The 49,369-nt window shown below is 59.2% G+C and carries 41 protein-coding genes, 1 tRNA gene and 1 pseudogene; 29 read left to right on the top strand and 14 right to left on the bottom strand.

The genetic code is table 11. From position 1 onward, the window contains the following. From SIAM614_RS28925 to SIAM614_RS28865, 13 genes and pseudogenes are all read left to right on the top strand, one after another. Window positions 1-570 (top strand): hypothetical protein (locus tag SIAM614_RS28925; protein ID WP_006940138.1); only part of this gene is annotated, 570 nt, incomplete at its 5' end. After that, a complete protein-coding gene (locus SIAM614_RS28920; protein WP_040441437.1) occupies window positions 563-1,027 on the top strand; it encodes a hypothetical protein in 465 nt (154 codons plus the stop codon). The genes SIAM614_RS28925 and SIAM614_RS28920, both read left to right, overlap by 8 nt. Further along, window positions 1,024-2,634: pseudogene (locus SIAM614_RS33220) on the top strand (DDE-type integrase/transposase/recombinase); the annotation flags it as partial. The gene SIAM614_RS28920 and the pseudogene SIAM614_RS33220, both read left to right, overlap by 4 nt. A 619-nt stretch (window positions 2,635-3,253) precedes the next feature. Next, the gene (locus SIAM614_RS33215; RefSeq protein WP_040441436.1) at window positions 3,254-4,018 is read left to right on the top strand and encodes an AAA family ATPase; all 765 of its coding nucleotides are present in this window, start codon (window positions 3,254-3,256) and stop codon (window positions 4,016-4,018) included. Continuing rightward, entirely contained in the window at window positions 4,018-4,659 is a 642-nt protein-coding gene (locus tag SIAM614_RS28905) for a hypothetical protein (protein WP_006940131.1), read from the top strand. Before SIAM614_RS33215 ends, SIAM614_RS28905 begins: the two co-directional genes overlap by 1 nt. Continuing rightward, window positions 4,656-5,039: a hypothetical protein gene (locus tag SIAM614_RS28900; RefSeq protein ID WP_006940130.1), complete on the top strand. Its 384-nt coding sequence runs from the start codon at window positions 4,656-4,658 to the stop codon at window positions 5,037-5,039. Before SIAM614_RS28905 ends, SIAM614_RS28900 begins: the two co-directional genes overlap by 4 nt. Next, a complete protein-coding gene (locus SIAM614_RS28895; protein WP_157140157.1) occupies window positions 5,032-5,325 on the top strand; it encodes a hypothetical protein in 294 nt (97 codons plus the stop codon). Before SIAM614_RS28900 ends, SIAM614_RS28895 begins: the two co-directional genes overlap by 8 nt. A 45-nt stretch (window positions 5,326-5,370) precedes the next feature. After that, entirely contained in the window at window positions 5,371-6,033 is a 663-nt protein-coding gene (locus SIAM614_RS28890; protein WP_006940126.1) for a DUF3164 family protein, read from the top strand. Window positions 6,034-6,035: 2 nt separating this feature from the next. Then, window positions 6,036-6,293 carry a hypothetical protein gene (locus tag SIAM614_RS28885; protein WP_006940124.1) on the top strand — a complete coding sequence of 86 codons (258 nt, stop codon included), beginning with the start codon at window positions 6,036-6,038 and terminating at the stop codon, window positions 6,291-6,293. Window positions 6,294-6,297: 4 nt separating this feature from the next. Further along, window positions 6,298-6,552, top strand: coding sequence for a hypothetical protein (locus SIAM614_RS28880; RefSeq protein ID WP_006940122.1), 255 nt, complete (start codon window positions 6,298-6,300; stop codon window positions 6,550-6,552). Beyond that, on the top strand, window positions 6,549-7,169 hold the full coding sequence (locus SIAM614_RS28875; RefSeq protein ID WP_006940120.1) for a regulatory protein GemA: 621 nt from the start codon (window positions 6,549-6,551) through the stop codon (window positions 7,167-7,169). The genes SIAM614_RS28880 and SIAM614_RS28875 overlap by 4 nt, the downstream gene beginning before the upstream one ends. Continuing rightward, window positions 7,166-7,609 (top strand): hypothetical protein, encoded by a 444-nt coding sequence (locus tag SIAM614_RS28870; protein ID WP_006940118.1) that lies wholly within the window; start codon window positions 7,166-7,168, stop codon window positions 7,607-7,609. Before SIAM614_RS28875 ends, SIAM614_RS28870 begins: the two co-directional genes overlap by 4 nt. Before the next feature lie 432 nt (window positions 7,610-8,041). Next, the gene (locus SIAM614_RS28865) at window positions 8,042-8,440 is read left to right on the top strand and encodes a hypothetical protein (RefSeq protein ID WP_006940116.1); all 399 of its coding nucleotides are present in this window, start codon (window positions 8,042-8,044) and stop codon (window positions 8,438-8,440) included. A gap of 129 nt (window positions 8,441-8,569) precedes the next feature. Here the strand turns inward: SIAM614_RS28865 and SIAM614_RS28860 are convergent, their stop codons facing one another. Both SIAM614_RS28860 and SIAM614_RS28855 read right to left on the bottom strand, forming a co-directional pair. Continuing rightward, on the bottom strand, window positions 8,570-9,337 hold the full coding sequence (locus SIAM614_RS28860; protein WP_006940114.1) for a DUF3800 domain-containing protein: 768 nt from the start codon (window positions 9,335-9,337) through the stop codon (window positions 8,570-8,572). A 306-nt stretch (window positions 9,338-9,643) separates the two neighbouring features. Continuing rightward, window positions 9,644-10,993 (bottom strand): phospholipase D family protein, encoded by a 1,350-nt coding sequence (locus SIAM614_RS28855; protein ID WP_157140156.1) that lies wholly within the window; start codon window positions 10,991-10,993, stop codon window positions 9,644-9,646. Between the two features lie 465 nt (window positions 10,994-11,458). Here SIAM614_RS28855 and SIAM614_RS28850 point away from each other — a divergent pair, with 465 nt between their 5' ends. Then, a complete protein-coding gene (locus tag SIAM614_RS28850; protein ID WP_006940107.1) occupies window positions 11,459-12,220 on the top strand; it encodes a DUF5131 family protein in 762 nt (253 codons plus the stop codon). Here the strand turns inward: SIAM614_RS28850 and SIAM614_RS28845 are convergent. The 5 genes from SIAM614_RS28845 to SIAM614_RS28820 all read right to left on the bottom strand — a co-directional run bounded on the left by SIAM614_RS28845 (window position 12,181) and on the right by SIAM614_RS28820 (window position 20,984). Continuing rightward, window positions 12,181-13,086: a three-Cys-motif partner protein TcmP gene (locus SIAM614_RS28845; RefSeq protein WP_006940106.1), complete on the bottom strand. Its 906-nt coding sequence runs from the start codon at window positions 13,084-13,086 to the stop codon at window positions 12,181-12,183. The two genes, SIAM614_RS28850 and SIAM614_RS28845, sit on opposite strands and share 40 nt — an antisense overlap. Before the next feature lie 562 nt (window positions 13,087-13,648). Further along, window positions 13,649-14,755 (bottom strand): hypothetical protein, encoded by a 1,107-nt coding sequence (locus SIAM614_RS28835; RefSeq protein WP_006940104.1) that lies wholly within the window; start codon window positions 14,753-14,755, stop codon window positions 13,649-13,651. Beyond that, window positions 14,755-16,011, bottom strand: a complete 1,257-nt coding sequence (locus tag SIAM614_RS28830; protein ID WP_006940103.1) for a hypothetical protein — start codon at window positions 16,009-16,011, stop codon at window positions 14,755-14,757. The genes SIAM614_RS28835 and SIAM614_RS28830 overlap by 1 nt, the downstream gene beginning before the upstream one ends. Window positions 16,012-16,311: 300 nt before the next feature. Continuing rightward, the gene (locus tag SIAM614_RS28825) at window positions 16,312-19,749 is read right to left on the bottom strand and encodes a YhaN family protein (protein WP_006940102.1); all 3,438 of its coding nucleotides are present in this window, start codon (window positions 19,747-19,749) and stop codon (window positions 16,312-16,314) included. Then, complete coding sequence (locus SIAM614_RS28820) at window positions 19,746-20,984, bottom strand: metallophosphoesterase family protein (RefSeq protein ID WP_006940101.1); 1,239 nt, start codon at window positions 20,982-20,984, stop codon at window positions 19,746-19,748. Before SIAM614_RS28820 ends, SIAM614_RS28825 begins: the two co-directional genes overlap by 4 nt. Window positions 20,985-21,150: 166 nt before the next feature. Here SIAM614_RS28820 and SIAM614_RS28815 point away from each other — a divergent pair, with 166 nt between their 5' ends. Beyond that, window positions 21,151-22,002, top strand: coding sequence for a ParB/RepB/Spo0J family partition protein (locus tag SIAM614_RS28815; RefSeq protein ID WP_006940100.1), 852 nt, complete (start codon window positions 21,151-21,153; stop codon window positions 22,000-22,002). Between the two features lie 190 nt (window positions 22,003-22,192). Beyond that, on the top strand, window positions 22,193-28,225 hold the full coding sequence (locus tag SIAM614_RS28810; protein ID WP_050789523.1) for a DUF3320 domain-containing protein: 6,033 nt from the start codon (window positions 22,193-22,195) through the stop codon (window positions 28,223-28,225). Window positions 28,226-28,685: 460 nt separating this feature from the next. On the opposite strand, the gene SIAM614_RS28805 is transcribed toward SIAM614_RS28810, so the two are convergent. Together SIAM614_RS28805 and mnmA are read right to left on the bottom strand one after the other, a co-directional pair. Beyond that, window positions 28,686-28,762, bottom strand: a tRNA-Met gene (locus SIAM614_RS28805). A 114-nt stretch (window positions 28,763-28,876) separates the two neighbouring features. Continuing rightward, the gene (gene mnmA, locus SIAM614_RS28800) at window positions 28,877-30,055 is read right to left on the bottom strand and encodes a tRNA 2-thiouridine(34) synthase MnmA (RefSeq protein ID WP_006940098.1); all 1,179 of its coding nucleotides are present in this window, start codon (window positions 30,053-30,055) and stop codon (window positions 28,877-28,879) included. Window positions 30,056-30,361: 306 nt separating this feature from the next. Between mnmA and SIAM614_RS28790 the strand changes: the two genes are divergently transcribed. The 9 genes from SIAM614_RS28790 (at window position 30,362) to flhA (ending at window position 41,528) form a co-directional block, all read left to right on the top strand. Further along, window positions 30,362-32,524 (top strand): flagellar hook-length control protein FliK, encoded by a 2,163-nt coding sequence (locus tag SIAM614_RS28790; protein ID WP_006940097.1) that lies wholly within the window; start codon window positions 30,362-30,364, stop codon window positions 32,522-32,524. 30 nt (window positions 32,525-32,554) lie between these two features. Then, on the top strand, window positions 32,555-33,214 hold the full coding sequence (locus tag SIAM614_RS28785) for a flagellar hook assembly protein FlgD (protein WP_006940096.1): 660 nt from the start codon (window positions 32,555-32,557) through the stop codon (window positions 33,212-33,214). A gap of 383 nt (window positions 33,215-33,597) precedes the next feature. After that, window positions 33,598-33,873, top strand: coding sequence for a CtrA inhibitor SciP (gene sciP / locus SIAM614_RS28780; RefSeq protein WP_006940094.1), 276 nt, complete (start codon window positions 33,598-33,600; stop codon window positions 33,871-33,873). 309 nt (window positions 33,874-34,182) lie between these two features. After that, complete coding sequence (gene fliF, locus SIAM614_RS28775; protein ID WP_006940092.1) at window positions 34,183-35,796, top strand: flagellar basal-body MS-ring/collar protein FliF; 1,614 nt, start codon at window positions 34,183-34,185, stop codon at window positions 35,794-35,796. A 2-nt stretch (window positions 35,797-35,798) separates the two neighbouring features. Further along, a complete protein-coding gene (gene fliG / locus SIAM614_RS28770) occupies window positions 35,799-36,845 on the top strand; it encodes a flagellar motor switch protein FliG (RefSeq protein ID WP_006940082.1) in 1,047 nt (348 codons plus the stop codon). Window positions 36,846-36,883: 38 nt separating this feature from the next. Continuing rightward, window positions 36,884-37,576 carry a FliH/SctL family protein gene (locus SIAM614_RS28765; protein ID WP_208984119.1) on the top strand — a complete coding sequence of 231 codons (693 nt, stop codon included), beginning with the start codon at window positions 36,884-36,886 and terminating at the stop codon, window positions 37,574-37,576. After that, a complete protein-coding gene (gene fliN / locus SIAM614_RS28760) occupies window positions 37,573-37,908 on the top strand; it encodes a flagellar motor switch protein FliN (RefSeq protein WP_006940080.1) in 336 nt (111 codons plus the stop codon). Before SIAM614_RS28765 ends, fliN begins: the two co-directional genes overlap by 4 nt. A gap of 12 nt (window positions 37,909-37,920) precedes the next feature. Then, window positions 37,921-39,273 carry a sigma-54-dependent transcriptional regulator FlbD gene (gene flbD / locus SIAM614_RS28755; protein ID WP_006940078.1) on the top strand — a complete coding sequence of 451 codons (1,353 nt, stop codon included), beginning with the start codon at window positions 37,921-37,923 and terminating at the stop codon, window positions 39,271-39,273. Window positions 39,274-39,350: 77 nt separating this feature from the next. Then, on the top strand, window positions 39,351-41,528 hold the full coding sequence (gene flhA, locus SIAM614_RS28750) for a flagellar biosynthesis protein FlhA (RefSeq protein WP_006940076.1): 2,178 nt from the start codon (window positions 39,351-39,353) through the stop codon (window positions 41,526-41,528). 66 nt (window positions 41,529-41,594) lie between these two features. Here flhA and SIAM614_RS28745 read toward each other — a convergent pair whose 3' ends face one another. After that, window positions 41,595-41,870 (bottom strand): hypothetical protein, encoded by a 276-nt coding sequence (locus SIAM614_RS28745; protein WP_006940074.1) that lies wholly within the window; start codon window positions 41,868-41,870, stop codon window positions 41,595-41,597. Between the two features lie 149 nt (window positions 41,871-42,019). After that, window positions 42,020-42,295, bottom strand: a complete 276-nt coding sequence (locus SIAM614_RS28740; RefSeq protein WP_006940073.1) for a hypothetical protein — start codon at window positions 42,293-42,295, stop codon at window positions 42,020-42,022. Window positions 42,296-42,438: 143 nt separating this feature from the next. Between SIAM614_RS28740 and SIAM614_RS28735 the strand changes: the two genes are divergently transcribed. After that, the gene (locus SIAM614_RS28735) at window positions 42,439-43,050 is read left to right on the top strand and encodes a GNAT family N-acetyltransferase (protein WP_006940071.1); all 612 of its coding nucleotides are present in this window, start codon (window positions 42,439-42,441) and stop codon (window positions 43,048-43,050) included. Window positions 43,051-43,233: 183 nt separating this feature from the next. Here the strand turns inward: SIAM614_RS28735 and mtnA are convergent, their stop codons facing one another. Then, window positions 43,234-44,340, bottom strand: a complete 1,107-nt coding sequence (mtnA, locus tag SIAM614_RS28730; RefSeq protein WP_006940069.1) for an S-methyl-5-thioribose-1-phosphate isomerase — start codon at window positions 44,338-44,340, stop codon at window positions 43,234-43,236. A 229-nt stretch (window positions 44,341-44,569) separates the two neighbouring features. Here mtnA and SIAM614_RS28725 point away from each other — a divergent pair, with 229 nt between their 5' ends. Beyond that, a complete protein-coding gene (locus SIAM614_RS28725) occupies window positions 44,570-45,151 on the top strand; it encodes a hypothetical protein (protein ID WP_006940067.1) in 582 nt (193 codons plus the stop codon). Window positions 45,152-45,383: 232 nt separating this feature from the next. Here the strand turns inward: SIAM614_RS28725 and SIAM614_RS28720 are convergent, their stop codons facing one another. Then, window positions 45,384-46,322, bottom strand: coding sequence for a metallophosphoesterase family protein (locus SIAM614_RS28720; protein ID WP_006940065.1), 939 nt, complete (start codon window positions 46,320-46,322; stop codon window positions 45,384-45,386). Between the two features lie 531 nt (window positions 46,323-46,853). On the opposite strand from SIAM614_RS28720, the gene SIAM614_RS28710 reads away from it, so the two are divergent. Continuing rightward, entirely contained in the window at window positions 46,854-47,339 is a 486-nt protein-coding gene (locus SIAM614_RS28710; RefSeq protein ID WP_006940059.1) for an NUDIX domain-containing protein, read from the top strand. Between the two features lie 76 nt (window positions 47,340-47,415). Here SIAM614_RS28710 and SIAM614_RS28705 read toward each other — a convergent pair whose 3' ends face one another. Further along, on the bottom strand, window positions 47,416-48,390 hold the full coding sequence (locus SIAM614_RS28705; RefSeq protein WP_006940057.1) for a glutathione S-transferase family protein: 975 nt from the start codon (window positions 48,388-48,390) through the stop codon (window positions 47,416-47,418). A gap of 377 nt (window positions 48,391-48,767) precedes the next feature. Here SIAM614_RS28705 and SIAM614_RS28700 point away from each other — a divergent pair, with 377 nt between their 5' ends. Further along, a complete protein-coding gene (locus SIAM614_RS28700; RefSeq protein ID WP_006940054.1) occupies window positions 48,768-49,280 on the top strand; it encodes a GNAT family N-acetyltransferase in 513 nt (170 codons plus the stop codon). Window positions 49,281-49,369 lie beyond the last annotated feature (89 nt).

Genomic DNA, 49,369 nt, shown 5'->3' with positions numbered 1-49,369 from the left:
CACGAGATCCTGGAGAACCTCGGGCGCAAGGATCTCAACGCTCTTGAGCGGTGCGAAGCGCTGAGCGAGTTGAAGCGGGTTTATGAGGTACTCCACCCGGAAACTAAGAATGGCGGCAGGCGCGGAAATCAGCACACCGGTGGCCAAAAGAGGCAGAACGAAGTTTTTTCGTTCTGCCAGAATGCCGCAGAAACCACCGGGCTCACACCACGTTCTATTCAAATTGCGGTCGCCATCTTCAAAGGCCTTTCCCCGCAAACCCGCGAACGCCTCAAAGGCACGCCCTTCGCCGAAAAACAATCCGACCTGAAAGCGCTCGCGGACCTTGACGCCGAAGTCCAATGCAAGGTCCTGGACCTCATCCTGGGTGAATTGCCCAAGGCCAAATCAATCTCGGACGCTTTGCTGTTGCTCGATGGTCGCGACCCGGAAACTGCCACCGATCGGGTGTTGCGGTCCGCTTGCGACAATCTCAGCAAGCTCCCGAGAGCAAGCCGGATGGTGGTCTTCAAGCTCCACCGCAAGGAGATCGTCGAACTGGTCAAGCGGGAGGGCTGGCTCGATGGCTAGGAAAACGCCGCGCGACGATTTCACCATCGACATGTTCACCGGGTGGAAGCCACCAAAAGTGTCGGTGGGTTTTGAGCCGGGAACGATCTCCGGTAACCGGCTTGCGTCGCGGATCAGCCGTGCGATCGCCAAAGCGCTCAAAGAATGCGGCAAGGACCGGGTGACGGTTGCCGGGCTGATGAGCGAGCGGCTTGGGCACAAGGTCACAAAAGACATGCTGGAGGCCTATGCCTCGGAAGCAAAGACCGGAAACAACATCACGGTCGAACGCTTTCTGGCGCTGATCCATGCCACAGGCAAAACCGAGCTTCTCGGGTTCATCGCCGAAGACTTCGACATGGCGGTTGTTCCGCGCAAATACGAGAACGTCATTGAGCTGGCCTTGATCGAAGACCATGAGCGCATGGTCGCCACACGCAAGAAAACGCTCCAGATGCAGATCCGGAGTGCCAAATGAAACTCTGGCTGACCGCCCAGGAAATCGCTGATCTCAGGCTTGAAGGCTTTCCGACATCCAAGCGTGGTGTGCAGTTGATAGCCGCGCGCGAACACTGGGCGGACAGCCGGCTTGCCCGCAAGCGCGAGGGCAGGGAAGGGGGCGGTGGGCTCGAGTACCACATGAACCTTCTGCCCCATACGCAGCGGCTCGATTATGCCGCCACCTTTGTGCGGATCGAGCAAAAAGACTATCGGACAGAAACGAGCCGGGATCTGACGACGCGCGAGCGCAACACGCGCGACGCCAAGCTGGTTGTCCTGAAAATCGCCGATCGCTTCAAGAAAAGCTGCGAGCTGACCACCAGCCCGTCTGATGATCTCTTCGCCGAGCTTTATGAGGACGGCAAGGTTCCGGTTCCCGAATGGGTCAGGCACCTGGTTAAACGCCTTTCTGGTCGCACGCTTGCCCGCTGGCGCAAGGACATGCGCACAGACATCAACCGCCTAGCGCACGATCCCTCAAAAGCCCGGAAGGGCACAGGGGTTCTCGACACGGCCGAGGGTGGAGAGCTGCGGGCCTATTGTCTGGCGCTCTATGTCTCCAATCAGTTTCTCTCCGCCAAACACATCCGAACCACGGCGATCGCGAAGTTCGGCGAAACGGTTCTGGTGGAAACCGCCAAGGGCCAGGTCCGCAAGAAAATGCCGCCTTTAAGGACGTTTCAAAACGCTCTTAAAACGTGGAAAGAGCAGGATAGGAACGCGCTTCTCAAAATCACCGATCCGGATGCCTACAAGTCTAAGGTCCGGTTTGCGGCTTCCGGCGCCAACCGTGTCGATCGGCTCAACGAGCGCTGGGAGATCGATGCCTCGCCGTCGGATGTCATGACCACGGACGGGCGCATGAACATCTATGTTGCGATTGATCTTTATTCCCGGCGCACCATCATTCTCGTTACCAGCACACCGCGCGCCTCCGCCGTTGGCCTCTTGATCCGCAAATGCCTCATTGCCTGGGGCGTGCCGGAACTGATCAAGACCGACAACGGCTCGGATTTTTCAGCCCATGCAACGATTCGTTTGCTGGACGCCCTTGGCATCGAGCAGGATTTTTCGGCGCCCTATTCGCCTGAGCAAAAGGGAACGGTCGAGCGGGTGATCGGCACCTTCCAGCGCGATTGCGCCGCGACCCTGCCGGGGTTTGTTGGCCACTCGGTTGCCGATCGCAAGATCATTGAAGCGCGCAAGGCGTTCTCAGCGCGGCTCGGCACGGACGATGCCAAGCTCTTCAACGTCACGCTTTCCGCCCTTGAGCTCCAACGCGAAGCGGATCGATGGACTGAGGAGCAATATGCTCACACACCGCACGAAGGCCTGAAGCGCAAGACACCGTTTGAAGTCGCTGCCCGCTGGTCCGGCCCAATCCGGGCTGTCGGTGATCTGGCAGCACTCGATGTTCTGCTGGCGCCCGTTGCCGGCCAGGATGGCAAGCGCCGTGTCACCAATCAGGGCATCCGGATCGACGGTGAGTTCTATTACACCGGCGATGTCATGCCTGGCCGGGATGTTCTTGTCCGCCACGACCCTGAAGATCTCGGCCGGGTCTGGCTCTTTGAGCCCGATGGAGAAACCTATCTCGGCCAGGCGGTCAATCCGATGCTTGCCGGTCTGGACCCGGCCGCAACAATCGCCCAGGTCCGCGCCAAACAAAAGGCGCTTGAAGACGGCGCGCTCGCCGACATTCGCAAACAGAAACGATTGATTACGCCGCGCACCGTCGCTGAAGCACAGCGCGCTGCCTATCAGTCCAATGCCGACATTCTGAGTTTTCCCAAACTCACCGAAAAACACGAGACGGCAAAAACACAGGCTGCTGCGGCCGTGAAGGCAAAGCGCACACCCAAGCCGCTGTCTGAAGCCGAGCAGAAGATGATGGCTCAGCTTGGCACTTCATCCGCTCGCTCAGCCAAAGTGCAGCCCATCCGACAAAAAGAAACCGCAGAAGATCGCTTCGCTCGCGCCAAGCGCTTCCAAGCGCGGATCGCCAAGGGGGAGGCCCTGAGTAATCAGGACGCTCTCTGGCTCACCGGCTATCAGGCCGGCCCCGAATACCGAGCGCGGAACTTCTCTGGCAGGAGGGGCAAAAGCGCGAAGGCCGTGTACCGCCCGCGTAAGCCTGGGCAAGAGAAAGGCCCCGAAAGCTGCAACTTCCGAGGCCCGACATTCAAGTTTGAAGGACTGAAGAATGACGAATGCAGACCCTGCAGTCAATCGTGCGCCGAGCGCCGGCGGGCTGGCCGCGCTCAAGAACGTTGCCCGATGTTTGACCCTTGTCGAAACCCTGCGCTCCCGCGGACCGCATTTGCCGGGCCTTGGCGTCTTCCATGGCTATTCCGGCTACGGCAAGACCTATGCCGCGCTCTATGTCCAGAACATCACTGGAGCGCTTCGGGTCGAGGTTGGCGACAGCTGGACCAAGAAATCCCTGCTGCAAAACATTCTGCGGGAAGCCAACCAGGAACCGCGCGGCACGATCGCCCACATGAGCGAATGCGCCATCATGGCACTCGGTGATGACTTCAACCGCCCCTTGATCATCGATGAAGCCGACAAGCTGGCCGACAAGGGGATGCTGGAGCTCGTCCGGGAAATCCACGAGCACAGCCAGGCACCGATCGTGCTGATTGGCGAAGAGCAGTTGCCGGGGAAAATCCTCCAGGTGGAACGGGTTCACAATCGGGTCCTGGACTGGGTGCCGGCAGAGCCCTGCGACCATGAGGATGCGCGCGCCCTGGCGAACCTGTTCTGTCCTGCGCTTTCCATCTCCGATGACCTGGTTGACCTGCTTGTCGAGAAGTCTGCCGGCAAGGCCCGGCGCATTCACGTCAACCTGAACCGGATCATCGAACACGCCCGCAGCACTGGCGAAGACAGCTTTTCCGCAGGCTCCTTTGAACAGGGCTGGTTTTTCACCGGTGAGCCGCCACGCCGCATTCGGAGGGCTGCGTGATGTCGATCCAGATGGAACTGAAGGTCACGAGCGGCAAACCGATCTACCGCGGCCACGATCACTATTGGAGCGTGATCAAGGATCTGGGCAAGGACAACAAGCATTTCACCATGCATGAAGTGGCCCTGCGATCGAACGACAGGGACGACTACGCGGTCGCCGACTACATCAAGCGGCTCCATGCAGCTGGCTTTCTGGAAATGCTTGAGCAGCGGGTCCAGGTCAATCGTGGTGCCGGACACTCGCTCTACAACGTCTATCGGCTGCTCAAACGCCAGGCCCTGGCGCCGATCGTCAACCGGGATGGCACGCTCGGCAGGCAGGGGCTCGCCCAGCTTCAGATCTGGAACGCGATGCGGGCACTTCCCAGCTTCTCGCTCATTGAGCTGGCTGTCACCGCCTCAACGCCGGACGTCGAGATCCCGCGCGAGACAGCAAAGCGGTATGTGACCCATCTGAACCGAGCCGGATACCTGCACGTGCTGCGGGAGAGCAGCAACAAGGTGCAGGGCATATGTCGGCTGAAGCCCTCCATGAACACCGGTCCGAACCCGCCAAAAATCCTGAAGACCAAAATGGTCTACGACCCGAACCGCAAGGAGATCATGGGCGCTCCTTTGGCAGAGGAGTGCGCCGCATGAGTGCTTCCTCGACCATGGTTCAAAAGGCGGAAGCTGCATGGGGCGGCACGCCGCCCGATTGGATCGCCGAGCTTGCCCGGCTGGCATCGGCCAAGGGGCTGAATGCCTGCGCGCAGCGGCTTGGTTATTCGCCGACCACGATCAGCCAGACTCTCGGCAACAAATATCCGGGGGATCTCACCAAGGTTGAGGAGAAGGTGAGGGGAGCCTTGATGGGTTCAACCGTCGACTGTCCGGTCCTTGGTGGGATCGGCCGGCACATATGCCTCGACTGGCAAGCCAAACCCCGCGCCGTCACCAACTCGACCCGATCCAAAGTCTACCGCGCCTGCCGAGACGGCTGCCCGCACTCCCGCCTGAAAGGATCTCATGATGCTTAGCACTGACCTGCGCATGCTCTCGCGCCAGCTGAACGAGTGGAAAGATGCAAAGGGCGTCTTGACCCTCTCGGCACAAACCACCGCAAAGGTCGAGAAAGTCCTCGACGATTGCGTTTCCATTGCCTGGCACCTGGAGAACTCCCGCGTCCAGCGGCCGGTGGTCATCGATCTGTCCGATCCAAAGATCGCGCTGTTCCCGATCGCCCGCCGGCCCATTCCGGCCGAAGCCCCTGAGACGGCCGCCCCTATTCCGCGGAGCTGTTTCGACGACGACGGCGCGGCTTAAGCCTTTTTGTTCTGCGTTTAACGAGACTGCAAAAGGACATTGAACATGGAAGTTTCTCCGAACAAGGCGATGTCTGAGCCGGTTGACGGTGTCGAGATGATCAACGGCCAGTCCTATATGCGCGATGCCAAGGGCAACCTGGTGCCGCTGGAAAACGTCAAACCTCAACACAAGCTCGAAGACGAGACCGTGCGCAAGATTGTCGGCTTTGCTGAAGAGCTATCCGCGCAGATCAGCCGCTTCCGCAATCACACCTTTGCCGATCTCCTGAGCCTGACCGCACTGCTTGCCCAGGAATACGACTCCCAGAAGGGTGGCAAGAAAGGCAACACCACCTTCCAGACTGTCGACGGTTGCCGGAAGGTCCAGGTGCAGGTCTCCGACTTCATCGACTTCGGCCCGGAGATCCAGATCGCCAAGAGCCTGATCGACGAATGCCTGAATGAATGGGCCGCTGACAGCCGCCCGGAAATCCGCTCCATCGTCACCCGCGCCTTCAACACCGACAAAGAAGGTCAGATCAACAAATCAGAGATCTTCATGCTGATGCGCCTGGAGATCGAGGACGAGCGCTGGCAGCGGGCGATGACGGCGCTGAAGGATGCCATGCGGATCACTGGTTCCAAGAGCTATGTGCGGTTTTATCGGCGGGACCAGCCGGATGCGGACTGGCAGGCGATCACCATCGATCTGGCCAAGGCCGCATAGAAATGTCTCGCCTCGCCAATCCGGAAGCTTCTGAGTTGGGTGAGACCAAGGCTTTGCGCGAACGGCGTGATCATCTTTTGCGCAAAGCCAATCGGGCCCGCTACCGCCTGCACTGCCGGCCCGATCTGACCAAGGAATTGAAGCAGGCGACCACCAATCTTCTGAAACATGAACTTCAAGCCCGGCGCAGACCTGAGCCGCTCGGCGATGCCGGTGCCGCCGGTCAGCCCCACCGGGTTCCATTGCCCTACAAGGATTGAGCCCATGAGTTACCGCGAACGCATAGCCTTTGCGCTGTTCAAAACCTCCTATCCCGAGGACATCGCCACGACCATGACGCTGGAGCATATGCCGGTCACGCGAACGCCGATCGACGATCACCTGGTTCAGGAAGTCGACACACGGCTCGACTGGGAGAAGAAGCGCCATCGCTATCTCAAGCGTGCCGATGCTGCCCTGCTGGAACTCGACGCGATCGCCACTGAAGCCGATGCCAAACGCCAGGGAGAGAGCCGATGACCGCACTCGCCAAGATCCATGTCCTGAAATCCAAAGCCCGGCTCGACGATGACACCTATCGGGACATCCTGGAACGGGAGACCGGCAAGCGGTCATCGAAAGGCATGAGCGAGGTTGAACAGCTCAAGGTGATCTCCGCGCTTGAAGCGATTGCTCCCAGGCAAGTCAGTCAGACGGTCGCCGGGACCTTTGCCAAGAAGCTGCAGGCGCTCTGGATTGCCGGCTATAATCTCGGGGTCGTCAATGAGCGGTCCGACAAGGCGATGGTCGCGTTCCTGCGCCGGCAGACCGGACTGGACCATCACCGGTTCCTGCAGGACCCGGCGGACGCCAACAAGGCACTCGATGCCCTGAAACTCTGGATCCGCAGGGAAACCGGCAACCCTGATCTCTTCACCAGGGATCATAACCAGCCGGCTCTTCACAACGACCATCGTTTCCAGGTGTGCCGTCACATCTGGTCGGAACTGGTCAAACGGGATCGCACGCCAGTCAGCACTCTGACGGCCTATCTTCTTGAGCGCAGCGGGCACACAGACGTGTCTCAGCAGACATCTGCCGACTGGATATCTGCGATGAACGCCCTGGGCACTTTGCTCAGGACATGTAAGCGGTGAATGATGAGCTCCCGGGCCTGCTCGGCGATCTCGCCAGGATCGTCGGGCTGTCGGCTGCCCTGGCCATTGCCGAGCGGGTCGGCGGCACGCGGGTCTCTATCCCAGCACGGGCACATGATCAGCATTGGCTGGTGGAGACGGTTGGCCGGGACGCAGCTGACAGGATCTGCGACCACTTCCGTATTCTGAGGCCAGATGGCCAGGAGAGCGGCGCCAGTCATGTGATCATTCCCCGCGGCCCCACCGGCTGCCTGGCTAAGGCCCGTCAGCGCCTGGCCCGGGAACTGGAAGCTGGCACCAGTGCCAGAGAAGCTGCCCGGCGTGCCGGGGTCTCAGAGCGGGCGGCATTCCGTATGCGCGCGCGCCGACGCGCCGCCGATGATGGCCAGGGCGAGTTGTTCCTGCAGGTGAGGGGGAAGGTAAGTGACGGGAGGACGTGACCCCTCGCGGTCGCATTTGACCGGCACCATCGACTTTGCGCCGTCACTCAACAAAGATGCCTTGATTTTCTGGATCTGGCAAATGCCGGCTAAAAGGCAGCACTGTGCCTGCAGACAAACACCCCCGAAAAAATCGCCGAGGAGGCCGCTTGAGAGTGCAGACGTTCAACGCCCTATGAAATTTATTGAAGGCGCTCTGTGCTGTTTAATGCCCGTTTAATTTTGATCCTGCTCCCCAACCTCAACTGCAATTGTCATCTGGCGCCCTGAAATCCGGTCTGATACGGTCAAGTCACTCCCAAATTCGTGAATTCATCGGCTATGGCTGACGATCGTCAGCCCTGACACCTGTCATCCGTCCGCTAACGTTCTGGCATCGCAATCGGGACCGCCCCGTTTGCGGCTTTCCTCAGTCAGAACGGAGCCCGTCCGATGCACGATGACCTTCTTCCTGGTGTCCTTGGTGAAATCGCAGACGTTGCCGGTATCCCGGCAGCGCTCGCCATAGCCGATCAGGTGGGCGGGACCAGGATCAACATACCGGCACGCGCTGAGGATGATCACTGGTTGGTGCAAACGGTCGGCCGCGAGGCGGCGGATCTGATCTGCGAGTATTTCCGGACGCTCTCGGCAGAGCACCGCGAAGCCGGCGCGCGGCATATCGTGATCCCGCTGGGGGCGAGCGGGCCGATGGCGCAGGCGCGTCGGGTTCTGATCACCGAGCTGGAAAATGGGGTGAGTGCCAGGCAGGCGGCGCGGAAGGCCGGGGTGTCGGAGAGGACGGCGTTCCGGATGCGGGCGAAGTTGAGGGAGGGGAAGAGGGCGGCGTAAGACCATTGGTGCGAAGTTTCTCCGGACAAGGTCAGTGCGAGCCGCCTTATGGTGATAGCGCGCTGGCCGTGATCCGATTGGCGGATTTGCGTTACGCGTGATCACCCGACCGGGCGGCCGCTGCCAAACTCAGTGGATGCAGCCGAGATACATTTCGCCAAATCGCTTGCGCGCAGCTTCCGCAACCGGTTCACTAACGCTCTCGTGAATGAACAGGCCATGAGGCTCTACAGCGACAACTGACATATCAAACTCATCGTCAGGATTTGGCTTGGCTACGCTCAAAAATTCATAGCGTAAGTCGGCCCAAAGTTCGAAACCCAACTCGATATCCAGGTCTTGCGGATAGCCTGAATTCTTGATCTTCACCTTCTTATCGATATGCCCCAGCGCATCCAATAGCAGTGTCCCGCATAAGTGGGCTACCAGATCAGCAACTTGAATGCCCGCAACGGACCTTGAATCCTGCTCGAAATTAAAACTGCATTTTTCCAGGCCCACGCACTCGCTTGCAATTCTCTGCGCCGTTTGCCTTGAAGAAAACAGTCCTTGGTCAAAATAGACCTCGTGTCGCTGCCCTTTGAATCGTTTGTGCGCGATAGCTTTTTGAAGCAAACGTAGGGAAGCGGGACCAATGTTTCTGTCCCCTTCGACGACGCAGACAGCGATCTTGCAGTTTCTCCGAATAAACCATTTTAGGTGATTACGGAGTCTCTGTTGGCCGGGATTGTCTTTAATCGGCGCAGACGACTTGAACTCGTAAACAGATGGGTCAAACCCGTTTTCACGCAAAACAGAGGTTAGTTCGGCCTGTGGGTCGGTTTCGCAGATGGCGAAGGCCGCAAGGGAAAATCCTCGAGTGTGATGCTTGCTATCGTCCAAGAAAAAATATGCCATGAGCAACCTGTAGCCAGTCTGAACGTTGAGGAAAAGTAGGCGATGCAGTTGCAAAATGCTGCATCACACTCTGACGGCAGCCAAACGGCCTGCGCAGCATTGTATGTACGTGTCGGGTGGCGTACGGAGACTGGCAGCTTGCGGACGAGCAAGCTACTTAAGCGACATCACACTTACACAGCTTGAGGGTAACCCTCGACCATAAGCTAACCTTCAAATGCTCTCGTGTATCTGCACCGCAGCGTTCTCTCAGCTGTGGTCAAGCAATCTGGGTATCATCTGAAGCGGATTGAACGTTCGTTTTGGCTATCCGCCGACATGGACTGTGACGTCATATCCTAGCGATTTGAGCGACTTCGACGTCCGACCATTTCGAGGTGGGAAACGATCAGGCAGCGCCCAGCCGACGAGTTCGCCCAAGGCACTGACGCCTAATCCTTCGATCTTCCACTTTGGGTCATAAACAGAGGTCCAGAGTCGCTCCGGTAACTGCGCCTCCGGCCCGCCATAAAGAATGAACAAAAGCAGCTGCTGCACGCTTCGACCACCTGCGGACTTGTCGTTCCATATGCGCTTCGAAAGTGCATCTACCTTTTCGGGGATTTTATACTTCGTGCCGTCTTCCAGGAGGCCCACCGCTTTATTGGGCACGCGTCGCGCATAGTCCTTGATGGCATGTGTACCCATGCAAATCTCACGGAAGCCATCATAGCCCATCTCGTCGATTGCCTCTGAGGTGAGCGCGGCACGAAGCATAGGCGCCGTGGTGTTCAACATGATGTCTTCGTCTGAAGGAGCCGTAGCCAGGTCGCGCCACCAATTGATAGCTTCGCGAAGTGCGGCGTCGCGATCTTGCTTGTTTTGTTCGAAGAAGTCCGCGTAATTGGCTCTGCGTCCATCAAAGGTGCGCTGGTAATAATGAGCATGCAGGAACTGGTCACCCTGGGCGCCAGCGGGGGCGTCAGCGTTGATCCAGGACGGCTTATTCTCCGGCGCGCTGACTACATTTCCAATGTCCCGAAGCTGTTGCAGGGTTGAATGCCACTCCTTGAGGAACGATTCACGTCGGCGGTCACTTGCCTTTTTCTTTCCGGTCTGAACGAGGCCTGACCACGTATTGAAACTAGGGCTCTTCCAGAATTCGTCGGACACCGGTTTCGAGTTAGCTATCTGTTTTGCGCGTTTCAGCATCACCGCTAGCAGCTCGTCCGTCAGTGGGCTGGAATTGCGGTCGAGGACATCGAACAGGTCGAGGATATCTGCAGCCATATCCTCGTTGATCTCGGCTTCCGGAAAGAAACATCCGACCTCAACATTCTTATACCAAGCGCTCGCAGTCAGGTTCGCAGAACCGATGTAGAGGCCGTATTCTCTCCACCAGATGACCTTTGCATGGTGATGCTGAACAAGACGACACTGGAAACGTGCCGACTGTCGGGAGAGGAACGCCGAAAGAATAGATGGCCTGACGGCTACGCCTTCGTCGAGGCGACCGTAGTACTTGAGAGGAATGCCATTATCCCAACACCAGTCAAACAAGAGGTCCATTTCTGTTGAATAGGCGACCGCTGCCAATACTTCTTGCGTTTCAGCTGTCGCCTGCAGCGTGATGTTGGTGAGATAGTTGCCGTTTATGCCGCCCATCATTAGTTGCATCGTCACCTCATCGCATTAGGTTTTATTCTCGATGCCTTAAACGGATCAGGCATAATAATACCAACCCCGCGTAACGCTTCCTTCAGCGCTGCATTCAATCGGTGGTTTATCTCTATAGGACGGGTCATGCTCTTGGCGAAGGCGGTTCTGAGCGGTCGTTGGGTCGGATAAACTGCGGCATCACGATTTCCTAAAGGCTGACGCTCGCATATCCGCGATATTTCGAGGTAGCTTGCATAATGCGAACGACTGCTTTTGAGATCGGATCGCAAACGGCCGAAATGGGGGCGCACATGTTTACCGACCGCTCACGTTGGAGCCGGCTCATCGGCTAGGGGGCAGGAGGGGGCACACGATCTTTTTCAATTAAGCTAATTGCAAACGTTCAAACTGTCTCACCCCTTGGATCGTCCATCTAACGTTAAGCGCTTTTTATTACCATATTTCGCAGATAGGAGCGTGCGGATGGCAGACACTGCAATCGAATGGACGGACTCGACGTGGAACCCGGTGGCGGGCTGCACCATCCTCACCGCCGGCTGTACTAATTGCTACGCTATGCGCATGGCCGCCCGTCTTGAGGCCATGGGTGTCGAAAAATATGCCGGCACCACACAGAAGAGCGGTGGCCGCGCGAAATGGACCGGGAACATCGTGCTTGACCGCAAGGCTCTTTCGGTTCCGCACACTTGGACAAAGCCCCGCCGAGTTTTCGTGAATTCGATGTCGGACCTCTTCCATGTAGATGTGCCGACCGATTTCATCCGCGAGCTGTGGTCGACGATGCAACAGACGCCGCGGCACACCTATCAGATCCTGACGAAACGGCCGGAGCGCATGGCCGAAGTGCTTTGTGAAGGTGATTTCCCCGTTCTACCGAACGTTTGGCTGGGCACGAGTGTGGAAGATGGCCGAGCGCTTGGCCGGCTCGATGACCTACGCCGGGTGCCGGCGGTGTTACGCTTCGTATCATTTGAGCCGTTGATCGACTCCGTTGTCGGCGCTGACCTCCGGGACATCCACTGGGCAATCGTCGGCGGTGAGTCTGGCCCGGGCTCGCGTCCGATGAAACCGGCGTGGGTGGATGAGGTCGAAGCCGCTTGCCGCAAGACCGACACTGCGTTCTTCTTCAAGCAGTGGGGTGGCATCAATAAGAAGGCGACTGGACGCGAACTGCGCGGCAGAACTTATGACGAGATGCCGACTTTAGCTGAGTTGAGGATATGACCGGCGATCCTCGTCCCCAAGTCGACGGCGTTTTTGCTTTGATTTGACATAGCAAAAAACAGCGACGCCAATGGCGCCCCACTGTTGTGCCGAAGTCTCATAGGAGGCAACACGACACCCTTGAATATTGATCTGAGTCGCTCAGCGACATAGACCTCGATCGCGTCGACGTCGGCTCTGACAATCGCCTCATTTTCTGTTTCGAATAATGTCTCCGGTGCAATTGAGTGATCGTACCAGCACTGCCTCCAGTCGGTGGTTCCCAGCACTCTATCGAGGGATGCCTGCTTTGACGCATCTAGCTTGGTCGGGTTGTGAGGAGCATTCCTATATAGGCCAGACAGGGGGAAGAAATACCAGCAATCAAGGGCTTCGGTGGCGGCTATGGCTTCCGCAGTCTTCCACTCGACTTCCATTCCATAGGGGTCAAGGAAAACCACGCCACGCATGCCCTTTAGGCCGCTTTGCTTGGCGTGCCATGGTACGCCTTTGCAGAGCCTCCGAACGAAGTCATTTGCGTCGCCGTGCCGTAGAACAACTTTGCGGTCTGGATGTTCAGCGCGCAGCTGGCTCAACTGTTTGAATCGGTCAGGGTCGGCTTCAAAGAGAGCCAGTGTGTGGAAAGGCGGGTTGACCTCGAGCGCAATGCGTGCAGACCCAGGCGTTTTCAACTCCTCGGGGCTATCGCGCCCAAACAACGGTAGGGCAGGAACCGTTTCCGTACGCGTACCCGAGCCGGCAAACGCGTCGATGTAGATCGTGGCAAATCCCTGGTCCTGCAATGCGATCGAATAGGCCTGTAGATACTGGCGCAGCGCATTGAGCTTACGTCCAGTGTCTTTGCTGCCCTTGAAGTTTCGGCTCATCCTAGCGATCCACCTGAGGAGCGCCGCTGAGACTATAAAGGAAGCTGCTATAGGGTAGACGCAGAAGAACAGTGCCATTCTGAGCAACACGGCCGGCGATCATGCCGCGACACAGCAAGTTTATGTAGCCCTGCTCCCGCTGGCAGAAGGCATCAGGGCTATCGATGAAGCGTAAGCCTGGTGATCCGGTCACGACGACAGTAACGCCCTCAGGCACAGCGCCAATTGGCTGGACTACAAACACCCTGACGTCTGCAAGGTATGCCCCACCGACCACTGTCACCAATATCACCGCCAATACGACTAGCCATCGCCGCATGCCCATGCCCCCTCAGCATGTCATATGCTTTCATCTGGCATCAATTCGTCAAGCGAGTCTAGAATTTTCGACCCTTAGTTGTCCCATGGGCCGCAGCGCCAATCAGCAGTCCACCAATGTGGCGTCACGATTGGATCGCCTAAGCGAGCATTCCCTCGTGAGTGGGACAAAGCGGAAAAGAAACGTCAGAATAATATTAGAACGATTGCCGCGAAATCGCTGCCTTGGTCACAATCGAGGTTGTTAAATAGGTAACGATCCTTGGGGCGCGCTTTTGTTAGCCTTTGCTGTTTCTGGAACTTCGGAGCCGCCGAGGACCTCCGATCGACGAACCCCGCCATAGTCAGTTAGCAGTCCGATGACAACCTTGGCCTCGATGCTTTTCAGTTCGAACGGTCGCTCGCAGGTTCTTCCAAAAGCAGCTTCCTCGAAAGCCTTAGCGGCTTTGAAGAGCTCCTGACCGGAATTGGCTTTTGAGAAAAATTCCACCAAGCTTTCCACTGGCAATTCCGACGCCGCACGCTCGAAGCCACTCCGAATCTGGGCAGCAGCGGCACCGCTTTGATCCAGGAACTCAGTCGCGACGCTTTCGGCGAAGTCCAAGTATCTCTTTGCAGCTGCGTCGTCGTTCTGTCCGAAGATCATGCCCGAACGGAAATGTTCTTTTCGAGCATTGGGGTCGGAAAGAACATGCTCACGACCGAGGTAGTCTGCAGCAACCGCAACGAGGGCGCAGCAATAGTAAAAGGCACGCGTTATCGGACCTGTCATCGGACGTTCGCGATCCCGTGCTTCCTTTAGCAGATGCACAGCGTCGTCAACCCAGTGATTGAGAGCTGCAAAGTCGATTCCTCTCGAGACCTCGAGCCTAGCGACTTCCATTAGAGCCGCCACGTTGGATGCGCCGAGTGTGACTTTCTTCCACTGACCTTCGACGTCTTCCAGGGACAAGCGTTGGTCGTCATTCGAGTAGCGTTTGACGATCGCATCGAAGACACCGCTTGAGAGGACCTTGATTTGCAGCCGATTTGCAAATTTGAATGCACTGTCTCGAGCTCCCTGCGTGGCGATGACTGCATCGTCGGCACCCACTGCGGCTTGCAGCCCTTTTAGCCAAATCGCTCGCTCGAAAGCCTTCCCTCGCTTTTTGTTCTTGATGTCGACGATGGTGACGTGGCGAGAAAGTGGACTTGATCGCGTGTAGACCCATAGATCAATGTCCGTCACCGTCTCCGAACCTTCCTTGACCGGAACTCCGCGCAGGACAAACGAACCAAGGCCCTTGAAATACTCGCGGAGAGCTTCCTCGGCCACACCGCCTTTGTCGATGCCTTCGGTACTTTTCGCCATCAGCGCTTCCTCAATATGTTCAGTGAACGGGCAGCCGCAGCTTTTGCTTCGGGTACATCCTTGCGGCGTTCATCTCTACGCGCTGTTTCCGGGCCCGCAAAGTCGGTTCTTCGATCTCCAATTAAAAGCTCGGCCGCAATGCTGGAGGCGTTGCCCTTCAGAACAAGTTCCCGTGCCATCTTGCCTACCTCAGGTTTGAGCAGCGTCAGTTTATGCCCGCTCGAAGACGAACTCACTTGTACAACCCCCTTACGCTCCAGTGCGGTATAATCCCGCTTAATCGCACTTGCCCACCCTTCGACGTAGCCGCGACCGATGAATGCGTCCATTAACACTGCCGGCGATCTTATTCTGCCGCGCGCGGCCGGGCTCGCTAAGGTTCCGAAAGTTAGGCTGCTTGACAGGGCCTTTGCGTCGTCGAGCATGTCAGCAAGGCCCGAAGGCACGAATTTGGTAAGCGCTTCGGGCTTGGTTACGAACTCGGTGCTGCCGTATTCGTTGGAGACTATGCTAACTTCGAAATATCCGATCTGGTGAAGCTTGCTCCAGAGTACTTCGCCAACGACCTTCCGCACGCTTCCAGCAGGCAAACAACCGCTCGTGCGCAAGCGTTCATCGGCTTCCAGGAGGTTCACTCGCTCGGTATTAGTAAGTGAATCGAGTATTTTGCGAGCTTTGTCTGCGTGATCCCGTTTGAAGAGCGATCCGTTAAAATAAAGGCGGTCTTCTCCTTTTCCTTCGTAGTCCACGAAACCGATGTGTTCGGACTGGGTGAAGAGATCCTGTAGTTCCACCTGTGATAACTTGTACCTGTCCGACAGCTCTTCTGCACAATCAGCTTGTCTTACGGGGGTGGTGCTTCCGCGTTCAGCAAGCTCGATTGCCGCATATTCAATTCCTTCCGGCCTATGTGCGTCGAAGATGTTCGCAGCGTGGTCCAGCAGCCGGGCCTGTGTGACGCCTAGGACTGTGACCCCTTGGCCCCCAGATTGAACCAACCCCTCGGATACCAGAACCTCAAGAAGCCCGCGCAGTTCGTGCTTTCGAATGCCTAGCTGGCGGCCGAGCTCCACGACCCTATCGTTGTCTACGGTCCAAGTGTCTTCCTTTGATATGGCCGATAGCAGGCGAGCCGACCGCCCAGCGGTCGCGATGTTTTCAAACTCAACCGTCTTGCTGTTTAGTAATTTCTGGTCGTGGTGGAGAAGCCACCCGCCGACGACCCCTCTTGCAAGTTTACCTATTTCGCTTGCCATTTTCCCGCCCCGCAAAGATCCACTCGCGTCTTAGTCTTGCCTTCAACCTAGGCGAGTTTTGCGGGTTTGGCGACGTTGAAGTTGCTGTTACTCGATTGCCAATTACATCAGCTTTTGTCACGTTCCTGATACTCGTTGATGTCGCAAGGAAAGTCGGTTCTGGTCATTCGAGCGGAGCGCCACGAAAAGACCTCTGTGCGCCCCTTCGATTGGCAAACGAAAAGCTGCAAGTATCCGATAGGGAAGCATGTCCGAAGGCGTGAACAAACGGCTTTGCGGGTTTCGGGTGCAGACAGTGTTTCACAGCTCATGCACCGCCACACCATCCCCACAAACCTCTCTGGCAATATCCACGACATGCCGATGGTGGGTCAGATAGATCGCCTGTCCAGTTCGTCCGATTTGTTCCATGACCTTGCAGGCGGACCGGGTTCTGTCCTCATCAAAGGTCTCGAAAATATCATCGCAGAAAAACGGCAGGCACACGCCCTGGCTGGCGAGCTGCTCATAGGCTGCGGCCCGAAGAGCGAGGAACAGCTGGAAGCGTGTGCCCTTTGACAGGTCGCTTGCCTGTTTGGCCGTACCGGACGCATCGATTGCCTGCAGGATTTCCGAGGAGCCTTCCGGCCGCGTCTGCAATCGAGCGTAAGCTCCGTTGGTGAGATCCGCGAAGGCCTTTTCGGTGGCCTCCATCATGCCGCTGCGATGACTGTCCCGGTAGCGGCGAATGGCTTCTTCGGCCAGTCGCAGCCCGAATGCCGCTTCCAGATAGGACAACGCGGCCTCTTCCAGCTCGATTTCCAACGTGGCCTTTTGCTCGATCAATGCGGCGACGTCAGCTTCTCCCGTCACGGCGGCAAGGTCCTTTTGTGCGGCCGTGCGTTCTTCAATCGAGGTTTCAAGACGCGTTTCAATGGTGGTCAGATCTTCCTCGAGGCCCATCAACGAAGCTGCCAGGTTCGTCGCTGTTGTTCCTTCGAGCTTTGTCCTGGCGGCTTCCAGGTCTGTCACCGCCAGGTCCGTTCGGATCGAGCCGGAGAATTCCGTCAACCGCGCTCGCTTATCGATCACGGCCTGGGCCTTGCCAAGCGCTTTGCGCAAGTCTTGTAGTGAGCCTCTCGGAACGCGATCCGGGAACAGCGCAGCCAAATCGGCCGTTTTCCTCTCGATGTCTTCAAGGGCTGTCTGGGTCTCGCTCAATGCGTCTTCGGCCGCCTGGAGATCCTTGGACAGCGTCTCAAACTGTTGCTCTGCTTCGCCGGCGGCTTGGGCAATATCCAGAAGGGCTTTGTAGGCCTCCATCGGAGGCGTGGAGGCGTCGATGCCCACGGCCTTTGCCAGGCGCGCAACTTCCCGCGCAAAATCCTCCTGATCTTTTTCCATCGCCTCGACCTGGCGCTCCGCACCCGCGCGGCGACCATCCATTTCCCGGAGCTCACGCAGTGGCTCGAGAGATTGGATTACCCCTCCCGGGTCGAGGGCAGAGCCGAAGAATTCAGAGATCAGTGAGGTCCAGGTTTCCTGATGTGCTTTGTGGCTCTTTTGCAGGTTGCTGATGGCTTGCTGTTGGCGCACGAGCTCGGCTTTCAGGTTCTTGCATGTCTCGATCGCCGCCTTACGCTTGTCTTCCTGTGCCCGCTCTTCGTCCCGACGCCCACGCGCCTCGGTGATCAAGGTGTCGAAGTCTTCGGTCTCGAGGTGCAATGCCGCCCGCAACTCTACGATTGCGCGCTGGGCGTCCGAGAGCGTGGTCTCGTGTTCCGTCTCCAGGCGTTTGCAGTTCGTGTCAGCCTGTGTCGCTATCTCGAGCTTTCCAACCCACACCGAGAATGTCGTCGGGCTGATTGAGCTGTTTAAGCCACAGCGGCGGGCGTAGCCGTCAACGGTATCGCTGACGGCGGCCAGCTCTTCATCCAGCTTCGCAAGGCGTTCCTTTGCGGAAGACAGCTCAGTTTCGACTTCGCTTTGCCTATGCTCCTCGGCTCGCAGCCGGCCGAGCTCGGCCGCATGATCAAGCCGGGTCTCCGATACCTGGTCGACCTTCTGCATGGCGGTTTCGAAGGTGCCGGCAGAGGAGGGATCAAGGGCGGATTTATGGGCGGCCCACAGTTGATCGCGTTCCGTCTTTGCTGCCTCAGCTGCCGCGTCATCCACGACGCCTGTTCCCGCCTTAAGAGCGGTGATGCGGTGTGCCGCTGCGCTCAGGTCGGCATTCAGATCTTCGCACCGGTCGGAGAGTTTGGAGCGTTGATCCTGGAGGGTGCGATGTTTCTCCGCGAGCTCCTCGGCTTCAAAGGAAGAGATTGCCACTGGCGGAACCGCTTCAAAGACCTGGCCGGAGACCGTCAGCGCGGAGAGAGCATCTTCACGGGCAGTCGTGGCTATGCGAACTGCCTGGCAAGCCGTGGCGTAACGCGGGGCAAGGCTGTCGATAGAATAGCGGGACAAGATCGGGCCCACGAGGATGGTGGCCGGATCGTTGTTTTGGAACTTGGCCAGTTCCTGTTCAGCGATCTCAATACGTTCCAGCAGCGCTTCAATTTCCTTTTCCACATTGGCGAGGTCGCGGGTGTAGGTTCGCAGACTATCCCTGGCCGTTTCCAGCTGCCCCATCTGACCGGGCGAAAGCACCAAGGCTTTTGGGTCGATGTTTTCAGCGGCGTTCAGATCCTTCGCTGCCCGGAGCATGTCGTGATGAATGTCAGCGAGTGCTCTGCGCCGTTTGTCGAGATCCAGGTCTGCCGTCGTATAACGACTGCGCAAAACGTCGAGCCGCTCCAGATCGTCCGAGACCGATAAGTGTTCCGGGTGGCGCTGCAACTGAGCCAGCCGGTCACGCAAATTCGCTGTCTCCTGGTCAATCCGGTCTTTGTCGGCGAGATGTCTGTTCTGCTCTGTCAGGAGCGTCACCAACGCTTCCGGATTGACATCCAGGTACGTCGGATAGCCGGAGTACTCGGTCAGTTCGGCTTCCAGGGCGTCGATCTCGGCGAGCTTCGGTAAAGCCGCTTTAAAGGCCTCTAAATCCGCCTTTGAAGTCAGCAATGCGCTTCGTTCTTTTCGCGCGCTTGCCTCTTGGACCTGGGCGGCTTCCAGCGCCTGTTTCAGTTTCTTATAGGCGCTGACGGGAACGTCCGTTTCCCTGATCTGGCGCTCGACGTCTGCCAGGTCGCGCTTCAGCTGCGCGATCCGGGTGGAGGTGGCACGCTTGCGGTAGATGCCGTCGGCCTTGTCGCGGAACTGCTCGAGCACCCTGGTGAGGTCACTGACGCCCGCCGCTGCCGAGAACAGGAGCCGGCCGATATCGCCCTTGCTGCTGACAATTTCTTCGCCGCCCTTTTCGATGGTTCCATCATCAAGGCAAAGCAGCTGCCTATAGTCTGTTTCTGACAGGCCGCCCAGGTGTGCGGCCAGAGCCGTTTCCGGCAAGGGCGTGTCGTTGAGATCTCGCAGTGACGGATCGCGGGTGGACAGCCGGGAGAGATGGAGCCGCGAGCCGTCGACATCCAGGACACCTGACACGCGTAGATTTTTGCGTTGGTGCAGAAAGTCGTATTGGTCCTGGTGAGGAAACCCGTAGAGCAGGCGCAGGAAGGCTTCCATTGTCGTGGTCTTGCCGGCTTCGTTCGGCCCGTAGATCACATGGAAATCGGAGGCTCCCGCTTTGGCCCCGAAGTCATAGGACTTGCCGGTGAAGTGGCCGAAGAGATCGAGGTTGAGTTTCTGCAGGCGCATCATTCACTTGCGCCCTTCATGGCGGCAAGGATGCCTTCCGCGCCGGCGTCAGACAGAGAACGCATGAGCTGTTCGGCAGCCTCTTCACTTGGCAACAGCCGAGCTCTCCGAGTGGTTGGGATTTCGCTGGCCACGGTTTCTAGCAATTCACGCATCTCCGCGACAATGGCCGGCTCATCGCGGATTTCAGCCATCAACTGTTCAAGCTCGCCAACAGCTGACTTGCTGTCAGCTCCCTCCGCTTTCCCGGTCAGATAGAATTTGACCTTCTCGATCCAGAGTCGCTCGGTGCCCCGGGCGAGTTCCGCGATGATTTCCGCCCAGCTGTCCTGATCCCGCAACACCTGCCATTTGCGGCCTGTCTGACCTGCGACTGTGAGCCGGACAAGTCCAGCGCCGGCAGACAGGCCTTCCGCCATCTCCTGCAAGTGCCGGCGGATGTGGCCTCGGATTTCGTCATCTGTCTCAAGGCTGCCGATATCGACCGTGAGCTCCAGGAATTCCGCCGCAGATGTCGGGACCTCGGAGATCGAGATTGTCTTGTCTTCGATCGTAAGCAGAGTGGCGGACTTCGGTCCGGCCTCGCCAATGTCACGGCCTTGCGGAATGCCCGGCATGACAATCCAGGGGGCGGTGGCATGGACTTGTCGTTTGTGCACATGGCCGAGTGCCCAGTAGTCAAACCCCATCGCCGAGAGTTCCGCGACAGAGCAGGGGGCATAGGTATCGTGTCCCTGGCTTCCGGCCAGGGAAGTGTGCAACATGGCGATGTTGACCGCATCGGGTTCCGGAGAGCCGAATTTCGGCAACAGACTGTCGGGTGCCTGCCTTCCGCTGAAGCTCACCCCGTGGATCCAGACGTCCGTCTCACCGAGTTGCTGCCGGCCGCCACGGCCGTCGAAGACATGGACATTCTCCGGCAGGCTGACTTCGCCGGTCAGCGGGTTTTCCGCGTCGTGGTTCCCCTTGATGTAAAAAACAGGAATACCGGCTTGTTTCAGCCGATCCAGCTGGCCGGTCAAGAATGCGGCCGTCTTGGCGCTTCGCTCAGCGCCGTCGAAGAGATCGCCTGCGATCAGCAGCGCCGAGACATCCTCGGCCAATGCAAAGTCGACCAGCCGCGTGAATGCCGTCCTGGTCGCCGTGTGAACGGTGCTTTGCAGACCTTCATCGCGAAGCGCGAGTGACTTGAGTGGCGAATCGAGATGGACGTCGGCAGTATGCAAAATCCTGATCAATTGCTGTTTCCCAAAACGAAGACCTGAAATCTCAATCCCTGATAGCTGTTTCCTTAAACCACTCCGGACAGGAAGAGCACAAACCCTTTCCCCGGTCCACGACCAGAAAACCAGCGGCACTCGCTTGGCCGATACGAGCTGCCGTTCTCAACAAACGAGGCACGATTTGAGCGTTTATCAGTCCATTAAACTATCCATTATCGAAACCCCCGAGGACCGAATTCGGGACGTGGATCAGGAGTGGGCCGAGTGCCTTCGAGACATGTTCAAGGAGATGGGCCAGAAGACGCCGATCGACGTGGTTCAGAATGGGAAGCGCTATACCCTGGTCGCGGGAGCCCATCGCCTGACAGCGGCAAAGCTTGCCAGGTGGCGAGAGATCAACGCCAGGGTGCTGGAACCATCATCCGAGCACTCCGCCGACGAAATGCGGCTTCACGAGATCTTGGAAAACCTCGGCCGCAAGAACTTCAACGCGTTGGAGAGGTGCGAGGCGCTGAGTGAACTGAAGCGGGTGTATGAGGCTCTGCATCCGGAAACGAAACATGGCGGAGATCGCAAGAGCCAAGCCACTAAAAACAAACGTGAAAATCAAATCGCAATTTTTGCGTTTTGCCAAAACGCAGCTGAAACCACTGGTCTTTCCCGCCGCACGGTTGAACTGGCAATTCAGATTTTTCGCGGTCTGAGCCCGCAATCACGCGAGCGTTTGAAGGGGACACTGTTCGCAGAAAAGCAATCCGATCTCAAGGCCCTTGCCGACCTCGACGCTGATGTTCAGTCAAGAGTTCTTGATCTCATTCTGGGAGAAATGCCGAAGGCTAAATCGGTCGCGGATGCATTGATTATCACCGAAGGTCGAAGACCGTTAACAGCTTCCGAGCGCCTTTTAATAACAGTCAGCGACAGCATGGTGAAACTGTCAAAGGTCAGCCGGGCGGCCGTGTTCCGTCAGCACAGATGGGAAATCGTTGAGCAGGCGAAAAAGGAGGGGTGGCTCGACGAGGAGAACGATTGAGCGAGGTGGTGGGAGATTGGTTGCAGCCTGTTGGCTTGGTAGCCCTGATTCGCCATTTGGCCGTTATTTTGGTTGGAGTATTCGGTCCAGTTCGCGCCCTCTAACAACGCTTGGGTGTAGCCTGCTTGCATGCATCATATGCCGCGATAAACTACACTTAAAAGCTGTTTTAGTCGTGAGGTTATTTATTGTGTCGGATTCAATTGCCGCCGAGGGTTTGCTTAACGACACGCCCACAACTCCGGAGTTGATCCTGCATGCGGAGTTCGCGCGCAAGGTGACCTTTGCGTCGCATCAGAACGATGTACCCGTGCTTCTGGAGCTGACAGTGGAGAATGCTTCGGAAATACCACTCGAAGACCTTCGGCTGTCGATATCGGCCGATCCGGTTGTCTTCGGTGCACGGGAGTGGCCCATCGACCGGCTCGATGCCGGGGCAAAACTGCGCATCGAGGATCGGCGTTTGCCGCTTGCCGGGGGAATGCTTGATAAACTCACCGATCGACTGCGAGTGGATATCCATTTGACCTTGCACAAGGGCGATGATGTCCTTGTGGAGGCGACTGACAATGTCGAAGCCCTGGCTCGCAACGAGTGGGGCGGCTCGCGCTATATGCCTGAGCTACTGGCAGCTTTTGTGACACCGAACGACGGCTTCGTTCAGAAGGTCTTGAAAGATGCATCGCGGATTCTAGTCGAAGGTGGTCGAGACGGATCGATCAACGGCTATCAGACGAAGTCGACTCAAAGGTCTTGGGAGTTGATGTCCTCAATCTGGGCTGCCGTCAGCGCGCAGGGGCTGACCTATGCGGTGCCACCTGCCAGTTTCGAAACTACGGGGCAGAAGATCCGCTTACCATCGGATATCAGACATACAGGGCTGTCGACCTGCCTTGACACGGCGCTTCTGTTTGCCGCGGCATTCGAGCAGGCCGGGCTGCACCCTGTCTTGGTATTCACAAAGGAACACGCTTTCGCGGGCGCATGGTTGCAGCCCGCATGGTTCCCGACATTGACGGTCGATGACCCGTTGGTTGTCCGCAAAGCCAAAGACCTGCGCGAACTCGTACTGTTCGAGACAACGATGGCGACCGCCGGACACCCGCTGCCCTTCACCAAGGCGATCAACGAGGCCAACCGGCAAATTGCCGAGGAGCATGATCCAAACTTCATCTACGCGCTGGACGTCTATCAAGCGCGCAAACGTGGCATCCAACCTTTGTCCTCAGTGACAGAGGCATCCGTAGGCGGAGATGCTACTGAGCCAACCAGCGCCCCGCCGCTGGACATCCCACCGGATGATTTACCGCCTTTCGAGCAGCAAGATGATGTCGACCTCTCCGAGAAAACCCCTGAGGAAAGGCTGGCTACCTGGAAGCGTAGCCTGCTGGATCTGTCCCGCCGCAACCGTCTGCTGAACATAAAACCCTCTTCGACGGCGCTACCGATTTTCTGCCCCGATCCCGGCAGGCTTGAGGACTTATTGGCGGGAGGGGCAAAGCTGCGTCTGACGTCGCCGCCGGAAAAAGGTGCCAAAGGAAGCGATAGCGACCGCGCGCAGTTCACCTTGCGCACAGGGGATGATTGGGCGCACAACCACGCGCTCGACGCGCTGGAGCGCAAGGAAGTCATCGCGAACACCGATCCAAAGACGCTCGAAAAAGCCGGGATAAACCTGTACCGCAAGGCGCGCGCGGATATCGAGGAGGGGGGGAGCAACACGCTTTTCCTCGCGCTTGGTATGCTTCGCTGGACGCCGTCAGGGACTAGTAGCGACAGCCGGGCGCCCATGATCCTTGTTCCAGTACGGTTGGAGCGTGCAAGCGCGCGGTCGAAGCCAGTTCTGGTGCGGCACGATGATGACACGGTTTTTAACCTAACCCTACTGCAGATGTTGAAACAGGATTTCGGGATCGAGATGCCCGAACTTGTTGGAGAGTTGCCGCGTGATGAGAGCGGCGTTGACGTGGCCAGGATTTGGGACATCGTACGACACCGCGTACGCGACGTACCCGGTTTCGAAGTGACCGAGGACGTGATCCTCGGGACGTTCTCGTTCGCCAAGTACCTGATGTGGAAGGACCTTGCGGATCGTACGGAGCGGTTGAAAGAAGCGCCGCTCGTGCGTCACCTGATCGACACGCCGCGTGAACCTTTCGCCACACCTTCATTGTTCGTCGAGCCGCGTGAGATTGATCGTCGCATCGCGCCTTCGGATGTGTTTGCTCCACTCAACGCCGACAGCAGCCAACTGGTCGCCGTGCACGCGTCCGGTCAAGAAGGGGACTTTGTTCTGGAAGGACCGCCCGGCACTGGTAAGTCCGAGACCATCGGTAACATCATCGCCCACAACCTTGCGCTTGGGAACAGGGTCTTGTTCGTGTCAGAGAAGATGGCTGCGCTGGATGTTGTCTATCGGCGGCTGAAACAGGTTGGCCTTGGCGACTTTTGCCTCGAATTGCATTCAAACAAGGCAAGCAAGAAAGCTGTATTGGATCAGCTCGATACGGCGTGGTCCAGCCATGAAACGCTCGACCAGGAGGAGTGGACCCGCGAGGCTAATCGACTGGCAGAGCTACGCGACCGTCTTAACGGGTTAGTGGATGCTCTGCATGCGCCTGGACCGGCAGGTATTAGTGCGCGTGACGCCATGGGACGGACCCTGCGCCATGGCGATCTGCATCGCGTGGACCTCGACTGGCCAAAGCGGCAGGGACCGCTCGGTTTTGCACCGACTCCGGAAGCCTTCGAGGATCTTTGCACCGCGGCACGCAGGCTGGGTCAGCGGTTCAGTGAAACGGAAGCCGAAGATTTCGAAACCTTTGTTGGGATCGATACCGAGGAATGGAACTTTGCCTGGCAAGGCCAAATTGTCGATGTCGCTCGGCGGCTCGGGCAAGCTGCGAAGGGATTGCTGACGGCGCGGGCAGCGCTTGTGCAGCGTCTCGATTTGTCCGATGTGAACACCACGCGAGAGGAAGTTGATGCTCTCGCCGAGGTTACCCGGTGTTTTTCCCATTGCTTCGCGACGGACCTAGGCTTCGCCATGACATCCGAAGGGCGAAACGCATTGGAAAGTCTTTCCGCGCTTTTGCTCCTGTTTGAACGCTGGCAGGAAACGCGCAAGCAGCTGCCGCGGGGATACCGTGACGAAGCCATTGCCTCTGCACCTGTTACGGCTTGGATCGCGGAGCGCACTGAGGCGCTAGGGCGCAGTTTTTTGACCCGAGGCGGCGCTTTGAAGAAGCTGCGCACAGCCATCACTGACCAGATCGGCCCTGGTGGCGAGAGGCCCGAAAATGACCTCGAAAAACTGGCGGACCTGGCGGAACTCAAGCAGAAGATGACCCAGATCGCCGGAACCTTGCCCAACGGCACACCGTGGAAGGGACTGGCCACCTCGGCGCAATCACTGCGAGCCGCGATAACCGGTGGAGAGGCCCTGAGAGCGGCTACGTTGCGGCTCGGCGATGCCGGACACGATATCGTCGCCCTGCGTGCGGCCTTACGCTTGCGTCTTTGCGAAGGCCGGGATCTGCTGGAGCAGGGTGGGGCGACCGACAAGGCGGGGGCCGACCTGCGTGCTGCGCTGGACGCCTTTACGGCCGTCGAAGCCGAGTGGCATGGGCTGACAGTCCCGGCAGGTCAATCGCCGGAGCCGCAATCACTACACCGGTTGATAGAGACAACTGGAGCGATTGCTGACCGAGAGCGCAGATTGAATGCTTGGTGTGGCTGGGTCTCTGTTCGCCGAGAGGCCGAAGAAAAGGGTTTAGGTGCCTTCGCTACGGCCCTCGAACGAGGCACGCTAGACCATGAGCAAACCGTTGAAGCCTTCCGGACAGCTTATTGCCGCTGGGCCGCGCCTGAACTGATCGACGCAAACCCGCTGCTGCGCCGCTTCTCAGCGACGACACATACTGCAGACATCGCTGATTTCCGCATAATGGACGCCGCCTTTTCTGGGTTGACAGCATCTTACGTCCGCGCTCGGCTTTCCGGAGAGATCCCGGACCGGCAGACTACCGCCGACCCCGGGCTGGGCGTGCTGGCGCGTCAGTTACAACGCGGCACCCGCTCGGCTCCAGTGCGGCAGTTGGTCAAGGACATGGGGGCATCGCTGACGCGCCTGACGCCTTGCTTGATGATGAGCCCACTTTCCGTAGCGCAGTTTCTGCCTGCGGAATCTGAACTGTTCGACCTGGTGGTCTTCGACGAAGCAAGCCAAATCACCGTTCCCGATGCCATTGGCGCGATCGCCCGCGGGCGGCGAAGCATCATCGTTGGCGACCCTAAGCAGATGCCGCCAACAAATTTCTTCTCCCGCGATGCGGGCGACGATGATGGCGATGGCATGATCATGGCCGATCTCGAGAGTATTCTCGATGAAGCCCTGGCCGCACGCGTGCCTCTGCACCGATTGACCGGCCACTATCGCAGTCGGCACGAAAGCCTGATCGCCTTTTCGAATCATGCCTATTACGAGGGGCAACTGGTTACCTATCCTTCGGCAGACACGCGCGAAACCGCGGTGCGGCTGGAACGGGTCGACGGCGTCTATGCGCGCGGCAAAGGGCGCAACAATCCGCAAGAGGCGCGAGCTGTCGTTGCAGAAGTTGTCGCTCATCTGAAAGATCCTGCACGCAGGCATCTCTCCATCGGTGTCGTAACGCTAAACACGGAACAGCAACGCCTGGTCGAAAACTTGCTGGATGAAGCCCGCCGTGCTGATCCGTCGCTTGAAAGGTTCTTTGGTCCGAATGTGCAGGAGCCGGTATTCGTGAAGAACCTCGAGACAGTGCAGGGCGACCAGCGCGACGTCATACTGATATCCATCTGCTATGGACCAACGGAGCCCGGGGCGCAGACCATCTCAATGAATTTCGGCCCGCTGAACCAGAAGGGAGGTGAGCGGCGTCTGAACGTGGCAATCACCCGCGCGACCAGCGAGGTTGTGATCTTCTGTAGCTTCGATCCGACGATGATCGACCTAACGCGCACAAACTCTGATGCTGTACGAGACCTGAAAAACTACCTGGAGTTCGCAGCGCAGGGGCCGGCCGCACTCGGGCGTGCCGTACGGTCCTATGGCAACAGCGATTACGACTCCGATTTCGAGATGGCCGTCGCCGAACGCCTTCGCGCAAAGGGCTGGACGATACGCACACAGATTGGCGTCTCCAAGTTTCGCATCGACCTCGGTGTCGTGCATCCCGACAAGCCCGGTGAATTCCTGGCTGGGATCGAATGCGACGGCGCTGCTTACCACAGTTCGGCCTCTGCTCGGGACCGAGACCGCGTGCGCCACATTATCCTTGAGCGACTCGGTTGGCGACTACTCCGAGTTTGGTCGACTGACTGGTTTATCGATCCGCGTTCACGGCTGGAGCAGCTGCATCACGATTTGGAAGTGTTGCTCGAAACGGTCCGCGAGGAAGATCGGCTTGCCGTTGAGGCCGCAGCCCTATCCAATGAAGGATCCATCGAGGACGCGGAGCCCGAATCACAACAGGACGCGACACGCGATCAAGAGTTTAAAGATGAGGAGGCCGTTGAAACCGAAACGACGTTAGAGCTGTTACCCGAGACTGATCCATTACCTTCCGAACCGACACAGCCTCTCGCGGAGCGGGACCGACCGCTCGCTGCACGAATGGCAAAGACGGACGTGCCAGATGCCCTTGAACTCGACCTCGGGATCGTTGCGCAGCCTCAAATCACCCTCGATCCGGATTCTTTCCACGCACCGGGTTACAAGCCAACTTTGCAACGACTGGCGCGGTTTCACATTCAGGAAGAAGCACCGATCACTTTCAAACGCCTGAGCGACCTGATCGCGCGAGATCATGGGTTCCAGCGCACTGGCGGCAAGATATCGTCGACGATCTGGCACGCGGTTGAACGCGTTGCACCTCGGACGCGGTCGGCGGACGAGCATTGGATTTTCTGGTCTGACGCTACGGAGCCGGTCGATGCTCTGTCGTTTCGCGGGCTTGAGATCAACGGTCGCTTGCGTCAGTGGAAAGAGGTGCCTCTCCCAGAGAAACTTGGGCTAATCCGGAAAATACTTGATCAGGCCCCCGAGGATCTCGCTGAGACAGTTGCCGGCGTCCTCGGCTATGGCCGTGTCACGCAGTCGTTCCGAGCGGACATTTCAAAGCTTGCCGCTATGTTCGGGCAGGGGCAAGCTGATCGTGAGGACGAAAGTAATGGGCCGGATTGACTACCGGTGCGGGCTTTCGTTCCGGCAATGCAAGCTCGGTGGAGAAACGGACTATTTGTGCGTGAGTGGTTGAAGAAAAGCATGTAGCCATGATGAACAGGCGCGCCAATGCGGTCGACTGTTCCAGGCATCTGCTGCGAGTGCAAAGCCCGGTCTCGGTGCGACGTCGGGATGAGACCTAAACGAGAATGCGGCGCAATGGGTATTAGTTTGACAGAGGCGCTGAGTCTGCGGTCGAACTATCAGGGTAGGTGCCCAATCACAGCGAATGCAAACGTCGAAAAAGCTTCAATTCACGAAAAAATGGGTGCCAAACGAAGTTGCGCGATTTGCCAAACGAACTTGCGCGCTACAACAGCTGCGTGCCTGGCTACAAGTAGCTAAGAAATTGCTTTCGCGCTCTTGCTGGCCGCAAGCAGAGTTAGCCTGCGATTGCGATACGGGGATTTCGTTGAAAATTTGGTAGCGGAGGAGGGACTCGAACCCCCGACACGCGGATTATGATTCCGCTGCTCTAACCGGCTGAGCTACTCCGCCATCCCGTGCGATCCGGGCCTGGGTGGCCCGCGCGACGTGGGGTGCTTATAGTGAGGCGGCGGGCGGGCGTCAAGCGTTGAATTGGCGTCCGGCCGCAAAGTTTTTTGTCTGGCCTCAGGCCGCGGAAACGGGGGCTTTGGCCTGTGGAAAATCGATCGCCCAGTCGCCCGTGCGTTCGGTCTTGTGGATCCAGCCGCCGCCCAGAACGCGGGCTGTTTCGTCATCCGTATCAAAGAAGACGCAGGCCTGGCCCGGGGCAACGCCGGTTTCGCCGTTGGCGAGATCGACGAAGCCCTTGCCGTTCAGGATGCGCAAGGTGGCAGGTGCCGGCGGGCGGGTGGAGCGGACCTTGGCGAAGAGCTCGATCTCGTCGCCTTCGTCCAGCGGCTGATCGCCGATCCAGTTCATTTCGCGCAGCAGGATGGTGCGGGTCGCCAGTGCCTCGCGAGGGCCGACGACGACACGGCGCTCGTCCGGGTCGAGGCGCACCACATAGAGCGGGTCGCCCGTGGCAACGCCAAGGCCGCGGCGCTGGCCGATGGTGTAATGGATGATGCCGTCGTGCTCACCCAGAACGCGGCCGTCCATATGGACGATCTCGCCCGGTTCGGCCGCATTGGGGCGCAGCTTGCGGATGACCTCGGCATAATCGCCGTTGGGCACGAAGCAGATGTCCTGGCTGTCCGGCTTGTTGGCGACGGTCAGGCCGAATTCGGCTGCAAGCTCACGCACCTTCGACTTGGGCATGCCGCCAAGCGGAAAGCGGATGAAATCGAGCTGGTCCTGCGTGGTGGCGAACAGGAAATAGCTCTGGTCGCGGTCGAGATCAGCCGGGCGGAAAAGCGCGCGCTTGTTGCCCTGCTGGGTGGAGCGGACATAGTGGCCGGTTGCCAGTGCATCGGCGCCAAGATCCTTCGCGGTCTTCAGAAGGTCGGTGAACTTGACCGTCTGGTTGCAGGACACGCATGGGATCGGGGTTTCGCCGGCGATGTAGCTGTCGGCGAAACGGTCCATGACCTGTTCCTTGAACCGGCTTTCATAATCCAGCACGTAGTGGGGAATGCCGATGGTTTCGGCCGCGCGGCGGGCATCGTGAATGTCGACGCCCGCGCAGCAGGACTTTGCCTTGCTGACGGCGGCGCCATGATCGTAAAGCTGCAGGGTGACGCCGATGACGTCGTAGCCTTCGGCCTTCATCAGGGCGGCCACGACGGAGCTGTCGACCCCGCCGGACATGGCGACGACAACGCGTGTGTCTTCCGGGCGGCCGGGCAGATCCAGACTGTTTCGCATCCAGTTTACTTCCAGAAGTTTTCGGCCGATCGCACAGGCGGGCGGTTGTCCGTCCCGGCCATCCGCGCCCTGTCGGGCGGGCGGCGATCAAGGGCCCAATTCAAAGTTGGCGGCACTATACAGATAAGGAGAGCGGCTGCCAATTGCTTCCCCCGCATGGCAGGCACGCTTTGCCTGACCGGCAAAGCTTGCCGCCCGCAGGCCGGTGCAGGGCGGGGCTGATCTTGAAAAACATGAGTGAAATCAAAGGGTCTTTCCGCGTTTCGTACTTGGCCCGATGTTTGCTTCCAATCTCGGTGACGTAATGTGCCCGCCGATGCGGGCCGGGATCTGGGGGCAAACGTGCTGCCATTTGGACTGACAACGGATGTTTCTGCCGGGGCGCTGGCAGCAGGCGCGGGCAGCGCGCTTGCTGGCGGACAGGCGTCTGCCGGTTCTGCTGCAGCCTCCTCTCTTGAGGGGAAGGCAAACGGATTTGCCGACGAGTTGAACTCGATTGCCGGGCAGGGCAAAGAGCAAGCAAAGACGCAGGCAAGCGCGGCTGTCACCGGCAAGGGTGGCCGGACGGCCGATCAGCTTGTACCTGGCGCGGTTGCCACGCAGATCCAGGCCAATATGGCCACCGGCGAACTTGCTCCCGCCGGCGCAGTGGACCCGGCAGTGCCTGTGGCCGATCCGGCTGTCTCCGGAGATATCAGCGCCGCAGCGCCGCTGTCCGGTATCGCGCAGCCGGTGAAAACCGGGGAAGATCTGCTTTCTTCCGAGGGCGATGACGGGGTGCAGTCTGGCGAGGTTGCCCTGGCTGCTGATTTTGCGCCGGCCACGCCGATTGTGCAGCCAGTGTCGCAAGCAACGGGTGATAACCCTGCTGCTGCTTCTATAAGCGCCAACGCCGGTGTTTCGGGCGAAGGCGGTTTTGGGCGCGGTGTTCCAGAGGCTGGGGTTTCGGGTGCAGGGGGTGCTGGCACAGCGGCTCCCGGTGCAGCGCCGTCCGGCTCCGCGCCGCTTTCAGGCAATGGATCTTCGACGCCTCTGGATGGTCCCGCAAATGGCACAGCACCTCTGCCTGCGGCCGATGCAGGAGGCAAGGCCAATACAGGTGCTGCTTCAGCGGCCACAGCGCCGAATTTCACCGGCGCACCGGCGGATGCCGAGGCGAGCGCCACACAACCTGCAACGCCCGAGCGGCCGGGGGCTGCCTTGGGTGCAGAGGCTCAGGCCGCCGTTTCACGGCCGGCCGCTGTCACGGCAGAGCGCCGCTGGCAAAGCGAGCTGCCGAAAGAACTTAGAGCGTCGGCAACACCCGCCGTTCAGCCGTCAAGTCCGCAGTCGTCTGCAGCTATCGGGGCTGCTGTTGACGCGGCGGGAAAGGTGGCGAGCCAGAAAGGGGCTGAGGCTCCTGGTCTTCAGGTCGCGGCTGCGACACCCGCAGGAACTCATGCGGCTTCCGTTTCGGCCGTTGCTCAGGCCGCAGCCACTATTGAGGGCTCGACGGCTGCCGCAGTGCCTGCCACGCTCGTAGTGGGTGGGGAGGCTGCCCAGGTAGCGGCGGTGACTGCGGAAACAGGTGAAGCGGCACCGAAGGCAGGAAGCACCACAGGCGCTGCGGCCAGCCAGGTTGCTGCCACCGTGAATGCGGGTGCCGCGCCGGTGCCGCAGCCAGTTCAGCCGGCGGCGCAGCCGGTGCTGACTGACCAGCCACCAGCCGGAGAAACTGCTGCCGGGGAAGGTGCCGGTCTGGTCAAGCCTGCTGTTGAGGCTGAAGCCGGCCCGCAAGCCGCGGGCGCTGCCAAGACGGCTGCGGCTGGCCCTGCCGCCAACGCGGCGGACCAGACAGGGCCGGAGCCTCGCGGAGCCGCATCGGTCGCTGTTTCGGCGGCGGCGCTTTCGAACATCGCATTTGAAGAAACGGATCTGCCCGCAGATCTGCCGCAAACGAGCATTTCCGGTGAAATGGGCACGGCAACGGTGCGCGGCGGCGACCTGGCCGGTGCAATGCGGACCGAGAGTCTGCAAGCGCCCAGCCAGAGCCAGTCTGGCCATGTGGCCACCCAGGTGGCGGCCGAGATCGCCCGCAATCTGAAGAACGGCCATACCCGCTTCCAGATGCGTTTCGATCCGCCGGAACTCGGCCGGGTCGAAGTTGAGATGAAGGTTTCTCACGACGGCAAGGTTCAGGCCCATCTGCGTGTCGACCGGCCGGAGACGCTGGACATGTTCCTGCGCGACCAGCGTGGCCTGGAACGGGCGCTGGAGGCCGCGGGTCTCAATACGGATTCGGACAACCTGCAATTCTCCCTGAGGCAGGACGGGGGGCAGCAGTTCGGCTCCCAGCAGGGCGAGGGGGATCAAGGGCCGGCCATGAACGGTGGCGGAGGGACGGTTTCCGCAGAAGCTGATCCGATGCTTGAAGACATTGTCAGAATGACTATCGCCGAACAACGCGGCGGTCTGGACATGAAAGTTTAACGGGGCGGGTTGCCGTCTCAGGAGTGAAAAATGACAACTGTTTCTCCAACTTCCGCAGCATCGTCGCAGAGCGGCTCGGCAACCAGCCAGGCAGGCCTGATCGCCGATTACGAACTGTTCCTCAGCATCCTGACGACCCAGATCCAGAACCAGGATCCGCTGGATCCGCTGGACTCGGCGGAATACACCAATCAGCTTGTGCAGTATTCGAGTGTCGAACAGGCCATCAAGCAGAACCAGAACCTGGAAGAAATCATCGCCTCGCTGACCAGCAACCAGAGCATGGGCTACGTCAGCTACATCGGCAATGAAGTCACCGCCGATGCGTCCACCACGACCCTTTCCGGCAGCAAGGCAAGCTGGAGCTACAGTCTGGAAGAAGACGCGACAGGCGAGTTCGAGATCCGCAACAGCGCCGGTTCCATCGTCTACAGCGGCGAAATCGAACTGGCTGCCGGGGATGGCACCTTCTACTGGGGCGGGCAGACGGACTCCGGTCAGCAGGCCGTCGACGGGCTCTACACCATCTCCTTTGACATGAAGGACGCCTCCAGCCGCCCGGAAACCGTCAAAACGACCGTATCCGGCGTCGTCGACAGCGTGGACTGGTCGAGCGGCGAGGCGGTGCTGAAGGTTGGCAGTCAGGAATTCCCGGTCAGTTCCGTGGTGTCGGTCGCCCGTCCGTCCTGATCGTCCCGTCAAACTATTTTTTTTGAAAGCCGCGCCGGAGCAATCCGGGGCGGTTTTCTGCGCTTTGCGGGCGTTTCCGAGGCGCTGCGGCGGACGATGGACATTTGCCGGCATATAAAATGTGCGATTGAGGTGCGGCGGGGGCGTGCTGCAATTTTCCAGTTAACCGAATTGCCTTGCAAATTGCACGAGCAGGTAAATATGGTTAACGCTTTCATATAATACTATTTAGAATTGGACGGTTTATCTTTCCCAAATCCTAAATATCATTCATTAAATTTCGATTTTATAGTTAATAAAAACACAATTTTGCTTTAGGCGTTTGTTAAGCGTCATCTTGTAGTCTCAAAATCAGCCTTGGTCATGGTTAGTGTGAGAGTACAATGACCGAACACATTCGTTCGCGTGTAAAATATGTCATCGGACCGGACGGGAGCCCGCTAACCATCGCGGACCTGCCTCCGACTTCGACAAAGCGGTGGGTCATCCGCCGCAAGGCAGAGGTGGTTGCCGCAGTTCGCGGTGGCCTGTTGTCCCTTGAAGAAGCTTGCCAGAGGTACACTCTGACAGTTGAGGAGTTTCTCTCCTGGCAAAGCTCGATTGAAAAGCACGGCCTTGCCGGGCTTCGAGCGACCCGGATCCAGCAATATCGAAATTGATCCGGAACAAAGTTTCTGCAACGCGCTCAAAGGCGCAATCAAAGGGTCGGCTCTGCCGGCCTTTTTATTTGGCTTGCCCTCTGTGAGAAACTTATCCAAATATTAATGAAGTAGGCAGTTTTTCCCCACCTCAGTTGCAGTTTGCATTAATGGAAATGGCAGAAATCGGCCGATCCGCCTTTATTGGAAAGGTTTTGTTAACCACTTGTTAACCACCTGGGCGGCAAATTTTGCCCATCGAAGGTGTGGCGTGTCCGGCCGACTCCAATAATAACGGCAAGGACATGTTTCAGATGCGGGCGGGCATTCGTGAACGGACTTGTTGAATTCATAAAAACCCTGGGGGCGGCGCGCATTGCTGCAATGGGGGCAGTCGCTGCCATCCTTGTCGGCGTCTTCGCGTTCATCATCTTCCGGGTGACGGCACCCCAGATGACGACGCTCTATAATGAGCTGACGCTGGAAGATTCGGCGGCCATCGTTTCGCAGCTCGAAAGTCAGGGCGTGCAGTTCGAGATCGCCCGGCAGGGGGCCTCGATTCTCGTTCCGAACGAACAGGTTGCCCGTTTGCGCATGCAACTGGCCGCCGAAGGGCTGCCGACCGGCGGTTCGATCGGTTACGAGATTTTCGACCGGTCAGACACGCTCGGCGCCACAAGCTTCGTCCAGAACATCAACCACCTGCGCGCCATGGAAGGCGAGCTGTCCCGCACGATCGGGTCTCTCGACCGTATCCGCGCGGCCCGCGTTCATCTGGTGATCCCCGAGCGCCAGCTTTTCCAGAAAGACCGCCGTCCGCCGTCGGCCTCCATCGTGCTGAACGTTCGCGGCGCGCTTGGTCCGGGTGAGATCCGTGCGGTCCAGCACCTTGTTGCCACAGCCGTTGACGGCCTCGAGCCGGACCGGGTCTCCATCGTCGATGAAAGCGGCCGCCTGCTGGCTTCCGGCGTGGGCAACGACGAAGACGGCCTTTTGACGAATTCGCTGCAGGAGCGGACTGTCGAGGTTGAAGGCCGGCTGCGCAACCAGATCGAGGAAATTCTCAACTCCGTCGTCGGGCCGGGCCGGGCGCGGGTGCGCGTCAACGCGGAAGTCGACTACAATCGCCTGACGGAAACCACCGAGACCTTCGATCCGGACGGACAGGTGGTACGTTCCACCCAGTCCAAGGAAGAGGCTTCTTCCGCCGTGTCCCGGAACGGGCAGGTTACCGTTGCCAACCAGTTGCCGAATGCGGATGCCGGTCAGGGCGGTGCGGAGCGGGACACCTCGTCCGTCACCGAGGAAATCGTCAATTACGAGATTTCCCATTCGACCCGGACCGAGGTTGTCGAGGCCGGCAAGATCAAGCGGCTGTCCGTTGCCGTTCTGGTCGACGGCACCTATCAGCCGGATGGCAATGGCGGCAGCACCTACACGCCGCGGTCTCAGGAAACGCTGGACCGGATCGCCGTTCTGGTACGCTCCGCCGTCGGGTTCGATTCTGAACGGGGCGACGTCGTTGAAGTCGTGAACCTGCAGTTCGCGCTTCCGCCGCAGGACGACCTGCTTGCAGAAAGCGACAGCCTGTTCGACTTCACCCGCAACGACATCATCCGCTTTGCCGAACTGGGTGTGCTGTTCCTGATCGCGGTTATGCTGCTGCTGTTCGTGGTTCGCCCGCTGCTGCGCCGCATCGTGACACCGGAAGAAAAGCAGCCGCAGGAACTGATGATCGGTCCGGATGGTACGCTGGTGATAGAAACGGAAGTCCCGCAGGAAGAAGCCGTGGAAGACGAATTCGTGATCGAATGGCTGGAACAGGCCAAACAGGAAGGGGCGATGCAGGCAAGCTCGATTGCCAAAGTGGGCGACATGATCAAGGACCACCCGACCGAAGCGGTGACCATCGTCCGCGGTTGGCTGGATGAACAGGCGGCCTGACAGTGAACGATCAACTCCAGAAACAGCTCAAGGTCAGCGCTGACGAGGAAGAGCGCGAGCTGAAGGGAGCGGAACGGGCAGCCGTTCTGCTTCTCGCGCTTGGCGAGTCCCACGGTGCGCCGATCTGGGCCAAGCTTGACGAGATCGAGGTTCGCCAGGTGTCTGCCGCCATGGCAAACCTTGGCCCGGTCACGCCGACCATGCTGGAGAACCTCTTCAAGGACTTCGTGCGCCGTGTAAGTTCCAAGGGCTCGCTGACGGGCAACGTCGATGCGACCGAGCGGCTGCTCGCCAGTTTTCTGCCGGGCGACAAGGTCTCCATCATCATGGAGGAAATCCGGGGGCCTGCTGGACGTAACATGTGGGAGAAGCTCTCCAACGTGCAGGAAAACGTTCTCGCCAACTACCTCAAGAACGAATATCCGCAGACCGTCGCGGTGGTACTCTCGAAGATCAATTCCGACCATGCTGCGCGGGTGCTGGGCATCCTGCCGGAGGAACTGGCGCTTGAAGTGGTCAGCCGTATGCTGCGCATGGACGCCGTCCAGAAGGAAGTTCTGGAGAAGGTGGAACAGACGCTTCGCGTGGAATTCATGTCGAACCTCACGAATACCTCGCGGCGCGACAGTCACGAGATGATGGCGGAGATCTTCAACAATTTCGACCGGCAGACCGAGGCCCGCTTCCTGGCAGCCCTGGAAGAGGACAACCGGGAAGCGGCAGACCGCATCAAGACGCTGATGTTCACCTTCGACGACCTGTTGAAGCTCGACGCGGCCAGCGCACAGACGCTGCTGCGGCACGTCGAAAAGGACGCCCTGGCCATTGCGCTCAAGGGGTCCACGGACACGGCAAGGGAATTCTTCTTCGGCAACATGTCGTCGCGCGCTGCAAAGCTGCTGCAGGACGATATGGATGCGCTCGGACCCGTGCGGTTGCGCGACGTGGACGAAGCGCAGACCGGCATGGTGAACAAGGCCAAGGACCTGGCGGCAAAAGGCGAGATCATGATCTCCAAGTCCAAGGGCGAGGATGAAATCATCTACTGATGCGGCAAACGGCAGGCACTTACAGCAAAATGGGACGCATGACCAACCCATCGAAATTTCTGTTCAACGTCGACTTTTCCGAGCCTGAAGTGCCGGAAGAGGTCGCACCCGTCGAGCCGGAGATACCGATGATTCCGGTTGCCCAGCATGAGGAAATCCTGAAGAAGGCAAAGGCTCAGGCTTTCGAGGAAGGCCGCGTGAAAGCGCTTCAGGACCTGCAGACCAAGCAGGAAACCCTGCTCACGGCCGAAGTCAGCCATCTTGCCGATTCCGTTGCCCGCGTTCTGGAAACCCTGGACGGTCAGGTGACGGATCGCGAGAAAGATGCCATCAGCCTCGCTTTTCTTGTGGCCAGACGCCTGTGTGCCCATCTGATTGCGCGCCAGCCGCTGGCAGAGACGGTGGCTTTGGTGTCAGAATGCCTCGGACCGTTGCGCAAGGCGCCACATCTTGTCATCCGGATCGCGGAGAAGGATGTCGAGGCGCTGAAGGCCCAGGTGGATCCGATCATTCACGAGAAGGGCTTCGAGGGGCGGCTGGTCATCCTCGGCGAACCGGACATCGGCCGTGGTGATTGCCACATCGAGTGGGCCGACGGCGGTATCAGACGCGATCGCAAGGCGATCGAAGCCGAAATCGATGCCAGCATTCGTTCCTACCTGCGCGGGCGAAGCGCGGAAAGACGCAGCAAGACCTCCGACACGTCGGCGGAAAAGGAAACTGACGCATGAGCGACGAGCAAGACCATAACATTCCGCTCGACGAGCTCGAGGCGCCGGAGCGCCGGCTCGACGATAGCGAAACGCATGTACCGCAATCCGCGGCCGACCTTGAAGCCGTGTTCGACGTTCCCGTGCGAATTTCCGCTGTCCTGGGACACTCCAGAATGCATGTGTCGGACCTGTTGAAACTGGCATCCGGAACGGTTCTGGAACTCGACCGGAAGGTGGGGGAAGCCATCGATATCTATGTGAACGACCGGTTGGTCGCCCGTGGCGAAGTCGTCCTGGTGGAAGACAAGCTGGGTGTGACCATGACTGAAATCATCAAGACGGATCGATAGGGAAAGTAACGGATGCGGCTGTTAATTGTCGGAACGCTCGGCGGTCAGCTGACGACGGCTTCCAAGATCGCGATGCAGGGCGGGGCTCAGGTCACCCATGCGGACGATATCGAAGGGGCCCTGAAGGTGCTTCGCTCCGGTCGCGGCGCGGACCTCCTGATGGTCGAGGTTCATCTCGACATTGCCGGGCTGATCCAGAAACTTCAGAACGAACGTGTTCACGTGCCAGTGGTGGCCTGCGGCGTGGAAACGGATGCCCAGGCAGCGGTCTCCGCCATCCGGGCCGGCGCGAAGGAATATATTCCGCTGCCGCCCGATCCGGAGTTGATCGCCGCAGTGCTGGCGGCTGTCGCCCAGGAGCGGGGCGATCTGATCTACCGGGACGATGCCATGGCATCGGTGGTCAAGCTTGCCGAACAGGTCGCGCCGTCGGATGCCTCGGTGCTGATCACCGGTGAAAGCGGTACGGGTAAGGAAGTCATCGCCCGCCATGTGCACAAGTGTTCGAACCGGGCGTCCAAGCCGTTTATCTCGATCAACTGTGCGGCGATCCCCGAACATCTTCTGGAATCCGAGCTCTTCGGCCACGAGAAGGGGGCCTTCACCGGTGCGGTTGCCCGGCGGATCGGCAAGTTCGAGGAAGCGGACGGCGGCACGCTGCTGCTGGATGAAATCTCGGAAATGGACGTTCGCCTGCAGGCCAAACTCTTGCGCGCGATCCAGGAGAGGGTGATCGACCGCGTTGGCGGCACGCGCCCGGTTCCGGTCAACATCCGTATTCTGGCAACCTCCAACCGGGATCTTGCCGAAAGCGTGCGGCAGGGGCATTTCCGGGAAGACCTGCTGTTCCGCCTCAATGTGGTGAACCTGAAGCTGCCGGCACTGCGTGAACGGCCGGCGGACATCATGGAACTCGCCCAGTTCTTCATAAAGCACTACTCGGAAGCCAACGGCATGCCGGTGCGGCCGCTGTCCGTGGAAGCCCGCCAGGCGCTGATGTCCAATCCGTGGCCGGGCAACGTTCGGGAACTGGAAAACACCATGCACCGGTCGGTGCTGCTGGCGTCCGGCGGCGAAATCGGCGTGGAAGCGATCCGCATGCCGGACGGCACGCCGCTGACTGTGTCCAAGGGGGCCGCGGAGCGCGCCGCACAGACGGCCGAGGCCGTCACGCGGTCGTTCGTCGGGCGAACCGTTGCCGATGTCGAGCGTGACCTCATTCTCGACACGCTCGATCACTGCCTGGGCAACCGCACCCATGCTGCAAAAATACTGGGTATTTCAATCCGGACGCTGCGCAACAAGCTGAATCAATATACCGATGAGGGAATAAGCGTTCCCGGACCGGGCGAAGCCCGGGCCTGATCGGACCGGCAGGAACCATAACAAAGACTGAGAATGCCCGGTGATCCGGGCGGCGGTCACAGGATACCAGAACAGAAATGTCGGACACGGCGGCAGGCGAACAGCGCAGAACGGAAGGCCCCTCAGCGGAGCAGCAGACGGCTGCGCCCGCCGCGGCTACCGGTCTTGCCGCCTTCCCCTTCCTTCAGGAGGTGTTTGACACCCTGCGCCGAGGTGACGTCGGTCTTGCCACCGGCATTCTCGTCATCCTGACGCTCCTGATCCTGCCGATGCCGCCCATGATGCTGGACGCGTTCCTGGCGGTATCCATCATCTTTTCGGTCATGATCCTCATGACGGGCCTGTTCATCCAGCGGCCACTCGAATTCTCGTCTTTCCCGACAGTGTTGCTGATCGCGACCATGCTGCGGCTTGGTCTGAACATTTCCTCCACACGGCTGATCCTGGCAAATGGCCATGAAGGAACGGCGGCGGCTGGCAACGTCATCCAGTCCTTCGGCAATCTTGTCATGGGCGGGAACTTTGTCATCGGGATCATCGTGTTCGCGATCCTGGTGATCGTGAACTTCGTCGTCATCACCAAGGGTTCCGGCCGTATCGCGGAAGTCGCCGCGCGCTTCACCCTGGATGCCATGCCTGGCAAGCAGATGGCGATCGACGCGGATCTTTCCGCAGGTCTCATCGACGAGGCGGAAGCAAAGTCTCGCCGCAAGGCGCTGGAGGACGAAAGCGCCTTCTTCGGCGCCATGGACGGTGCGTCCAAATTCGTGCGCGGCGATGCCATCGCCGGCCTTCTGATCACCTTCATCAACATTCTCGGCGGGATCTTCATCGGCGTTGCCCAGATGGAGCTTACCTTCACCGAGGCGGCCAACAACTACACGCTGCTGACCATCGGTGATGGTCTTGTCTCTCAGATCCCGGCGCTGATCGTCTCGACAGCCGCAGGTCTTCTCGTTTCCAAGGCCGGCGTTCATGGCGCCGCCGACAAGGCGCTGACCAGCCAGTTCACCGGCTATCCGAAGGCACTGGGCATGTCTGCGGCGGTGATGATGATCCTGGCGCTGCTTCCCGGAATGCCGATGGTCCCGTTCTTCGGCCTTGCCGGTCTTGCTGGCTATCTGGCCTTTTCCGTCGGCTCGAAAAAGAAGAAGGAAGCCGCCAAGGCCGAAATGGTCAAGGCCGTCGAAGCCGCGCCGAAGCCACCGCCCGAGCCGCCGATTACCGATGCCCTGAAGATGGACGAACTGCGCATCGAACTTGGCTATGCCCTGCTGCCGCTGATCAACGGCAAGGCGACGGGCGATAACGACGTTCTGACCGAGCAGATCAAGGCCCTGCGCCGCCAGATTGCGGGCGACATGGGCGTGATCATGCCGCCGGTGCGCATCCTCGACAACATTCAGCTCGGCGCGAACGACTACGTCATCAAGGTGAAGGAGGTCGAAGCCGGCCGCGGCGTGCTTTACCCGAACCACTTCATGGTGATGGATCCCGCCGGAGGGCAGGTCAAGCTGCCGGGCACACATACCACCGAGCCGACTTTCGGGTTGCCCGCGACCTGGGTGGAAGCCCAATACCGCGAGGACGCATCCTTGCGTGGTTACACGGTGGTGGATCCGGCAACCGTTCTCTCCACCCACCTGACCGAGACGATCAAGGGCAACATCAGCGAGCTGTTGACTTATGGCGACGTTCAGAAGCTGCTGAAGGAGCTGAAGGGCGAGCAGGCCAAACTGGTCGAAGACCTGATCCCGTCCCAGATCACCGTTTCCGGTGTCCAGCGGGTGTTGCAGACGCTGCTGGGCGAGCGGATTTCGGTTCGCGATCTCGGTACCATTCTGGAGGGCGTTTCCGAAGCGACCGGGATGACCCGTAACACGGACACCATTGCCGAACACGTGCGCACCCGGCTCGGCAGGCAGATCTGCGCCGCCAATCTGGCGCCAGGCGGCTATCTGCCGCTGATCGCCCTGTCGCCGAAATGGGAACAGGCTTTCCTGGAATCCATCATCGGCGAGGGTGACGACCGTCAGCTCGCCATGCAGCCGAGCAAGCTGCAGGAATTCGTCGGCAGTGTCCGCGATGCGTTCGAGCACGCTGCCCAGCAGGGCGAGGTTCCCGTGCTGCTGACCTCACCGCAGACCCGTCCGTTTGTACGCTCCATCGTCGAGCGCTTCCGCGCCCATACGACGATCATGAGCCAGGCGGAGGTGCATCCGCGGATCAAGCTGAAGACAATCGGTTCCATCTGAGGGGTGCATTCGCCGGAGCGTTCAACAAGCCTCTGTTGAAAGCCTGCGAACTTCTCGCGCCGCGCTTCAAACCACCACGTTGATCCGCGCCATGGCAGCGGTCTGGCTGGCGTATGTACCGAGCCGCCCCTGGTTCTGCATGACGAACAGCGTATTGGCCTGCGAGGCCTGCGTGTTGATCGATTGCATCACGTAAGCGAGGTTGTTCAACTGGTCGATGCGCTTTGCGGCCGTCTGACGCCGCTTTGCCCATGCCTTGTTGAAGTCAGCCAGCGAGAGCTTCTTGCTGGAGCTGAAACGTCTGGAATAATCCCGTTGGAAGTAGCTGCTGACCTTGGCCATGCGATTGCCTTTTCAAAAGACTGAATCAGCATAGCTCCCGAAAGGATGAACAAAGTCTTAACGGGTCATATTCCCGGAAAACGCTACGTAAGTTTTGTCTGGAGAAGGGTCTTCCGGCAGAGCAGCCACCTGGCTATCGGCTCGCAAAACTAGACGAGCACGTTGATGCGGGCCATCGCGGCTGTCTGGTTTGCATAGCCACCCAGCCGGCCCTGGTTCTGCATGACAAACAGTGTGTTTGTCTGAGAGGCCTGTGTATTGATGGACGCGAAAGTGGATGCCAGATTACGAAGCTGCTGCATTTTCTGGGACGACCCCTGTCGGCGTCCGTTCCAGGCCTTGTTGTAGTCAGACCAAGTCGACTTCCGCTTCGTGCTGAAAGTTTTGTGGTAGTCCCGCTGGACGTAGTTTCCGACCTTTGCCATGGCAGCTCCTTCCTGGAGATCTGAACAGACTGTGTGCGAAGATGGTTAACAAGCCCTTAATCAGACGCATTCTGCCCAGGGTGCTTGGCGATGATCCTGTCATTTGGTAAGTCCTGCCAACGACACGGCAATCTGGAGTTTTCATGTCGACGCAAGCGCTCAATCTCGATGGATATACGGATATCCCGGAGGGCAAGGTTGCCTTCGTGGTGACGTTTCTGGAAATGCTTCAGGCGCCGGAAATGCCGCTTGCCCCGCCGCGCAGCGATGTGACGCTGAAGAGGTGGGAGACGCCGGATCCAGACAGCTATCGCCAGCTCTTCCGCGAAGTGGGCGAGGACTGGATCTGGTTCGGCCGGCTGGTCCATGACGATGCGACGCTGACACAACTGCTCGCCGAGCCGGGGCGTGAGAACTATCTGCCGATGATCGACGGCAAGCCTGTTGGAACTTTGGAACTGGATTTTGCCAACCCACAAGAGCCGGAACTTGCCTATTTCGGCCTGGTGCCGGGCGCCATAGGTGGCGGGCTTGGGCGGTGGTTGATGGCCCAGGCGCTGGATATCGTATGGTCCCGCCCGGAAACGAAACGCCTCTGGGTGCACACCTGCACCGGTGACAGCCCTCAGGCGCTGCTCTTTTACCAGGCCTGCGGCTTCAAACCCTACAAGCGGGCCATCGAAGTTGCCGAAGACCCGCGCCTGCTTGGGCTGCTCGGCCAAGAACGCGCGCCGCATGTACCGGTGATAGGGTGACGCTGGGATCTGCGAGACCCTGAAAAGGGCAAGGGGACTGCGAGCTCAAAGGGCCTTTGAAAGCACGCCAAAACCGCTAATCAGCAACGCAAACTCCCCCTTGTCCTGAGGACGCGCGAAGTGCTGTCTCGAAGGATGGCCCCTTGCTCTTAGCGGATGCCGCTGATTTTCGAGAGTGGACGTTCAGGCGATCGCACGCACCCGTTCGGGAAAGGCATCTGCGATGGCCTTGCGGTTTGCTTCCAGAACGCCGCGCTCGGTGATGAGGCCGGTGACGAGGCGGGCGGGTGTCACGTCGAAAGCCGGATTGCCGACGGGGGAGCCGTCCGCGACGATCTCCACTGTTTCGATCTCACCGGCGCTTGTGCGCCCGGTGATGTGGCTGACCTCGTCGCCTCCGCGCTCCTCGATCGGGATCTGCCGGATGCCGTCTGACAGGGAAAAGTCGATGGTTGGCGATGGCAGCGCGACATAGAAGGGCACGCTGTTGTCCTTTGCCGCCAGGGCCTTCAGATAGGTGCCGATCTTGTTGCAGACATCGCCGGTGGCGGTGGTGCGGTCCGTTCCGGTGATGACGATATCAACTTCGCCATGCTGCATCAGGTGACCGCCGGCATTGTCGACAATCACGGTATGCGGGACGCCGTGATGGCCGAGTTCCCAGGCGGTCAGGAACGCTCCCTGATTGCGCGGCCGGGTTTCATCGACCCAGACATGGACGGGGATACCGCCGTCGTGGGACATGTAGATCGGCGCCGTCGCAGTGCCCCAGTCGACGGTTGCCAGCCAGCCGGCATTGCAATGGGTGAGGATGTTGACCGGCTCACCGGCTCTCTTGAGCCTGGAGATGGCAGCGATCAACTCCATGCCGTGCATGCCGATGGCCATGTTGATGGCGATGTCCTCATCGCAGATGTCGTTCGCCAGCTTGAAGGCTGCTTCCTCGCGTATTTCGGGCGCGATCCGGACCAGTGTCCGGCGGGCCTTGTCGAGCGCCCATTGAAGGTTGACGGCCGTCGGCCGGGTTTCCAGCAGGGAGGAACAGGCGGCGTGGAGATTGTCGTCTGAGGGATCTGCCCGCATGGCCAGCGCGACGCCATAGGCGGCCGTTGCCCCGATCAGCGGTGCCCCGCGCACCTGCATGATCCGGATTGCGCGGGCGGCGTCTTCCATGGTGTGGAGCAGGGCAGTTTCGAACGTGTGGGGAAACTTTGTCTGATCGATGATTTCGACCGGGCCGTCCTCTTCCGCCAACCAGATCGTGCGATATTTCTTGCCGTCCACGTTCATGAGCGAAACTCCACAATCGCAGTATGCTTCTGCTTACCCCATGAATAGCTGTCAGGCCAGCGGTCCGTTGCTGGCGCGAAACCCAAAAATACCTTAATCTCTGTTAACCATGTTTGGAGCATTGCCAGTGGATAGCTCGCAGGTGAGGCCCGTGTGGCTGTTTCACTCGCGATAGAGTCAGTTAAGACTTGATTCACCAACGGCTGTACAACGGAGTCACGTGTACCCCATGTCTGAAATGCAGGATAACGTCGTCCCACATACGCGCATGCGGTCCTTGCGCGATGCAATCCGTAAGGTTCAGCTTGGCGAAGTCGAACGTTCGGACGTGGTGGTTGAGCTGCAGGAGACCGAGCGTGCCCGGCTGGACATGCTCGCAGACGAGCTGAAGGACGTTTTCAGGGAAATACCCGAAGACGATGACCAGTTTTCCCTTCAGATCATTTCCGGCTCGACACCGCGGCTGTGGATCGATGCGACCAGCCATGTGGCCGTTGGTGGAGACCGGCGCACCTACCGGTTCCTGAAGGATACGCGTCTGGGCCGGGTGGTCATTCTGGAAACGTCCAATATCGATGACATGGCCGATTGCCTGACCGAGTATATTGCTGAGCGCGTGCTGGAACGGGAAAAGGCACTGGAAGGCGACTGGCTCAACAACCGGCTTCGGCAGGTGGCGCTCGAAAGCAAGGTCGTGCGCGTCAAGGAAAGCCGCACACCCTGGATGGCCGTTGCCGGTGCATTCGGTATCGGTCTTGCTGCCGGTGTGGTCGGACTGATCGTCTTTGCCTGGTTTGCCAATCCGCTCTAGGGCGGACTTCCGACGGGGTACCTGAGGTGCTGTCTGGAAGCTCACGAATGTGCCGCCCATGAAGGCGGTACCCTCATCAAGCAAGGGGTGTTTCAGGACGCCCGTTTGACGGTGCCTCCACCCAAGCCAACCGGTTTTCCCAATTGGGATCGTAAGGCTATGGCGGCGGGCAGTCGCATTCGCGCGCGTTGACGTTTTTCCTCAAGCAGATAGGCAGCCTCGCCCTGTGACCTCATGGTCTGTGGGTCGGTATGTCCACCTGCCGCTCACTCAACAGCTTCACCGGTTCGTTCGGCGCGGAAAAGCCGTGCTCTTCCATCTGGCAAGTCCAGCCTTCGTTTGTCTTTTCGATCCGGAACAGATTGTAACGGGCGGCAGGCTTCTTGCCGCCGGGTGCGCTGGTGGCCGAAGGCACGCCAACCACGGGGACGCGGCCATCCGGACCCTCGATATGCTCGAAGCTATCAATATGGGTGTGGCCATGCAGGATCAGCTCCGCGCCGGCCCTCTTGACCACGGCGCGGACTCTGGAGGCATCGGACAGGCGCTTGTGCCAATGGGTGGCGTGTGGGAACGGGGGGTGATGGAGCATCACCACGCGAAAGAAACCGTCCCGGCCAAGGTCGTCCAGGGTTGCACGCAGGCGTTTGCTCTGCTTGCTGCCGGCACGTCCGGTCGCAAACCAGGGGCCGCTGGCACGGCCGGTCGTCACGCCTACAAGGGCAATGCCGTCCCGTTTGCGCACATAGGGAAAGGTCGCTTGCGACTTGGTGCCGTTGGGCGGTACATCGCCCGCGCCGTCTCCGCGCATGTACGGCCACCAGGCCGCACGGGCCCGGCGCACGGCCCCCGGCACATAGGCATCGTGATTTCCCGGAACGACGGAGACATTCTCCGGCGCGCCGATTTCTTCAAGCCAGGTGCGTGCGCCGCTGATTTCGAGAGGCAGGGCGATGTTCACCAGATCGCCGGTGACGGCAATATGGTCGGGTGCCTGCCGCTTCATGTCGTCGACGAGTTGTTCCAGATAGCTGCCTCCCATGATCCTGGACCGGTTGCGGCGCCAGTTGAGGTATCCGAGGATGCGCTTGGAAAAGAGCTGTAGCAGCTTCGGGTCCGGAAGCGGGCCCAGATGGGGGTCGGAAAGATGGGCGAGTCTGAATGTGGACATGGTCGCGCATCTTCAAAACGAAAAGCGCCGCGTCAAGGAGAAATGACGCGGCGCCTTCATATGAGCTTCGGAACTGCCGGAAATCCGGTTACTTGACCGGTTTGATTGCCTTTACGGCTTTCGGTGCCTTCCCGGTGTTATTGTCTGCGGAGCGCGTGGTTTCGCGCAGCGTCGCGCCAACAACATTCAAAAATCCGAACATGGGACTTCTCCGTACAGGTTCCTTCGACCGGACTTAGTTGGTCGGGAAGGTGGTCAGGGTTGCGACGATGCGCGGGTTGGTCAGATCGATGGCCGGCTTCCACTGGTAGTGAGTGCGGTTGCGGCGGCGTTTTCCAAACAGAGCGTTGAACATTGGTTTGTCCTTCAGGTTCGGGCGGTCGGAGGACCTGCCCTCGAATTCATCAAGTTGCCCGATATATATGCATGCAGTGCACAAAGGAGGAGCGTTATTCTCACGGGTCAGCCCTGCGGGGATTGCATGGGTTAAAAAAGTTTTACTTCCCGTTCGGATCGAATAAGATACTGAAAATGTTGAAGATATTGTCAATTCTGCCGACGCCGGTAACCACACGTCTGATCCAGGGAATTGGATTGGTTCGGAACCCGTTCACGCTCGGTGTGCGGGTGATCGTCGAAGACGAGGGCAACCGGGTGCTGCTCGTGCGGCACAGTTATGTCGCCGGTTGGTACTTGCCGGGCGGCGGCGTGGACAAGGGCGAGACCATGGAGGAGGCCGCCTGCAGGGAAGTTCTGGAAGAGGCGGGTGTCGTCTCGGCCACCCGGCCACAGCTCCTCAACGTATTCCTGAACGAAGAGGCGACGGGCCGAGACCATGTCGGCCTTTATCACTTGTCCGAGTGGCGAGAGGCCGACAGCTTCCTTCAGCCCAATGCGGAGATTGAGGAAGCAGCGTTTTTTGCGCTGGAAGATTTGCCGGAGGGGCTGACCCGGTCCACCGCCCGCAGGCTTGAGGAATTTCGCTCCGGGCAGCCACCGGAAGGTGGCAGGTGGTGAAATCTGCGCATGGCTGTTCCGGCGGGACCCTGCCGAGGTGGGGCGGATCCTGCCGAGACTGATGTTTCGCAAATGATCAGGCGGCTGCCTTGAACCGCTCGCGATCGTGGGGGCGTGTGAAGTCCAGCTCAGGCCCGACCGGAACGATCCGGGTGGGGTTCACGGTCTCATGAGAGCCGTAATAATGCTGCTTGATGGTTTCCATATCGACCGTTTCGGAAACCTTGGGCACCTGGTACAGCTCCCGCAGGTAGTTCGACAGGTTCGGATAGTCTTCAATCCGGCGAATGTTGCATTTGAAATGCCCGAAATAAACGGCATCAAAGCGCAACAGCGTCGTGAACAGCCGCCAGTCGGCCTCGGTCATGCGGTCGCCAACCAGATAACGGTGTTGGGAGAGGCGCTCTTCCACCTCGTCGAGCGCCGTGAACAGTTCCGTCACGGCTTCCTCATAGGCTTCCTGAGTGGTCGCGAAACCGGATTTGTAAACGCCATTGTTTATGGCGTGATAGACGCGCTCGTTGATGCTGTCGATCTCGCTGCGCAGGGCGGACGGGTAGAAATCCAGTTTTGACCCTGTCAGCTCGTCGAATGCCGAATTGAACATCCGGATGATCTCGGAGGACTCGTTGCTGACGATCGTGTTCTGCTTCTTGTCCCAGAGGATCGGCACGGTCGCACGGCCGCTGTAGTTGGGATCAGCCTTGGTATAAACGTGCCAGGCGTATTTGGCGCCCGTCAGCGGTTCGATTTCCGGGAACTCCCAGCCGTTTTCCAACATCAAGGCCTGCACGGCGGTTACGGGGATCAGGTCTTCCAGCTTCTTGAGCTTGCGGAACACGAGGGTGCGGTGCGCCCAGGGACAGGCGTAGGAAACAAACAGGTGATAGCGATCGGCCTCTGCCTTGAAACCGCTGTCACCGGTCGGGCCTGCTGATCCGTCCGCCGTGACCCAGTTCCGGAAAGAGGATTCATTGCGGACGAACCTGCCGCCGGTGGATTTCGTGTCATACCATTTGTCTTTCCAGACGCCGTCGACCAGCAGTCCCATAATGTGCTCCTTCGCTTTGCTTCTCGTCGATACGTTGTGCACAGGAGCGAAAAATCAATCAATTGAATGCTCTGTTCCCTCTTGGTGAACAATCCGGCCCGTTGTCAAAAACAGGCAAAAAACGCTGGACCAAAGCAGCCGTTGCGTGGTAACCGCTTCTCCTCTTTCAGCAAATACCGGCTCCAGAACGGGCCGGTGCCGCAACGAGACTGGGATAGATGACCGCAGGTCTTACGCTTCGACGACGAACCAGCCGACGAGATAGCTCTCGTCCGCACCGTCGCGGCTGACCTGATCCTGGATTTCCCTCACGTTTCATCCAGGCCCTGGCAGGCGCGACTTTCTCCAAAGATTGCCTGCTTGCTGGAACCAGCCAAATGAAACAGACCACATGGGTCATCCGGCCCGAAAACGCGACCGACACTTCCGCAATTGAAAATCTGCAGGCCGAAGCTTTCGGGCCCGGCCGGTTTGCGCGAACCGCTTTCCGTATTCGTGAAGGCGTGCCGCACCGTGCGGATGTCTCTTTCGTCGGTCTCGCGGGCGACCAGGTCGCAGGGTCCATCAGACTGACACCGATCAGGATCGGCGAGAGTGACGCCCTGTTGCTCGGTCCGCTGACCGTCTCACCCGATTTCAAGAACCGGGGTCTCGGCAAGGCGTTGATGCGTACCGCAATGGAGGCCGCGGCTGCGGCTGGAGACAAGGTCGTGCTGCTCGTGGGCGATGCGCCTTATTACGGCCCTTTCGGCTTTCAGCAGGTGCCTTTCGGGCGGATCACGCTGCCCGGTCCCGTCGATCCCGCGCGGCTCCTCGTCGCGCTGTTGAACGACGGCGACATTCCGAGCGGCATGGTGCACGGCGGAGCCTCTGCAGCGGTCGCTTCCTGAGGTTGCTGGTTTCCCACGGACCGTCGTTCGGGGCGGATGTGGACTCGTTGGTCTTGGTCTGAAGCGGGGGCAAGATGACGGTGCGTGTG

The sequence above is a fragment of the Roseibium aggregatum IAM 12614 genome (assembly GCF_000168975.1).
GTDB classification, from domain to species: Bacteria; Pseudomonadota; Alphaproteobacteria; order Rhizobiales; family Stappiaceae; genus Roseibium; species Roseibium aggregatum.
This window is presented reverse-complemented; position numbering and strand designations above follow the sequence as displayed.

Excerpts from the sequence above, each read along its gene's own strand:
- SIAM614_RS28860 (WP_006940114.1), bottom strand. The coding sequence starts at position 9,337 with ATGGCATATTTTTTCTTGGACGATAGCAAGCATCACACTCGAGGATTT.
- SIAM614_RS28850 (WP_006940107.1), top strand. The coding sequence starts at position 11,459 with ATGGCAGACACTGCAATCGAATGGACGGACTCGACGTGGAACCCGGTG.
- SIAM614_RS28720 (WP_006940065.1), bottom strand. The coding sequence starts at position 46,322 with ATGTCCACATTCAGACTCGCCCATCTTTCCGACCCCCATCTGGGCCCG.
- SIAM614_RS33215 (WP_040441436.1), top strand. The coding sequence starts at position 3,254 with ATGACGAATGCAGACCCTGCAGTCAATCGTGCGCCGAGCGCCGGCGGG.
- SIAM614_RS28885 (WP_006940124.1), top strand. The coding sequence starts at position 6,036 with ATGTCTCGCCTCGCCAATCCGGAAGCTTCTGAGTTGGGTGAGACCAAG.
- SIAM614_RS28880 (WP_006940122.1), top strand. The coding sequence starts at position 6,298 with ATGAGTTACCGCGAACGCATAGCCTTTGCGCTGTTCAAAACCTCCTAT.
- SIAM614_RS28735 (WP_006940071.1), top strand. The coding sequence starts at position 42,439 with ATGTCGACGCAAGCGCTCAATCTCGATGGATATACGGATATCCCGGAG.
- SIAM614_RS28830 (WP_006940103.1), bottom strand. The coding sequence starts at position 16,011 with ATGGCAAGCGAAATAGGTAAACTTGCAAGAGGGGTCGTCGGCGGGTGG.
- SIAM614_RS28875 (WP_006940120.1), top strand. The coding sequence starts at position 6,549 with ATGACCGCACTCGCCAAGATCCATGTCCTGAAATCCAAAGCCCGGCTC.
- mtnA (WP_006940069.1), bottom strand. The coding sequence starts at position 44,340 with ATGAACGTGGACGGCAAGAAATATCGCACGATCTGGTTGGCGGAAGAG.
- SIAM614_RS28710 (WP_006940059.1), top strand. The coding sequence starts at position 46,854 with ATGTTGAAGATATTGTCAATTCTGCCGACGCCGGTAACCACACGTCTG.
- fliN (WP_006940080.1), top strand. The coding sequence starts at position 37,573 with ATGAGCGACGAGCAAGACCATAACATTCCGCTCGACGAGCTCGAGGCG.
- SIAM614_RS28905 (WP_006940131.1), top strand. The coding sequence starts at position 4,018 with ATGTCGATCCAGATGGAACTGAAGGTCACGAGCGGCAAACCGATCTAC.
- SIAM614_RS28900 (WP_006940130.1), top strand. The coding sequence starts at position 4,656 with ATGAGTGCTTCCTCGACCATGGTTCAAAAGGCGGAAGCTGCATGGGGC.
- SIAM614_RS28865 (WP_006940116.1), top strand. The coding sequence starts at position 8,042 with ATGCACGATGACCTTCTTCCTGGTGTCCTTGGTGAAATCGCAGACGTT.
- SIAM614_RS28700 (WP_006940054.1), top strand. The coding sequence starts at position 48,768 with ATGAAACAGACCACATGGGTCATCCGGCCCGAAAACGCGACCGACACT.
- SIAM614_RS28740 (WP_006940073.1), bottom strand. The coding sequence starts at position 42,295 with ATGGCAAAGGTCGGAAACTACGTCCAGCGGGACTACCACAAAACTTTC.
- SIAM614_RS28920 (WP_040441437.1), top strand. The coding sequence starts at position 563 with ATGGCTAGGAAAACGCCGCGCGACGATTTCACCATCGACATGTTCACC.
- SIAM614_RS28765 (WP_208984119.1), top strand. The coding sequence starts at position 36,884 with ATGACCAACCCATCGAAATTTCTGTTCAACGTCGACTTTTCCGAGCCT.
- SIAM614_RS28725 (WP_006940067.1), top strand. The coding sequence starts at position 44,570 with ATGTCTGAAATGCAGGATAACGTCGTCCCACATACGCGCATGCGGTCC.
- SIAM614_RS28825 (WP_006940102.1), bottom strand. The coding sequence starts at position 19,749 with ATGATGCGCCTGCAGAAACTCAACCTCGATCTCTTCGGCCACTTCACC.
- sciP (WP_006940094.1), top strand. The coding sequence starts at position 33,598 with ATGACCGAACACATTCGTTCGCGTGTAAAATATGTCATCGGACCGGAC.
- SIAM614_RS28785 (WP_006940096.1), top strand. The coding sequence starts at position 32,555 with ATGACAACTGTTTCTCCAACTTCCGCAGCATCGTCGCAGAGCGGCTCG.
- SIAM614_RS28745 (WP_006940074.1), bottom strand. The coding sequence starts at position 41,870 with ATGGCCAAGGTCAGCAGCTACTTCCAACGGGATTATTCCAGACGTTTC.
- flbD (WP_006940078.1), top strand. The coding sequence starts at position 37,921 with ATGCGGCTGTTAATTGTCGGAACGCTCGGCGGTCAGCTGACGACGGCT.
- SIAM614_RS28890 (WP_006940126.1), top strand. The coding sequence starts at position 5,371 with ATGGAAGTTTCTCCGAACAAGGCGATGTCTGAGCCGGTTGACGGTGTC.
- flhA (WP_006940076.1), top strand. The coding sequence starts at position 39,351 with ATGTCGGACACGGCGGCAGGCGAACAGCGCAGAACGGAAGGCCCCTCA.
- SIAM614_RS28855 (WP_157140156.1), bottom strand. The coding sequence starts at position 10,993 with ATGCAACTAATGATGGGCGGCATAAACGGCAACTATCTCACCAACATC.
- mnmA (WP_006940098.1), bottom strand. The coding sequence starts at position 30,055 with ATGCGAAACAGTCTGGATCTGCCCGGCCGCCCGGAAGACACACGCGTT.
- SIAM614_RS28845 (WP_006940106.1), bottom strand. The coding sequence starts at position 13,086 with ATGAGCCGAAACTTCAAGGGCAGCAAAGACACTGGACGTAAGCTCAAT.
- SIAM614_RS28895 (WP_157140157.1), top strand. The coding sequence starts at position 5,032 with ATGCTTAGCACTGACCTGCGCATGCTCTCGCGCCAGCTGAACGAGTGG.
- SIAM614_RS28835 (WP_006940104.1), bottom strand. The coding sequence starts at position 14,755 with ATGGCGAAAAGTACCGAAGGCATCGACAAAGGCGGTGTGGCCGAGGAA.
- SIAM614_RS28705 (WP_006940057.1), bottom strand. The coding sequence starts at position 48,390 with ATGGGACTGCTGGTCGACGGCGTCTGGAAAGACAAATGGTATGACACG.